This is a genomic window from Cupriavidus sp. SS-3 (assembly GCF_035818815.1).
Classification (GTDB): Bacteria; Pseudomonadota; Gammaproteobacteria; order Burkholderiales; family Burkholderiaceae; genus Cupriavidus; species Cupriavidus taiwanensis_C.
The window spans coordinates 56,322-111,697 of the sequence record NZ_JAYLVT010000018.1; the positions used below are offsets into that span (position 1 = coordinate 56,322).

Below are 55,376 nucleotides of genomic sequence, written 5' to 3' on the forward strand. Positions count from 1 at the left end.
GCCTGCGCCAGGCAGTGCAGGTTCCAGAACGCCACCTGCGGCTGCTGGCTGTAGGCGTAGCGGCCCTGCGTGTCGGAGTGGTTGCAGATATGGTTGGCGTCGAACGCATCGAGGAAGCCGAACGGGCCGTAATCGATGGTCAGGCCCAGGATCGACATATTGTCGGTGTTCATCACGCCGTGGCAGAAACCCACCGCCTGCCAGTGCGCGATCAGGTCGGCGGTGCGCAGCGAGACCTCGCGCAGCAGCGCCTGGTAGGGCTGGCCCTCGTCGCGGCAGGCGGGCATGAAGTTGTCGATGACGAAATCCGCCAGCTTGCGCAGCGCGGCCACGTCGTCGTGCGCGGCGAAATGCTCGAAGTGCGCGAAGCGTATGAAGGTGGGCGACAGCCGGGTCACGACCGCGGCGGTCTCGATGGTCTCGCGCCGCACCGGCGCGTCGGAGCCCATGATCGAGAGCGCGCGCGTGGTCGGCACGCCCAGCGCGGCCATTGCCTCCGAGCACAGGTACTCGCGGATCGACGAGCGCAGCACCGCGCGTCCGTCGGCCATGCGCGAATAGGGCGTCAGGCCAGCGCCCTTGAGCTGGATTTCCCACGGGCCGGTGTCGGTCTGCGCCTGCGCCAGGCGGATCGCGCGGCCATCGCCGAGCTGGCCGGCCCAGACCCCGAACTGGTGTCCGGAATAGACCGTCGCCAGCGGATCGGCCCAGTCAGGCACCTGGTTGCCGATGAAGGTGTCGATGAAGTCTTGCCGGGCACCGACGCTCGCGTCCCAGCCGAGCAGCGCCGCGGCGGCCGGCGCCACGCTCACCAGGTACGGCGACGGCAGCGGGGTGGGGCGCAGGCGCGTGAAGAAATGCGGGCCCAGGTCGGCAAAGCCGGGCGCGGCAGGGAATGGCAGCGGCAGGGTCGCCGGCGGGGCGGTATCGGCAATGGATGGTGCAGCGTGCGGCTGGGGCGTATCTGGCATCGCGTAGGGCGCTCGGGCGCCAGGTGGCAGTGCGCTTTCCATGCACTTCGGCAGGGTGCCGCGGCACGCGTGTCAGGCGGTGCGGCGCGGCATGCGGAAGGCACGAAAATGCGATGGTGGCTAGGGAAAACGACATGTTGAGGTGCAACATGCCACGCAGTATTGTACGTCCTCAACGGCACGAGACCGCGCCCCGCCGGGACATGCCGCCATGCACCGCAAGGTTATTTCCTGCCTTCACTGAGCCCATGAATCCGGTGCATGGATTTCCGCAGAATTGCGGCCCCGACCACAGCAACGCGACGAGAGTACGGCAGTGCACGATCGGATCGGCTCCTTGCCGATGCCAAACATGCGAACGACCGTCCAAAAATAGTACGGTTGTTCGTTTTTCGGTGGGACAGAACAGCATTCAGGAGACAGGTTCATGGCATTGATGGGTCAAATGATGAGCGCACCGCTGCTCATTTCCTCCATCATCAAACACGCCGCGCGTTATTACGGCAGCACCGAGATCGTTTCGCGGCGCACGGAGGGCGACCTGCATCGCTATACGTACCGCGATTGCGAGCTGCGTGCCCGCAAGCTGGCGCAGGCGCTCGGCGCGCTGGGCGTGAAGCAGGGCGAGCGTGTCGGCACGCTGGCCTGGAACGGCTACCGCCACCTGGAGATCTACTACGGCGTGTCGGGCATGGGCGCCGTCTGCCATACCGTCAACCCGCGCCTGTTCCCCGAGCAGATTGCCTATATCGTCAACCACGCGGAAGACGGCTATGTCTTCTTCGACCTGACCTTCCTGCCGCTGGTCGAGGGCGTGGCGCCGCATTGCCCCAACGTGCGCGGCTGGGTGGCGATGACCGACCGGGCGCACATGCCGGCCGAGTCCAAGGTGCCGCTGCTGTGCTACGAAGAACTGCTCGACGCGCAGGACGGCAACTACGAATGGCCACAGTTCGACGAGAACCTCGCGTCGAGCCTGTGCTACACCTCGGGCACCACCGGCAATCCCAAGGGCGCGCTGTATTCGCACCGCTCCACGGTGCTGCACTCCTACGCCTCGGCCATGCCGGATGCGCTGGGCTGCTCGGCCAGCGACGTGATCCTGCCGGTGGTGCCGATGTTCCACGTCAATGCCTGGGGCCTGCCGTACTCGGTGCCGCTGGTCGGCGCGAAGCTGGTGCTGCCGGGGCCCAAGCTGGACGGCGCCTCGCTCTATGAACTGTTCGAGCAGGAAAAGGTAACGTTCTCCGCCGGCGTGCCGACGGTGTGGCTTGGCCTGCTGCAGCACATGCAGGCGAACCAGCTGAAGTTCTTCACCTTCCGCCGCACCGTGATCGGCGGTTCGGCCGCGCCGCCGGCGATGATCCGCGCGCTCGAGGCGCTCGACGTTGAGGTGATCCACGCCTGGGGCATGACCGAGATGTCGCCGCTGGGCACCGCCAGCAAGCTGCTGGCCAAGCACCACGACCTGCCCGACGCCGAGCGCCACAAGATCCAGGAAAAGCAGGGCCGCGTGATCTACGGCGTCGACATGAAGATCGTCGACGGCGAGGGCAAGGAACTGCCCTGGGACGGCAAGGCTTTCGGCGACCTGCTGGTGCGCGGGCCGTGGATCATCGACCGATACTTCCGCAATGACGCCAGCCCGCTGGTCGACGGCTGGTTCCCGACCGGCGACGTCGCCACCATCGATGCCGACGGCTTCATGCAGATCACCGACCGCAGCAAGGACGTGATCAAGTCGGGCGGTGAATGGATTTCGTCGATTGATATCGAGAACGTCGCCGCCGCGCATCCCGCGGTGCATATGGCGGCCTGCATCTCCGCCTACCACCCCAAGTGGGACGAGCGCCCGCTGCTGGTGGTGGTGAAGAAGGCCGGCGCCGAGGTCAGTCGCGAGGAACTGCTGCGGTTCTTCGAAGGCAAGGTCGCCAAGTGGTGGATTCCGGACGACGTGGCCTTTGTCACCGAGATTCCGCTGACCGCCACCGGCAAGATGCAGAAGCTGCGGCTGCGCGAGCAGTTCAAGGACTACAAGCTGCCGACTGCCTGAGGCCGGCAGGCCAGCATCCGGTGCGCCGGGCCCGCTTGCGGCACGGCGCTGCCGGGGCCGGCCGTGGGGCGCGAACAGGAGGGCGCCACGCGGCCGGCCGCATCGACGACATCGAACCACAAGCCAACGACAAGAGTGAAGGAGACAGGTATGACGAAAATGCGTCCGCTGGTGGCCGGTGTGGCCACGTTTGCCGCACTGGGTTCTGCGCTGGTTTCGGGGGCCGCACTCGCGGATACGGTGAAGATCGCCTTTATCGATCCGCTCTCGGGACTGATGGCGCCGGTTGGCCAGAACCAGCTCAAGAGCTGGCAGTACGTGGCCGATGTCGCCAACCAGAAGGGCTGGGCCGGTCCGCACAAGTTCGAGGTGGTGGGCTTCGACAACAAGCTGTCGCCGCAGGAAAGCCTGACCATCCTCAAGCAGGCGGTCGACCAGGGCATTCGCTACATCGTGCAGGGCAACGGCTCGTCGGTCGGCCTGGCGCTGCAGGACGCGGTGGCCAAGCACAACGAGCGCAACCCCGGCAAGGAAATCGTCTACCTGAACTACGCCGCGGTGGATCCGGACATGACCAATGCCAAGTGCAACTACTGGCATTTCCGCCTGGACGCGAACTCGGACATGAAGATGGAGGCGCTGACCACCTTCCTGGCCAAGGACCCGAACGTCAAGAAGGTCTACCTGATCAACCAGAACTACTCGTTCGGCCACCAGGTGGCGCGCGCCGCCAAGGACTACCTGAAGCGCAAGCGCCCGGACATCCAGATCGTCGGCGAAGACCTGCATCCGCTGGCGCAGGTCAAGGACTTCGCGCCGTACGCCGCCAAGATCAAGGCCTCCGGCGCCGACACCGTGATCACCGGCAACTGGGGCAGCGACCTCGCGCTGCTGATCAAGGCGGGCAAGGACGCCGGGCTCACCACCAACTACTACACCTACTACGCCGGCACCACCGGCGTGCCGACCGCGATGGGCTCGGCCGGTGCCGAGCACGTCAAGTACGTGGGCTACTACAACCCCAACAACAAGGGCTTCCGCGGCGCCGACATCATCGAGGGCTACAAGAAGAAGTACAACGACGACTTCTACGTGATGGCCTCTTACACCGGCATTGCCATGCTCAGCAAGGCGATGAAGGACACCAACTCCACCGATCCGGTCAAGGTGGCCAAGGCGCTGGAAGGCATCAAGGTCGACAGCATGAACGGCACGGTCGAGATGCGCAACACCGACCACCAGGCGCAGCAGCCGCTGGTGGTCGCCACCTGGACCAAGGTCGACGGCAAGGAAGTCAAGTACGACCAGGAGAACACCGGCTACGGCTGGAAGACCAACGCGCTGATGGACCAGTACGTGTCGGCCCAGCCGACCTCCTGCCAGATGAAGCGGCCGGGCTGATCCCGACGGCGGGGCGCGGCCATCGCTGACAGAGTGGCCGCGCGGCCTGCATACTTCCGGTCTTTCCGGCCGACATTCCGGTCTTTTTCCAGACCATAACGGGGAGTGTCCGGGGGCGATGTGCGCCCCCGGCGGTGGCGCTCACCCTCGATCGACCCGGACGGTTGCCGGCATGCCCCCGCATGGCGGCACCAGCTTGAAGGACACGCTGTGGAATTCTTCGTCATCTCACTGCTGAACGGCATCAGCTACGGGCTGCTGCTGTTCATGCTGTCGTCGGGCCTCACGCTGATCTTCAGCATGATGGGCGTGCTCAACTTTGCCCATGCCAGCTTCTACATGCTGGGCGCCTACTTTGCCTACACCATCGCCAGCAAGATCGGCTTCTGGCCGGCGCTGATCTTCGCGCCGCTGCTGGTGGCGGGCGCGGGCGCGCTGGTGGAGCGCTTTGGTCTGCGCACGGTGCACAAGTACGGCCACGTGGCCGAGCTGCTGTTCACCTTCGGCCTGGCCTACCTGATCGAGGAGGGCGTCAAGCTGGTGTGGGGCCTGGCGGCGGTGCCGTACCGGATCCCGGCCGAACTCGACGGACCGCTGTTCACGGTGTTCACCTCGTCGTTCCCCAAGTACCGCGCCTTCATGATGCTGGTGTCGCTGGGCATGCTGGTGGCGATCTACCTGGTGCTGACGCGCACCCGCATCGGGCTGGTGATCCAGGCCGCGCTGACCCATCCGGAAATGGTCGAGGCGCTGGGGCACAACGTGCCGCGCGTGTTCATGATGGTATTCGGCGGCGGCGCCGCGCTGGCGGGGCTGGCGGGGGTGATCGGCGGCAATGCCTTCGTCACCGAGCCGTCGATGGCCGCCGCGGTGGGGTCGATCGTGTTCGTGGTGGCGGTGGTGGGCGGCATGGGCTCGCTGGTGGGCGCGTTCATCGCGTCGATCCTGATCGGCGTGCTGCAGACCTTCGCGGTCACCATCGATGCCTCGCTGGCGGGCCTGATGACCAGCCTCGGCCTGGCGGTCAGCGAGGCCACGCCGTTCTATTCGCTGTGGAAGCTGACGGTGGCCCAGGTGGCGCCGGTGCTGCCGTACCTGCTGCTGGTGGTGATGCTGATCTTCCGCCCGCGTGGACTGATGGGAACCCGGGAGAGCTGACGCCATGGAGCAAGCGATGCAACAACCCCGCGAGCCGGTGACAACCGGCCGCACCCTGCGCTACCGCCCGCTGAACCTGGCGCGCTGGATCATCTGGAGCCTGACCGTGCTGGTCATGCTGGTGCTGCCGCTGTTCTTCACCGGGGGCTTCGCCATCACGCTGATGTCGCAGATGGGCATCATGATCATCTTCGCGCTGTCGTACAACATGCTGCTGGGGCAGACCGGCATGCTGTCGTTCGGCCATGCGGTGTATTCCGGGCTGGGCGCCTTTATCGCCGTGCACGTGCTGAACATGGTCGGCGCCGGCAAGGTGTGGCTGCCGGTGTCGATGCTGCCGCTGGTGGGCGGGCTGGCCGGCGCGTTCTTCGGCGTCATCTTCGGCTACGTCACCACCAAGAAGGCCGGCACCACCTTCGCCATGATCACCATGGGCATCGGCGAGATGGTCTTTGCCAGCTCGCTGATGTTCCCGGAGTTCTTCGGCGGCGAGGGCGGCATCTCCACCAACCGCGTGGTCGGCGACCCGTTCCTGGGCATCAGCTTCGGGCCCGGGCGCCAGGTCTACTACCTGATCGCGGCATGGTGCCTGGTGTCGATGGTGGCGATGTACGCCTGGACCCAGACGCCGCTGGGCCGCATTGCCAACGCGGTGCGCGACAATCCCGAGCGGGTCGAGTTCATCGGCTACAACACCCAGCGCGTGCGCTACCTGGTGCTGATCCTGTCGGCATTCTTCGCCGGCATTTCCGGCGCGCTGGCGGCGATCAACTTCGAGATCGTCTCGGCCGAGAACGTCAGCGCGGTGCGTTCCGGCGGCGTGCTGCTGGCGGTGTTCATCGGCGGCGCCGGCGTGTTCTTCGGGCCGATCATCGGCGCGGTGGTGTTCGTGCTGTTCGCGGTGGCGCTGTCGGACCTGACCAAGGCCTGGCTGCTCTACCTGGGCCTGTTCTTCGTGCTGATGGTGATGTTCGTGCCGGGCGGCCTGGCCAGCCTGCTGCTGATGCAACTGCCGCTGGCGGCGAAGGGCAAGCTGCGCCGCATGCTGCCATCCTATGCCAAGGCCGGCGCGGCCGGCGTGGTGTTGCTGGTGGCCGTGATCGTGACCGTCGAGCTGGTCTACAAGGTCCAGGTCGACAGCGCCAATGGCACGGCCATGAAGCTGTTCGGCATCGGCTTCGATGCCGCGACCTGGGCGCCATGGCTGGCGGCGGCGGCGCTGTGGGCGGTGGGGCTGGCCGCGTGGCGGCTGGCGGTGCGCGCATCGCGCGCGCAATGGGACAAGGTGCAGGCAGAAATCGCAGGAGGCAGGGCATGAGCGCGGCGGCACTGGAACTGACCGATGTACGCAAGAAGTTCGGCCAGACGGAGATCATCCGCGGCGTGAACCTGAGCATCCCGAAGGGCGAGCGCCATGCGCTGATCGGCCCGAACGGGGCCGGCAAGTCGACCACCTTCAACCTGATCTCCGGCCGCTTCGCGCCGAGCAGCGGCACCGTGCGCCTGAACGGCGCCGAGATCGGCGGCCTGCAGCCCTTTGTCATCAACCGCATGGGGCTGTCGCGCAGCTTCCAGATCACCAACATCTTCCACCGGCTGTCGGTGTTCGAGAACCTGCGCTGCGCGGTGCTGTGGTCGCTCGGCTACAAGTATTCGTTCTGGCACCGGCTCACCGGCCTGCGCGACGCGCGCGAGCGCGCCGACGACGTGCTGGAGCTGATCGGCATGCAGCACCGCCGCGATACCCAGGCCGGCCTGCTGACCTATGCCGAGCAGCGCGCGCTGGAAATCGGCATCACCATCGCCGGCGGCGCCGAGGTGATCCTGCTGGACGAGCCCACCGCGGGCATGAGCCGCTCCGAATCGGACCACGCGGTCGAGCTGATCCGCAAGGTCACGGTGGGCAAGACGCTGGTGATGGTGGAGCACGACATGAGCGTGGTGTTCGGGCTGGCCGACCGCATCTCGGTGCTGGTCTACGGCGAGGTCATCGCCACCGATACCCCGCAGGCGATCCGCAACAACCGCAAGGTCAAGGAAGCCTACCTGGGCACCACGCTGGACGAAGCCACCACTGAAGGAGCGCATTGATGGGCAAGCGCATGCTGGAAGTCACGGGCCTGCACGCCTATTACGGCAAGAGCCACATCCTGCACGGCGTCGACGCGCATATCGGCGAGGGCGAGATCGTGGCGCTGCTGGGGCGCAACGGGGTGGGGCGCTCGACCATGGCCAAGGCCATCCTCGGCATGGTCAAGGCCGAAGGGTCGGTGAAGTTCCGGGGGGAAGAGATCCTCGGGCGACGGACCTTCGAGATTGCGCATCTCGGCATCGGCTACGTGCCGGAGAACCGGGATATTTTCCCTACGCTGACAGTGCGCCAGAACCTGCTGCTCGGGGAGAAGCGCAACCCGCGACAGGCCAAGCCGCGCTGGAGCGTCGAGGACATGTTCAACATGTTCCCGCGCCTGAAGGAGCGCGAGAACACCTCGGCCGGCGTGCTGTCCGGCGGCGAGCAGCAGATGCTGACGCTGTGCCGCACGCTGATGGGGGATCCCGACCTGATCCTGATCGATGAGCCTACCGAAGGGCTGGCGCCGATGATCGTGGCGCTGGTGGGGGATTACCTGAAGACCTTGAAGGAACGCGGCGTCTCGGTGCTGCTGATCGAGCAGAAGCTGGCGATTGCGCTCGATATCTCGCAGCGGGTCTATGTCATGGGCCACGGGCATATCGTGTTCGAAGGCACGCCGGGCGAACTGAAGGCCAATGGGCAGGTCCGGAAGGAGTGGCTGGAGGTGTAAGGCTGACCTGTGCGTCCCGCATGGTCTCGCCCTGCTCCCGCATGCGGGAGCGGGGCGGGGGAGTTCTTACGCAGCCTCTCGCTTGTCCCCGGCCTTCGGCTGCGGAAACGCAAACGGCATATCTTCATACGCAATCAGCCGCGACCCGGTGACCAGCCGATATCCCAGCCACAGCACCAGGAACACCGGCACGCCGATATAGGTAGCAACGATTTCCGGCCACCGGTTCGGGATGTCGGCGAAGGCCTGGTAATTCTGCCCGCCGATGATGACCAGACACAGCACAGCGGAAAAGACCGGCCCGAACGGATACAGCGGCGAGCGGTAAGCGAGCTTGCCGAGGTCATGCCCCTGGCGGGCCATGCCGCGGCGGAAGCGATAGTGGCTGACGGCGATGCCGAGCCAGGCGATGAAGCCGGTCATGGCCGAGGTGTTGAGCAGCCACAGGTAGGCGGTCTTGTTGCCGAGCAGCGAACTGAGGAAGCACAGCGCGCCGATGCCGGTGGTCGCCAGCAGCGCGAAAAACGGCACGCCGTTGCGCGTGAGCCGGCCGAACACGCGCGGCGCGCGGCGGCTGACGGCGAGGCCGTACAGGATCCGCGTCGACACGTACATGCTCGAGGTGCCGGCCGACAGCAGCGCGGTCAGCACCACCGCGTTCATCAGCCCGGCGGCGAAGGCCAGCCCGGCATGGCGGAACACCAGCGCGAACGGGCTCACGCCGACGTCGGTCACGTCGTTGCGCAGCAGGTTGGGGTCGGTATAGGGGATCAGCACGCCGATGACCAGGATGGCCAGCACGTAGAACAGCAGGATGCGCCAGAAGGTCTGCCGGATCGCGCGCGGAATGGTGATGGCGGGGCGTTCGGCCTCGCCGGCGGCGACGCCGACGGTTTCGGTGCCAAGGAAGGAGAAGCCGGCGATCATGGCCACGCCGAACATGGCCGGGATGCCGCCGACGAAAGGCGCATCGCCGCTGGTGAAGTTGTGCCAGCCCGACTGCGGGCCGCCCTGCAGGATGCCGAAGATCATCAGCAGGCCCACGCCCAGGAACACCACCACGGTCACCACCTTGACCAGCGCGAACCAGTATTCGGCCTCGCCGAAGCCGCGCACCGAGAAGGCGTTGAGCCCGAACATCAGCAGCAGGAAGCCGGCGCTCCAGACCAGCCCGGGCATGTCGGGGAACCAGTACTGCATCACCAGCTGCGCCGCGGTCAGCTCCACGGCGATGGTCACCGCCAGGCTGAACCAGTAATTCCAGCCCAGCGCGAAGCCGAAGCCTTCGTCGACATAGAGCGCGCTGTAGGTGACAAAGGAACCGGCCACCGGCATGTGCACCGCCAGCTCGCCCAGGCTGGTCATCAGGCAATAGACCATCAGGCCGATCAGCATATACATCAGCAGCGCTCCGCCGGGGCCGGCCTGCGCGATCGACGCGCCCGAGGCCACGAACAGGCCGGTGCCGACCGCGCCGCCGACGGCGATCATGGTCAGGTGGCGGGCCTTGAGCTTGCGCTGGAGGTCGTCGTGCTCGACGACCGGGTGCTGGTGTCCATGCGGCGCCAAAGCGGGCCGGGACGAGGAATCGGTGGGGGAAGACATCAGGGGCGCTGGACCTTCAGCCGCCCGGCGTCTCGTGAAGGCCGGGGGGGCAAAAAACGAAAAGCCGCGAGTCTACCGCGTCTGCCCCGGCGATTTTCCCGTATCGGTCAAATAAAGTCCGATACTGGTCTGGAGGCGGCGCGCGCGGATGGTGGCAAGTGTCTTAACCGGCATCGGGGGCACCGCCTCGCGGCGGTTAAGCGTTGGCTCCATGCAGGCGGATAAGGTGCGGCATTCGCATTGCGCATGGCCCCGAAAATGTTCGGAAATTAAAATTGAACGACCGTGCTATTTTGTGTATGCTTGTTTCGCCCAAGCGCCGGAAGGCGTTGTGGGGCGCGGGAAAGCGGCGGATCGGGTCAAGGGTTAACCCGCCCGTGACGGCCGCGGCCCGGGGGCAGGCGCGGCGTCAGCCGGCATGCCTCGCGCTGCAGAGAACATTCATTCGAGAATTCGAATCCCGAGACAACTTCTGACACCAAAGGAACCAGCATGACAGCGCAGTATCAGGTTCAGGACGGCGTAGCCGTCATCACGCTCGACAATCCCCCTGTCAACGGCCTGGGTCACAGCACCCGGCTTGGCATCGTCGAAGGCATGACCCGTGCGCTGGACGATGCCGCCGTCAAGGCGATCGTCATCACCGGCGCTGGCAAGGCTTTCTCGGGCGGCGCCGACATCCGCGAATTCAATACGCCCAAGGCGATGCAGGAGCCGACGCTGCACTCGGTGATCCGCGTGCTGGAAGCCTCGTCCAAGCCGGTGGTCGCCGCCGTGCACTCGGTTGCCATGGGTGGCGGCCTGGAACTGGCGCTGGGCTGCAATTACCGCGTGGCGTCCAAGGGCGCGCAGATCGCGCTGCCGGAAGTCAAGCTGGGCCTGCTGCCCGGCGCCGGCGGCACGCAGCGCCTGCCGCGCGTGATCGGCCTGGAGGCCGCCGCCAACATGATCGTGTCGGGCACCGCGGTGCCGTCCGAGAAGTTCGCCGGCACCAAGCTGTTCGACGAGATCGTCGACGGTGACGTGCTGCCCGCGGCGGTCAAGTTCGCGCAGAACGTCGGCGCGGCCAGCGGCCCGCATCCCAAGGTGCGCGACCTGAAGGTGCGCCACGAGAATGCCGAGGGCTACCTCGGCTTTGCCCGCAACACCGTGGCCGCGATGGCCAAGAACTTCCCGGCGCCGCTGAAGTGCCTGGAAGCCGTGGCGGGCTCGCTCAAGCCGTTCGAGCAGGGCCTGAAGCAGGAGCGCGAGGGCTTCCTGTTCCTGGTGACCACGCCGGAATCGCGCGCGCTGCGCCATGCCTTCTTCGGCGAGCGCGCCGCCAGCAAGATCCCCGACGTGCCCGAAGGCACGCCGGTGCGCAAGATCGAGAAGGTCGCCGTGATCGGCGCCGGCACCATGGGCGGCGGCATCAGCATGAACTTCCTCAACGCGGGCATCCCGGTCACCATCCTGGAAACCAAGCAGGAAGCGCTCGACCGCGGCGTCGGCATCATCCGCAAGAACTACGAGAACAGCGCCAAGAAGGGCAAGCTGACGCAGGAGAAGGTCGAGCAGCGCATGGGGCTGCTGAGCACGACGCTGTCCTATGACGACATCAAGGACGCCGACATGGTGATCGAGGCCGTGTTCGAAGAGATGGGCGTCAAGGAAATCGTCTTCAAGAAGCTGGACGAAGTGATGAAGCCCGGCGCGATCCTGGCATCCAACACTTCCACGCTGGACGTCAACAAGATCGCCTCGTTCACCAAGCGTCCGCAGGACGTGGTCGGCATGCACTTCTTCAGCCCGGCCAACGTGATGAAGCTGCTCGAAGTGGTGCGCGGCGACCAGACCGGCAAGGACGTGCTGGCCACGGTGATGCAGGTGGCCAAGAAGATCAAGAAGACCGCGGTGGTGTCGGGCGTGTGCGACGGCTTCATCGGCAACCGCATGATCGAGCAGTACAGCCGCCAGGCCGGCTACCTGCTGGACGAAGGCGCGCTGCCCGAACAGGTCGACAAGGCCATCGAGAAGTTCGGCTTCGCCATGGGCCCGTTCCGCATGGGCGACCTGGCCGGCAACGACATCGGCTGGGCCATCCGCAAGCGCCGCGCCGTGGACAAGCCGGACATCCAGTACTCCAAGACCGCGGACCTGCTGTGCGAAATGGGCCGCTTCGGCCAGAAGACCGGCGCGGGCTGGTACGACTACAAGGCGGGCGACCGCAAGCCGTACCCGAACCAGCAGGTCAACGACATGATCGTGCAGCATTCGAAGGACCTGGGCATCACGCGCCGCAAGATCTCTGACGAGGAGATCGTCGAGCGCCTGGTGTTCGCGCTGGTCAACGAAGGCGCCAAGATCCTGGAAGAAGGCATTGCTTCCAAGGCCTCGGATATCGACATGGTGTACCTGACCGGCTACGGCTTCCCGCTGTTCCGCGGCGGCCCGATGCTGTACGCGGACCAGGTCGGCCTGTACAACGTGGCGCTGGCCATGAAGCGCTACGCCAAGGGCTACCACGGCGAAGCCTGGCAAGTGGCGCCGCTGCTGCAGAAGCTGGCGGACGAAGGCAAGGGCTTTAACGGGTAAGACGCGGCTAAGACGCCATCACGGTTCTCCCTGGCACTGATATGGACACCACCCTCCGACCTGGCGATTGCCTGCTGGTGATCGACGTGCAGAACGACTTCATGCCGGGCGGCGCGCTTGCCGTGCCCAACGGCGATGAGGTCGTGCCCGTCATCAACCGGCTGGCGCGCGCGTTCGGGCACGTGGTGCTGACGCAGGACTGGCATCCGGCCGCGCACGTCTCGTTCGCGGCCAGCCATGCCGGTACGCAGCCATTCCAGATGCTCACGCTGCCGTATGGCGAGCAGGTGCTGTGGCCGGTGCACTGCGTGCAGGACACGCCCGGCGCCGCGCTGCATGCGGGGCTGCACGTGCCGCACGCGCGGCTGGTGATCCGCAAGGGCCATCATGCCGGCGTGGACAGCTACTCCGCCTTTATGGAAGCGGACCGCACCACGCGCACCGGGCTGGCCGGCTACCTGCGCGAGCATGGCGTCAGGCGCGTGTTCTGCGCCGGGCTGGCGACGGACTACTGCGTGGCCTGGAGCGCGCTCGATGCGCGCGCCGCCGGCTTCGAGGCCGCGGTGATCGAGGATGCATGCCGGGCCATCGACCTGGACGGGTCGCTGGCCAAGGCATGGCAGGACCTCGGCGCCGCCGGCGTCGCGCGCGTGATGTCCGTTGACCTGCTCCGTGGCCAGGGCTGAACCGAAACACCGAACTGAACGACACAAGAGATTCCGAGGAGCATCACATGAACGAAGCAGTCATCGTATCCACCGCACGGACCGGCCTGGCCAAGAGCTGGAAGGGCGCCTTCAACATGACCCACGGCGCCACGCTGGGCGGCCATGCGGTCCAGCACGCCATCGCGCGCGCCAGGATCGAAGCCGCCGAGGTCGAAGACGTGCTGATGGGCTGCGCCAACCCGGAAGGCGCCACCGGCGCCAACATCGCGCGCCAGATCGCGCTGCGCGCCGGCTGCCCGGTCACCGTGCCCGGCGCCACCGTCAACCGCTTCTGCTCGTCGGGCCTGCAGACCATTGCCATGGCCGCGCAGCGCGTGATCGCCGACGAGGGCGACATCTTCGTGGCCGGCGGCGTGGAGAGCATCTCGTGCGTGCAGCAGGAGATGAACCGCCATATGGTCCAGGAAAGCTGGCTGACCAAGAACAAGCCGGAAATCTACTGGAACATGCTGCAGACCGCCGAGAACGTGGCCAAGCGCTACAACATCTCGAAGGAGCGCCAGGACGAATACGGCGTGCGCAGCCAGCAGCGCGCCGCGGCCGCGCAGGAAGCCGGCAAGTTCAAGGACGAGATCGTGCCGATGACGGTGCTTGCCGGCGTTGCCGACAAGTCCACCGGCCAGCTGGTGACGAAGGAAGTCACCATCGACCGCGACGAAGGCATTCGCGCCGACACTACGCTCGAAGGTGTTTCCAAGATCCGCAGCGCCGTGCCGGGTGGTGTGATCACCGCCGGCAATGCCTCGCAGTTCTCGGACGGCGCCTCGGCGGCGGTGGTGATGAACGCGCGCGTGGCGGCGGCCAAGGGCCTGCAGCCGCTGGGCGTGTTCCGCGGCTTTGCCGTGGCGGGTTGCGAGCCGGACGAGATGGGCATCGGCCCTGTCTTTGCGGTGCCCAAGCTGTTGAAGAAGGCTGGCCTGAAGGTCGACGACATCGGCCTGTGGGAGCTGAACGAAGCCTTCGCGGTGCAGGTGCTGTACTGCGCCGACACGCTGGGCATCCCGATGGACCGCCTCAACGTCAACGGCGGCGCGATCGCGGTGGGGCATCCGTATGGCGTGTCGGGCGCGCGCCTGGTTGGTCATGCGCTGATCGAGGGCAAGCGCCGGGGCGTGAAGTATGTGGTGGTGACCATGTGCATCGGCGGCGGCCAGGGCGCTGCTGGTCTGTTCGAAGTTCTGTAACTGGCGACAAAACCGGCACGCTGCCGGTTTGCTCCCCTCTCCCGCTTGCGGGAGAGGGGCAGGGGGTGAGGGCAGGCGGTGGCATACCGCCGGCCTGTACTTCGTCGTACCGTCCGGCCCTCACCCCAACCCTCTCCCGCAAGCGGGAGAGGGGGCACCCATGCGGTGCGATTCAATGCGGGGCGGTTCGTACAAGAAGGCAGTCAAGAATTCACGGCGCCCCACGCAGTGCGCCGCCTGGAGACACCATGTCGATGATCCTTTCCCGCCGCGACCTGAACTTCATCCTGTATGAATGGCTCAAGGTCGATGAGCTGACCCGCATCCCGCGCTACGCCGACCACTCGCGCGAGACCTTCGATGCCGCGCTGGACACCTGCGAGAAGATCGCCACCGACCTGTTCGCGCCGCACAACAAGAAGAACGACCAGCACGAACCCGAATTCGACGGCGAGACCGTCAGCATCATCCCCGAGGTCAGCACCGCGCTGAAGGCCTTCTGCGACGCCGGCCTGATGGCCGCCGGGCAGGATTACGAGCTGGGCGGCATGCAGCTGCCGGTGGTGGTGGAAAAGGCCGGCTTCGCGTACTTCAAGGGTGCCAACGTCGGCACCAGCTCCTACCCCTTCCTGACCATCGGCAACGCCAACCTGCTGCTCACGCACGGCACGCCGGCGCAGGTCGAGACCTTCGTCAAGCCGGAAATGGAAGGGCGCTTCTTCGGCACCATGTGCCTGTCGGAGCCGCAGGCCGGCTCGTCGCTGTCGGATATCACGACGCGCGCCGAGTACGAGGGCGAATCGCCGCTGGGCGCGCAATACCGCCTGCGCGGCAACAAGATGTGGATTTCCGCCGGCGAGCACGAGTTGTCGGAGAACATCGTCCACCTGGTGCTGGCCAAGATTCCCGGCCCGGACGGCAAGCTGATCCCCGGCGTGAAGGGCATCTCGCTGTTCATCGTGCCCAAGTACCTGGTGAACGAGGACGGCTCGCTGGGCGAGCACAACGACGTGGTGCTGGCCGGCCTGAACCACAAGATGGGCTACCGCGGCACCACCAACTGCCTGCTGAATTTCGGCGAGGGCATGAAGTACCAGCCGGGCGGCAAGGCGGGCGCGATCGGCTACCTGGTTGGGGAGCCGCACAAGGGCCTGGCCTGCATGTTCCACATGATGAACGAGGCGCGCATCGGCGTGGGCCTGGGCGCGGTGATGCTGGGCTATACCGGCTACCTGCATGCACTGGACTATGCGCGCAACCGCCCCCAAGGCCGCCCGGTCGGCCCCGGCGGCAAGGATGCCGCCAGCCCGCAGGTGAAGCTGGTCGAGCACGCCGATATCCGCCGCATGCTGCTGGCGCAGAAGAGCTATGTCGAGGGCGGCCTGGCGCTGAACCTGTACTGCGCGCGGCTGGTGGACGAGGAAGAAGCCGCTGCCGCCGCCGGCGACCAGGAAGCGCATGCGCGCCTGGCGCTGCTGCTCGACATCCTGACCCCGATCGCCAAGAGCTGGCCGTCGCAGTGGTGCCTGGAGGCCAACAACCTGGCGATCCAGGTGCATGGCGGCTATGGCTATACCCGCGAATACAACGTCGAGCAGTTCTACCGCGACAACCGCCTGAACCCGATTCACGAAGGCACGCACGGCATCCAGGGGCTGGACCTGCTGGGCCGCAAGGTGGTGATGAAGGATGGCGCCGCGTTCAGGCTGCTGGGCGAGCGCGTGCAGGCCACCATCGGCCGCGCGCTGGCCGCGGACGATGCCGGACTGGCGCAGCAGGCGCGCGCGCTCGGCTCCTCAACCAAGCGCCTGGCCGAGGTGACCCAGACGCTGTGGAGCGCCGGCGATGTCAACGTGACGCTGGCCAACGCATCGGTCTATCTCGAAGCCTTCGGGCACGTCGTGGTCGCCTGGATCTGGCTGGAGCAGGCATTGCTGGCGCGGGCCGCGCTGGCGCAGGCAAGCGGCCAGGAAGACCAGGACTTCTATCGCGGCAAGCTGGCCGCGGCGGCGTACTTCTTCCACTTCGAGCTGCCCAGGGTCGGCCCCCAGCTCGACCTGCTGGCATCCCTCGACCGCACCACGCTGGACATGCAGGACGCCTGGTTCTGAGCGCCGGTTCTGACGGCTTACTGCCCCATTCAAAGACAACCAAGGAAGAGACAACATGCGCACCATCCAGCAACTGTTTGACCTGAAGGGCAAGACCGCGCTGATCACCGGCGGCTCACGCGGGCTTGGCCTGCAGATTGCCGAGGCGCTGGGCGAGCAGGGCGCGCGCATCGTGCTGTCGGCGCGCAAGGCCGACGAGCTGCGCGCGGCGCAGGAACACCTGAAGGGCCTCGGCATCGAGGCCGACTGGATCGCCGCCGACGGCTCGCAGGAAGCCGAGATCGCCCGGCTGGCCGACGAGGCCATCGCCAGGCTTGGCCACGTCGATATCCTGGTCAACAACGCCGGCGCCACCTGGGGCGCACCGGCGGAAGACCATCCGCTGGAAGCGTGGGACAAGGTGATGAACCTGAATATCCGCGGCCTGTTCCTGCTGAGCCAGCGCATCGGCAAGCTGTCGATGATCCCGCGCCGCTACGGCCGCATCATCAACGTGGCGTCGATCGCGGGCCTGGCCGGCAATCCGCCGGGGTCGATGGAGACCATTGCCTACAACACCTCGAAGGGCGCGGTGGTCAATTTCACGCGCACGCTGGCGGCGGAGTGGGGCGAGCACAACATCACCGTCAACGCGCTGGCGCCGGGCTTCTTCCCGTCCAAGATGACCAAGGGCTCGCTCGAGCGCATGGGCGTCGAGGCCATGTGCGCGGGCGTGCCGCTGCATCGGCTGGGCGACGACGAAGACCTGAAGGGCGCCGCGCTGCTGTTCGCCAGCGATGCCGGCAAGCACATCACCGGGCAGATCCTGGCGGTCGACGGCGGCGTCAGCGCGGTCTGAGCGAACGGCCCTCGTTTGCGGCAATAATGCGGGGTCGGCGCCGGCGGCCAGACCGCCGGCGCCTCTCCAATCCCCCACTTCCACTCGCGTTGCCATGAACCAGTACACCGGCTCCCTGAGCCATATCCCCTTCCTTGCCGAGCTTGGCGTGACCTGCAGCCTGGCCGAGGGCGGGCGCAGCGAGATCTCGCTGCCGACCGAAAAGCGCCACCAGAACAGCTGGGACATGGCCCACGGCGGCGTCATCATGACGCTGCTCGACGTGGCCATGGCGGTGGCCGGCCGCAGCAGCGATGCCGATGGCCGCGGCGTGGTTACCATCGAGATGAAGAGCAGCTTCATGGCGCCGGGCCGCGGCCACCTGACCGCGCGCGGCACCACCGTGCACCGCACCACCACCATGGTGTTCTGCGAGGCCGAGATCGTCGATGCCGACGGCAAGACCGTGGCGCGCGGCTCGGGCACGTTCAAGTACATCCGGCGCATGCCGCCGCAGCGCCCGGGCGAAACCGATACCGGCGCCGACGGCTGAGCGCCGGCGCCAGGGCAGGCCGGGCGCTTCATGTCCGGCATCGCCCGCTTTAGCAGTTTCCATGCAGTTTCCATCTCCCATTGGAAGGAACCCGACCATGTCCAACACGTTCAAGCGCATCGTCCTGGCCTCGCGTCCCGAAGGCGCGGTGACGCCGGCCAATTTCCGGCTGGAAGAAGTGCCCGTGCCGCAGATCGCCGACGGCCAGGTGCTGGTGCGCAATCATTACCTGTCGCTCGACCCGTACATGCGCGGACGCATGAACGACAGCAAGTCCTACGCCGCGCCGCAACCGCTCAACGAGGTGATGATCGGCGGCACCGTCGGCGAAGTGGTGGAAAGCAAGAACAGCAAGTTCAAGCCGGGCGACAAGGTGGTCGGCATGTTCGGCTGGCAGGAAATGGGCGTCAGCGACGGCACCGGCCTGCAGCCGGTCGATACCACGCATATCCCGCTGTCGGCCTACCTCGGCTCGGTCGGCATGCCGGGCGTGACCGCGTGGTATGGCCTGAACAAGATCATCCAGCCCAAGGCGGGCAAGACCATCGCGGTCAGCGCCGCGTCGGGCGCGGTCGGCAGCGTGGTGGGCCAGCTGGCCAAGCTGGCGGGCTGCCGCGCGGTGGGCTTTGCCGGCGGCAAGGACAAGTGCGACTACGTGGTCAACGAGCTGGGCTTCGACGCCTGTATCGACTACAAGGCGGCGAAGGACCCGAAAGAGCTCTACACCATGCTCAAGGAAGCCACGCCCGACGGCATCGACGGCTATTTCGAGAACGTCGGCGGCGAGATCTTCGACGCGGTGCTGTCGCGCATGAACGCCTTCGGCCGCATCGCCATGTGCGGCATGATCGCCGGCTATGACGGCCAGCCGCTGCCGCTGAAGAACCCGCAGCTGATCCTGGTCTCGCGCCTGACCATCGAGGGCTTTATCGTCTCCGAGCATATGGAGGTGTGGCCGCAGGCGCTGAAGGAACTGGGCACTGCGGTCGCGCAGGGCAAGCTCAAGTTCCGCGAAAGCATCGCCGAAGGCCTGGCCAGCGCGCCGGAAGCCTTCATGGGCCTGCTCAAGGGCAAGAACTTCGGCAAGCAGCTGGTCAAGCTGGTCTGACCGGCGCATGCAGGGCCGCGGCGCGTCGGCACGGCGCGCCGCGGGCAACGGATATCACCAGCAACGGAGACACCGATGAATGCCCCGCAAGCCCCGCAAATCCAGAGCGCCGACGAGATCGGCGCCGGCCTGCCCGAAGAGGTCAAGGCCCGCTACCGCAACCTGCCACGGCCGCCGCAGTTCGCCACCGTAAGCGAAGAGCGCCTGCATCGCAAGCAGCGCCTGGCCGCCGCCTTCCGGCTGTTCTCGAAATTCGGCTTCGACGAAGGCGTGGCCGGCCATATCACCGCGCGCGACCCCGAGTTTCCCGACACCTTCTGGGTCAATCCGTTCGGCGTGCATTTCAGCCAGGTCAGGGTCTCCAACCTGATCCGCTGCGACCACCACGGCGATGTGGTCGAGGGCGACTATCCGGTCAATGCCGCGGCCTTCGCCATCCATTCGCGCGTGCACCAGACCCGCCCCGACGCGGTTGCCGCCGCGCATTCGCACAGCACCTATGGCCGCGCCTGGTCGACGCTGGGGCGCCCGCTCGATGCGCTGACGCAGGACGTGTGCGCGTTCTACAACGACCATGCGGTCTATGACGACTTTGGCGGCGTGGTGGTGGAGCTGGACGAGGGCCAGCGCATCGCCAACGCGCTCGGGCAGAACAAGGCTGCGATCCTGCAGAACCACGGCCTGCTGACGGTCGGAAAGACCGTCGACGAAGCGGCGTGGTGGTTCATCACCATGGAGCGCTCCTGCCAGGTGCAGCTGCTGGCCGAAGCCGCCGCCGCGCGCACGCAGGCGCCGCTGAAGGTGATTGCCGACGCCGCCGCGCGCCAGGCCTATTCCATCGTCGGCACGGCGCAGGCGGGCTGGTTCCAGTTCCAGCCGCTCTATGCCCGCATCGTCAAGGAACAGCCCGACCTGCTGGACTGACACTGCCGCGCCGCGCCGCGGCCGGCATTTTCCATTCGACTCACGCGACAGGACACACGACATGAAGGATTTCTCCAACAGGGTGGCCGTCATTACCGGCGGCGCCTCGGGCTTCGGCAAGGAATTTGCCCGCATTGCCGCCGACCTCGGCATGAAGCTGGTGCTGGCCGACGTGCAGGAAGACGCGCTGGACGCAACCGTCGCCGAGTTCCAGGCGCGCAACGTGCCGGTGATCGGCCTGCGTACCGACGTCTCGCGCGCCGAGCAGGTCCAGGCACTGGCCGATGCCGCGATCGAAGCCTTCGGCCAGGTCAACCTGCTGTTCAACAATGCCGGCGTGGGCGCGGGCGGTCTGATCTGGGAAAACTCGGAGCGGGACTGGGAATGGGTGATGGGCGTCAACCTGTACGGCGTGGTGCACGGCGTGCGCATCTTTACGCCGCTGATGCTGGCGGCCGCGGAGAAGGACCCGGCGTTCGAGGGGCATATCGTCAACACCGCGTCGATGGCGGGCTTGCTGAATCCGCCCGCGATGGGCGTCTACAACGTGTCCAAGCACGCGGTGGTGGCGCTGACGGAAACCCTTTACCAGGACCTGGGGCTGGTGACGGAGCAGGTGCGCTGCTCGGTGCTGTGCCCATACTTCGTGCCGACCGGCATCAGCCAGTCGCAGCGCAACCGGCCCGCCGACCTGGCCAACCAGGCGCCGCCGACGCGTTCGCAGCTGGTGTCGCAGGCCTTGTCGGACAAGGCCGTCGGCTCGGGCAAGGTGACCGCGGCGGAGGTGGCGCGGATCACCTTCGATGCCATCCGCGACGAAAGCTTCTATATTTATTCCCACCCCCAGGCGCTCGCCCCCGTGCGCCAGCGCTTCGAGGATATCGTCGGGCAGCGCAACCCCGGCGATCCGTTTGCCGACAAGCCCGAGGTCCGCGCGGGCCTGGTTGCCGCGTTGCGCGGCTGAGCTGAGGTTCGTTAGCCACGTTCGCCAACCCCGGCCCGCACAACGCCACAACGAGGAGGACCGCATATGGAGAACAACATGGCAGCCCCCGCCGCCGTGATCCGCCACCTGCAGTACGCCACGCTGCCCAATGGCACCCGGCTGCACTACGCCAGCGCGGGCGAGCGCGGCAAGCCGCTGATGCTGTTCGTGCACGGCTTTCCGGAATTCTGGTTCGAATGGGAGGCGCAGCTGGCCGAGTTCGGCCGCACGCATTTCGCCGTCGCGCCCGACCTGCGCGGCTTCAACCTGTCGAGCAAGCCGGCCGACGTCAGCGCCTACCGGCCGCGCCATATCGTCGAAGACCTGGTGCAGCTGGTTGGCGCGCTGGGTTATGACCAGGCCGTGGTGGTCGCGCACGACTGGGGCGGCGCGATCTGCTGGAACCTGGCGATCCAGTTTCCGCAGCTGGTGCGCCAGCTGGTCATCGTCAATTCGCCGCACCCTTACCTGTTCGCGCGCGCGCTGGCTACCGATCCGGCGCAGCAGGCGGCCTCCGCCTACATGAACTGGCTGCGCAAGCCGGGCTCGGAACAGGCGCTGGCGGCCAACGACTTTGCACTGCTGGACCGGATGCTGTCCGACGACGACGGCAAGCCGGCGGCCTGGTACACCGCCGAGACGCGCGCCAGGTACCACGCGGCGTGGTCGCAGCCGGGCGAAGGCAGCGACGCCGGCGTGCATCCGCTCACCGGCGGCGTCAATTTCTACCGGGCCTCGCCGATGCATCCGCCGGGCGAGGGCGAGCCGCCGCCCGATATTTCCCGGCTGGACCCTGCAGCGTTCGTGGTACGGGTGCCGACGCTGGTGGTGTGGGGCGAGCGCGACCGCGCGCTACCGAAGTCGCTGGTGGACGGCCTGGCCGATTTCGTGCCCGACCTGCGGCTGGAGCGCATCCCCGAAGGCACCCACTGGGTGATCCACGAACAGCCCGAACGGATCAACCAGCTGATCCGCAGCGCGCTGCCGGCCTGACCGCTGGCAACGCAAGACCCCGCATGCGGCGGCGCAGGCCGCCGCATGCGGGCTTCAACTCAGCCGCTCGCGGTAAAGCCGGTAGTTCTCGTCGTCGAAGCAGACGAAGGTGACCTGCTCGAGCTCCGGCGCCGCGGCCAGCGCCTCGCGCACCGCGGCGATGGCGATATCCGCCGCGCGCTCGCGCGGGAAGCCATAGATGCCGGTGCTGATATTGGGGAAGGCCACCGTGCGCAGGTGATGCTGCGCCGCCAGCCGGATGCTGTTGCGGTAGGCATTGGCGAGCTGCTCTTCCTCGCCCTGGCCCCCGCCTTGCCACACCGGACCGACCGCGTGGATCACGTACGGTGCCGGCAGGCGGCCGCCGGTGGTGAGCACCGCCTCGCCGGTGGGGCAGCCGCCCTGCGCGTCGCGGATCGCGCGGCAGGCTTCCATGATGGCGGGGCCGCCGGCCCCGTGGATGGCCCCGTCGACGCCGCCGCCGCCGAGCAGGCCGCTGTTGGCCGCATTGACGATGGCATCGACTTCCATCCGGGTGATGTCGCCATGGACTACCTGCAAGTGCTCGCCGCTCATGTTGTCTCCTGCGCTGTGGAGGGAGGGCCGCCGGACAGCCGCTTGGTCGGTCCGACCGGCGGGAAGCCGCTGGGTGCTACGCGGTGTGCTACATGGACTGCTCAAGCATACGCCGATAATCCGCGGCGCTGGCTTCTTTCGGGTTGGTCTTGTGGCAGTGGTCGCGCAGCGCGCCGGCGATCACCTTGTCGAACATGTCCTCGGTGACGCCCATCTGGCGCAGCCCGGTGGGCAGGCCCAGGCGCGCGGTCATGTCGTGCACCGCCTGCGCCAGGTCGGCGCCGTCGGGCAGGTGCATGGCGCGGCGCAGGCGCGCGTAGCGGTGATCGCGTACCACGGTAGGGGCATCGGCATTGAAGCGCAGCACCGCCGGCATCACCACCGCGTTGAGCGTGCCGTGGTGCAGGCCGGTGCGGCCGTCGATCTTCAGCCCGCCGAGCGGATGCGACAGCGAATGCACGCAGCCCAGTCCCTTCTGGAACGCCATCGCGCCCTGCATCGACGCGCTCATCATGTTCAGGCGTGCCTCGCGGTCGGTGCCGTCGCGGGTGGCGCGCTCGATATGGGTCCAGCCGCGCTCCAGGCCGTCGAGCGCGATGCCGTCCGCGGGCGGGTTGAAGGCGGGCGCCAGGAAGGTCTCGACACAGTGGGCGATGGCGTCCATGCCGGTGGCGGCGGTCAGGCCGGCAGGCAGGCCCAGCGTCAGCTCGGGATCGCACACCGCCGATTTGGGCAGCAGGTGCCAGGAATGGAAGCCCAGCTTGCGGCCATCGTCCAGGATGATGATGGCGCCGCGCGCGACCTCGCTGCCGGTGCCCGACGTGGTGGGCACCGCGATCAGCGGCGCGGCCTGGTCGGTGATCTTGCCGCTGCCGCCTTCGATGGTGGCATAGGTGGTCAGCTCGCCCTCGTGCGTGGCCAGGATGGCGATGCCCTTGGCCAGGTCGATCGACGATCCGCCGCCCACCGCCACCAGCCCGTCGCAGCCTTGCTCGCGGTACTGTGCGGCGGCCTTGCGCACCATGGCCTCGGTCGGGTTCGACGGGGTCTCGTCGAACACCGCCACCGGCAGGCCCTGCATCGCATCGATGGCGCGCTGCGCCACGCCGGCCGCGACCACCCCCTGATCAGTCACCAGCAGCGGCCGGCGGATGCCGATGCGCTCGCATTCCGACTTCAGCACGCTGACCGCGCCGAAGTCCAGGTGAATGTGGGTCAGATAGTAGATGAACGCCATATTTGCTTGTCTCCTGCTGGGATCTGCCACGAAATAGTGGAATTCGCGCTGGAATTCCTCGTTGTCACGGGCCTGGCCTGTGGCTGGCGCCGTGCGCTGTCCTGGGGTTCAATGGACCTGCCGCAATCGTTTCCGCTCGCCCTCGGCGTGCTGCCAGCCGATCATCGCGCAAAAACTTGCCGCGTGGCACGATGGGTAGGACTTTTCGGGGTTATCTCGGACTGCCGGGGGTCGGAAACATCTGGCATCATACTAAAATCGAACGATCGTTCACTATTCGAACTTGTCCCGATGCCGACGCCGCGCCAGCGCTGCTGCGCGAGGCCGGCGCCGGGTTTGCGCCGCATCACGCCCTATGTCTGTCGTACCGTCTTCCCCATCCGCCACGCCGGGCCTGCCGGCCAGTCCGCTGGACCCGCAGATGGCCGCGTTGCTGGCCTTGATCGCCCGCGCCAAGCGGCCGCCGATCCACGCCATGGCGCCGGAAGACGCCAAGATCGCCTACGAGAAAAGCGCGCCGATCCTCGACATCAACCCGCCGCCGGTGCATACCGCGGAAGACCTGCTGGTGCCGGCCCGCGACGGCCACGCCATCCCGGTCCGGCTGTACACGCCACGCGAGGCCAGCTGGATCGAGCCGCTGCCGCTGCTGGTGTACTTCCATGGCGGCGGCTTCACGGTCGGCAGCGTCGATTCGCACGATCCGCTGTGCCGCCTGCTGTGCGGCCAGGCCGATTGCATGGTGCTGTCGGTGGACTACCGGCTCGGGCCCGCGTGGCGCTTTCCGACCGCGGTCAACGACGCCTTCGATGTGCTGCACTGGGTCTTCGCCGAAGCCGACAAGCTCGGCGCCGACCTGGCCCGCATCGGCCTGGGCGGCGACAGCGCCGGCGGCACGCTGGCCGCCGCCTGCGCGGTCGAGGCCCGCGATGCCGGGCTGGCACCGGTGCTGCAATTGCTGGTCTATCCCGGCACCTGCGCGCGCCAGGATACGCCGTCGCACCGCGCGCTGGCCGACGGCTACCTGCTGACGGCCGACATGATCCGCTGGTTCTTCGCGCAGTACCTGGACCAGGATGCCAGCCGCGACGACTGGCGCTTTGCGCCGCTGGACGGCGGCGGCACCGGCGCCGAGGTGGGCGGGGTCTGCCCGGCCTGGATCGCAGTGGCGGGCTACGACCCGCTGCATGACGAGGGCGTGGCCTACGCCGAAAAGCTGCGCGCCGCCGGCGTCGACGCCACGCTGGCCGACTACCCCGGCATGATCCATGATTTCTTCAAGCTGGGCCGGTTCGTGCCCGCGGTGGCGCAGGCGCATGCCGATGCCGTCGCCGCGCTGCGCACCGCGTTCGGCACCTCGCAGGACTAGGCCACGCCTTGCGGTCGCGCCGGTCCACGCATTTTTCAAGCAGTGATTTGCAGCACTAGGAGACACTTTCAAATGCAACGCCGCCACTTCCTCGCCCGCGCCGGCATCGCCGCCGCCACCGCGGCCCTCGGTCTTGCCGCCATGCCCGCCCAGGCCCAGGCCGACAAGTTCCCGCAGCGCCCGATCCGGCTGGTGATCGGCTACACCGCCGGCGGCTCCACGGATATCCCGTTCCGCGTGCTGGCCGACAACGCCTCCAAGATCCTCGGCCAGCCGGTGATCGTCGAGAACAAGCCCGGTGCCGGCGGCGTGCTGCCCGCGCAACTGATGCAGACCACCGCGCCCGACGGCTACACGCTGGCGCAGGTCGCCATGCCGGTCTACCGCCTGCCGTACACCACCAAGATCAACTGGGACCCGGTCAAGGACCTGAGCTACATCATCAACCTGGCCGGCTATTCGTTCGGCCTGGTGGTGCCGGCCGATTCGCCGATCAAGACCATGCAGGATTACGTCGCCTACGCCAAGGCCAATCCGGGCAAGCTCACCTATGGCTCGCCGGGCAGCATGACCACGCTGCACCTGACCATGGAAGAACTGGCGCTGAAGCAGGGCGTGCAGTTCTCGCATATCCCATACAAGGGCAATGCGGAATCGATGCAGGCGCTGCTGGGCGGCCACGTGATGTCGGTGGCCGACACGCCGGCCTGGGCGCCGTACGTGGAGCAGGGCAAGCTGCGCCTGCTGTCGACCTGGGGCGAGAAGCGCTCGGCGCGCTTCCCCAACGTGCCGACGCTGAAGGAACTTGGCATGGGCATCGTGCAGACCTCGCCGTTTGGCCTGGTCGCGCCCAAGGGCACCGACCCGAAGATCGTGCAGAAGCTGCATGACGCCTTCAAGAAGGCCATGGAAATGCCCAACTACCGCGAATCGCTGGCCAAGTTCGACATGGAGCCGTTCTATATGAACAGCCAGCAGTACGCGCAGTTCGCGGGAGAAACCGTCAAGAAGGAAAAGGCGATCATCGAGAAGCTGGGACTGGCCAAGCCGCAGTAAGCCTGCCGAATGCGTTCAACCAGGCCGCCGCGCCTGCCGGCCCTGTGCCGGCGGGGCGGCGGCCTGATGCTTTGCATTGCTCCGACAAACAACCAGGGAGACCACGTCAATGGCCAAAGAGGAGTTCCGCCACACCATCCCGCTGCGCGTGCGCTGGTCCGAAGTCGATCCGCAATCGATCGTCTTCAATGCGCACTACCTGACGTATTGCGATATCTGCGTGACCGAGTACTGGCGTGCGCTGGGGATCCGCTATCCGGAGGACGTATTGCACGCGCACGGCGTCGATATCTTCGTGGTCAAGTCGACGCTGGAGTACCACGCGTCGGCGCGCTTCGACGATGAGCTGGAACTGCGCGGGCGCATGGCGCGGCTGGGGCGGTCCAGCATGCTGTTCCGGGTGGAGATGTATCGGGGCGACGAGCACCTGATCACCGGTGAAATCGTCTATGTGTGCGCGGACCCGGCGACGCAGAAGTCGGCGCCGATCCCGGGGGTAGTGCGGGAGATTATCGAGGGGTATGAGGTGGTGAAGCCGGCGGGGTAAGGGTTCGCAAGAATCCTCCAAATCCCGCTTGTTTTCTCCCCTCTCCCGCAAGCAAGCGGGAGAGGGGACCGGCGCTCAGCAACTGAATAGGCAGTCGCCATGGCGGAGCGGCGAAGCTTACTTGCCCACTCCCGCATCTTCCACATAAGCCCGGATCACCGCATCAAAGCTGGCATCGTTCTCGAACCCCAGCGACAAGGCCCGTTCGGCATTCCATGCCGCCGGCCACGTGCCGACGATCTTCTCGATGCGCTCCTCGCGTTCCCACGTCACGAGGTCCGCCACCGCATCGCCGGCCACGCGGCGCAGCGCATCGACCATGCCCGCCGCCGTCACCGACAGCCCCGGCAGATTGATCACGCGGCGGTTGCCCAGCCGGTCGCCGGCCAGTTCGATGCCATTGACCAGCGCGGCCACCGCCGCGCGCGGCGACAGCAGCCATAGTTTGGTCTCCGGCGCCACCGGGCAGTTCGCTGCCACGCCAGCCAGCGGCTCGCGGATGATGCCGCTGGCGAACGAAGACGCCGCCGCATTGGGCTTGCCCGGGCGCACGCTGATGGTCGGCAGGCGCAGCACGCGGCCGTCGACGAAGCCGCGGCGGCTGTAGTCAGACAGCAGCAGTTCGCCGATGGCCTTCTGCACGCCGTACGAAGATTGCGGGTTCAATGCGGTGTCGTCCTGCACCACCGGGGGCAGTTCGCCGCCATAGACGGCGACGGAGCTGGTGAACAGCACGCGCGGCTTGTGGCCCAGTTCGCGGCAGGTTTCGAGCAGCGCGCGCGAGGCGTCGAGGTTGACGCGCATGCCCAGCTCGAAATCGGCCTCGGCCTGGCCGCTGACCACGGCGGCGAGGTGGAACACCGCACCGGTGTCCTGGTCGATGGCCTGGCGCAGCACCGCCGGGTCGGACAGGTCGCCGGTGACCACGCGCACGCGCGCATCGTCGAGGCCTTGCGGCGCGACCACGTCGAGCAGCGTCAGGCGCTCGAAGGCAACGGCCTTGCCGTCCAGGTTCAGGCTGCCGCGTTGCAGCAGCAGGCGGGCGAGTTGCAGGCCGAGGAAGCCGGCGCCGCCGGTAATCAGTACGTTCATGGCAAGAGATCTGTGGTGGTTCTGCAATCAGCGGCCGAGGTAGGGCTTGAGCCAGCCCAGTCCTTCGGACGTGCCGGCGCGCGGACGGTACTCGCAACCGATCCAGCCCGTGTAGCCGAGCGAGTCGATCAGGTCGAACAGGTACGGGTAGTTCAGCTCGCCCAGGTCCGGCTCATGGCGCTCGGGCACGCCGGCGATCTGGATATGGCCGATGCCGGCGATGTCGCGCCTGAGCTTCATCGCGATATCGCCCTCGACGATCTGGCAGTGGTAGCAGTCGAACTGCACCTTCAGGTTGGCCGCGCCGACTTCCTTGCAGATCGCCTGCGCGTCGTCCTGGCGGTTCAGGAAATAGCCCGGCATGTCGCGCGTGTTGATCGGCTCCAGCACGATGGTCACGCCCTGCGCGGCGGCCGCCTGCGCGGCGAAAGCGACGTTTTCCAGGTAGGTGGCACGGTAGCGTGCGCGCTCGGCATCGGCCGGTACCAGCCCTGCCATCACGTGCACGCGGTCATTGCCGATCACGCCGGCGTATTCCAGCGCGCGGCCGACGGCATCGCGGAATTCGGCCTCGCGCCCCGGCAGCGATGCCAGCCCGCGCTCGCCCGCTGCCCAGTCACCCGGCGGGGCATTGAACAGCGCCTGGGCGAGACCGTTCGCGTCGAGGCGCGCGCGCAGCTCGGCGGCGGGGTGCTCGTACGGGAACAGGTACTCCACCGCCTGGAAGCCGTCCGCCGCGGCAGCGGCGAAGCGATCCAGGAACGCGTGCTCGTGGTACATCATCGAGAGATTTGCGGCGAAGCGCGGCATGGGAACTCCAGAGCGTAGGACGAAGCCGGCCCGGTCGCGATCAGCGCGACCGGACCGGCCGGATATCAGCGATTGACCAGTTTAGCCGGCGTCAGCCACACCAGCACGGCGCCGACCACCAGGATCGCGGACAGCACGTACATCGGCAGCTGCGTGCTGTGCGTCAGGTCCTTGAGCGCGCCAACCATGTACGGCGACACGAAACCGGCCAGGTTGCCGACCGAGTTCACCACGGCAATGCCGGAAGCGGCGGCAATGCCGGACAGGAACGCCGTGGGCAGCGACCAGAACAGCGGCGCGCAGGTCAGCACCCCGGCGGCGGCCAGCGACAGCGCGGCGATCGACACGGTCGTATTGTTGGTGAACGAGGCGGCGATGGCAAAGCCCACCGCACCCATCAGCGCCGGCACGATCAGGTGCCAGCGGCGTTCCTGGCGTGCGTCGGCGCTGTGGCCGAGGATGTTCATGACGATGATGGCGCAGATGAACGGGATCGCCGACAGCAGGCCGATCTTCAGGTTGCCGGTGACGCCGCTGGCCTTGACCAGCGTCGGCATCCAGAACGTCAGCGCGTACTGGCCGGTGACGAAGCAGAAGTAGATCAGGCACATCCACCACACGCGGCGGTCGCTGAACACGGCGCCCAGCGAATGCCCGTGCGCCTGGCCGGCGGCGGCGCCGGCCTTGTGCTGGTCTTCCTCGACATTGCGCTTGAGCACGCGCTTTTCATCGGCGCTGAGCCACGGCGCCTTGTCGATGCCATCGCGCAGCACGAAGATCGTCACCACGCCGATCACCAGCGCGGGCAGGGCTTCGAGCAGGAACATCCATTGCCAGCCGCTCATGCCATGGGTGCCGTTGAAGGCGTCCATGATCCAGCCCGACAGCGGGTTGCCGAACATGCCGGCGACCGGGATGCCCGACATGAACAGCGCGATCATCTTGGCGCGTCGGTTGGCGGGGTACCAGTAGGTCAGGTACAGGATCACGCCGGGGTAGAAGCCTGCCTCGGCCAGGCCGAGCAGGAAGCGCATCACGTAGAACTGCGTCGGCGTCTTCACGAACAGGAACAGCGCCGAGATGATGCCCCACGTGATCATGATGCGCGCGATCCAGATGCGCGCGCCGATCTTGTGCATCAGCAGGTTGCTGGGCACCTCGAACAGGAAGTAGCCGATGAAGAACAGGCCGGCGCCCAGGCCGAACACGGTCTCGGAGAAGGCCAGGTCCTGGCCCATCTGCAGCTTGGCGAAGCCGACGTTGACGCGGTCGAGGTAGGCGACCACGTAGCACAGCATCAGGAACGGCATGATGCGCCAGAACACCTTGCTGTAGGCGCGTTTCTCGATCTGGGTGTCGGTGTCGAGCCGGGCGTTGCCGCCCAGGCTGTCGAAGGCGGGTACGCTGGCCGCCGGTTGGTTGGAAGGCATCGGTGGTCTCCGGGTAGAGTCAGTCTGGTCTAGTAATGTGTGCCGGCTACGCGAATCGCAGGCATGCGCGTGCCCCGCACGGTGGCCGCAAGGCAACCGCGCCGGTCAGATCCGTATGGCCGTGTCAGTCGGAAAAAAGAGGGCTGTGCTACCAGCGCGCCTGGAAGGCGTCGCGCAACTCAGCCAGTGCGCCGTCGGGCAGCGCCGCGCGGGCGGCGAAGCCCGGCGTGTCCTTCATCATCATCCATAGCTTTGCGGTCTCCTCCAGTTCTTCCAGCGCGAACGCGGCGCGCGAGACGCTGGACTCCCACACCACCGGCCCCAGGCGCTCCAGCAGCACGCCGCGCACCTGCGCGGCCAGCGTGGCCACGCGCGCGGCGACCGCGGGATCGCCGGGCCGGTGATAGGGAATCAGCGGGATATGGCCGACCTTCATCACGTAGTACGGCGTGAGCGGCGGCAGTACGTCGTCCGGTTGCCAGGCACCGGCCAGCGTCAGGGCCACGAGGTGCGTCGAGTGCGTGTGCACCACGGCGTGCGCCCCGGGGTTGTTGTCATAGATCGCGCGATGCAGCGTCAGCGTCTTGGACGGCTTGTCGCCCGAGACCCAGGTGCCGTCGGCGGCGACCTTGGCGACCGCGGCCGGATCCATCATGCCCAGGCAGGCATCGGTCGGCGTGATCAGCCAGCCATCGTCCAGCCGCGCGCTGATGTTGCCGGCCGAGCCGACGGTATAGCCGCGCTGGTAGAGGCTGGCACCGATGCGGCAGATCTCTTCGCGCAGCTTGCTTTCGGTGCTCATCACTCGGCTCCCAGCTGGCGCAGCGCTTGGTCGAAGAAGTCCGGGCCGCCGAAATTGCCCGACTTGAGCGCCAGCGCCAGCGGCGTGGCGCCGAGCGTGACCGTGGCCGGCACGCCGGGGGCGATCTGCGCGCCAATGCGCAGCGCGCGTACGTTCAGCGCCTGTACCACGGCGCCCGAGGTCTCTCCGCCGGCGACGACAAAGCGGCGCGTGCCACGTGCGAGCAGGCCGGCGGCGACGGTGGCCAGGCATTGCTCGACCAGGTGGCCGGCACGCTCGACGCCCAGTTCGGCCTGCACGGCCTTGACCTCGTCGGGGCCGGAAGTGGCGTAGACCAGCACCGGCTCGTCGTGGGCGGCGGCGAAGTCCAGCGCGGCGTCGGCCACGGCTTCGCCGCGCGCCAGCGCGAGCGGGTCGATGCGCAGCGCCGGGCGGCCTTGCTCCAGCCAGCGCGCCACTTGCCCGTTGGTCGCGCGCGAGGCGCTGCCGGCCAGCACCACGCCGGGGCCGTCGATGGCCGGCACCGCGTCGGCGTCGGCGCGCTGCGGAAGCAGGCCGGCGCGGCGGAAGTTCTCGGGCAGGCCCAGCGCGATGCCGGAGCCGCCGGTGATCAGCGGCAGGCCGGCGCACGCCTCGCCCAGCGTAAGCAGGTCGGCGTCGGAGACGGCATCGGCAATTGCCATGCGTACACCCTCGCCGCGCAGCGCGGCGATGCGCCCGGCCGTGGCCTGCGCCCCGCGCGCGACCGCGTCATGGCGCAGCAGCCCAACCTTGTGCTTGCTCTGGCGCTGCAGCACGCGCACCAGGTTGGCATCGGTCATCGGCGTCAGCGGATGGTGCTCCATGCCGGATTCGTTCAGCAGCGCATCGCCGACGAACAGGTGACCGCGGAAAATGGTGCGGCCGTTCTCGGGGAAGGCCGGGCAGGCGATGGTGAAGTCGCTGTCCAGCGCCGCCAGCAGGGCCTCGGCCACCGGGCCGATATTGCCGGCGTCGGTCGAATCGAAGGTGGAGCAGTACTTGAAGACGAACTGGCGGCAGCCCTGCGCGCGCAGCCATTGCAGCGCGGCCAGAGACTCGGCCACGGCCTGGGCCGCGGGCACGGTGCGCGACTTGAGCGCGACCACCAAGGCGTCGGCACTGCCGATATCGGCCATGGATGCGGGCACGCCGATGGTCTGCACGGTGCGCATGCCATTGCGCACCAGCGTGTTGGCGAGGTCGGTGGCGCCGGTAAAGTCGTCGGCGATACAGCCCAGGAGCGCGGTCATCGTCGGTGCTCCTTATTCGGCCTTGCCCGGCAGCTCGATGCCCGGGAAGATCTTGATCACGGCCGAATCGTCTTCGCCGCCGTGCCCGGCGGTGGAGGCCATCATGAACATCTGGTGCGCCGCGGCCGACAGCGGCAGCGGGAATTTGCTGGTGCGCGCGGTATCGAGCACCATGCCCAGGTCCTTGACGAAGATGTCGACCGCCGACAGCGGGGTGTAGTCGCCCTTCAGGATATGCGGCACGCGGTTCTCGAACATCCACGAGTTGCCGGCGCTGTGCGTGATCACGTCATAGAGCGCGTCCGGGTCCACGCCTTCGCGCAGGCCCAGCGCCATCGCCTCGGCCGCCGCGGCGATATGCACGCCGGCCAGCAGCTGGTTGATGATCTTGACCTTGGAGCCGGCGCCGTGCGCGGCGCCCAGGCGGTAGACCTTGCCGGCGATGGCGGCCAGCACGTCCTCGGCCAGCGCGTAGGCTTCGGCGGGGCCCGAGGTCATCATGGTCATTTCGCCGCTGGCGGCGCGCGCGGCACCGCCGGAGACCGGCGCGTCCAGCATCAGCAGGCCTTTTTCGGCGAGGCGCTGTCCCAGCGTCCCGGCAAAGCCCGGCGGCACCGTGGCGCTGGCGATCACCAGCTTGCCTGGCTGCATCCCGGCCACGGCGCCGTCGGCGCCGAACAGCACGGCCTCGGTCTGCTGCGCGTTGACGACCAGCGTCAGCACCACGTCGCAGCGGCTGCCCAGCTCGGCGGGCGAGGCGCACGGCACGCCGCCGGCGTCGGCAAAGCGCTGCAGCACTTCGGCGCGCAGGTCGCAGGCATGCACGTTGAAACCGGCCCGCAGCAGCGACTGCGCGACACCAAAGCCCATGGCACCAAGGCCGATGACGCCGATATTCCTCGACATAGGGACTCCCTGAAACAGATACGGATGATTCGATGCTTGCGACGGCGCGTCAGTTGGTGGCGCCGTGCGTCGCGCCGCTCTCGTCGGCGCCCAGTTGCGCCAGCCGGTGCGCGGCGTTGTACATGTGGTTCTGCGCGGCATTGCGCGCGGCCAGCGGGTCGCCGGCGCGGATCGCGGCGACGATGGCCTGGTGTTCCTCGCGCACCTGGCGCGAAAAGTCCGCGCGGCGCGCTTCGTTGGTGCGGGTCACGCGCGTGGCGGCTTCCAGGTACTGGCTCAGGAATTCCAGCGTCTTGAGGAAATAAGGATTGCCGGTCGCTTCGGCGATGGCGCGGTGAAAGCCCACGTCCTCGGCGACGCCGTCGCCGCCTTGCGCCACCACTTCGTCGAGGCGGGCCAGCGCGGCGTCGATCGCCGCCATCGAGGCATCGGTGCGGCGCCGTGCCGCCTGCGCGGCCACCTCGGCCTCGATCGCACGGCGCAGCTCGACGATCTGCAGCACCGCTTCGAGCGTGCCGGTGTCGGTGTAGTCGATACGCAGCGGCCGGATGCCGGCCTGCAGCGTCACGAACACGCCGCTGCCCTGGCGCGACTCGACTACGCCTTCGTACTTGAGCCGGGAGATGGCCTCGCGCACCACGGTGCGGCTGACCCCGAATTCTTCGGACAGCACCGCCTCGGTCGGCAGCTTGTCGCCGCGGGCAAAGGCGCCGCTCTGGATCTTGTCCAGCAGCTGTTCGGCGACGTTGTCAGTCAGGGCACGGGCAGGGACTTTCTGGAACACGGCAGCTTTTCCGGTCATTCGGTAATCAGGTCATCATACAAATTTGCTATGCGGCTGCCGACCCCAGGTAAACCCTGGTATGGTGCATTTCATCCGGTGCCGTGCGCCCACTGCTCCATATTGGGGCGGCTGCGGTGGGCGCGGGGCTGGCGTATCATTGGCGCCCGCATTGCCACTTGCCCGTTTTTACGCCATGCCCACCACCGTCCTGATCTGCCCCTGGTCCGAAGCTCGCGAGCGCGCGCGCGCCATCCGCTACACCGTCTTTGTCGAAGAGCAGGGCGTGCCGGTGGAACTGGAATGGGACGAATGGGACGAGCCCAGCTGGCATGCGCTGGCGCTGGACGAGGATGGCACGCCGCTGGCCACCGGCCGGCTGCTGCCCGACGGCCATATCGGCCGCATGGCCGTGCTGAAGCCGGCGCGCGGCAGCGGCGTCGGCGCCCTGGTGCTGGAGGCGCTGATGCGCAAGGCGGAACAGCTGGGTTATCCGGAACTGGTGCTCAACGCGCAGACCCACGCGGCGCCGTTCTATGCGCGCGTGGGCTTTGCGCAGGTGGGGCCGGAATTCGAAGAGGCGGGCATCCCGCACGTGGAGATGCGCAAGCGCCTGCGGCGATAAAGCGGCGGCGCGGCGCTCAGCGCGGCGCCTGCACGATGCCGGTGTCGCGCGACAGGTTCAACGTGCCGTGGTAGGCCACCTCGCCGATGCGGCCATCGGCGTCAAAGCTGCGCTCGTTCAGGTCGAAGCGCCCGTCGTGGCGGATGCGCAGCACGGTGCTGGCGCGCGTGCCGTACATCGGCGAACGGATAAAGGCCGACGACAGCAGCTTTTCCCACTCCGGCGCCACGCCGGTGGCGGGCAGCTCGAAATCCGCGGCCTGGCGTTGGTCGGCCAGCATCTGCAGGTAGGGTTCAGCGCTGGCGGTGGGCTGGCCGCTGTCCGCGGCCAGCACTTCGGCCAGCGCGCCGACGCGGCTGCGTACCTTGGGCCAGGGCGTGTCGAGCAGCGCGTTGGACAGCCCGTACAGGCCCGGGCGCAGCCGTTGCGGCTGGCGCGACGCCGAGCGGTTGCTGTACCACCACAATTCGCGCAGGTCGCTCGCCAGCAGGTTGAAGCCGTTGTAGGCGCCGTCTTCGCCGGCGAGGCGGTCGAGGTAGTCGAACGGCGCCGCGTGGCCGCGCAGGAAGCCTGCCACCAGCTCGCCGCGCGAACGGGCGTCGGTGCGTTTTTCGGACGGGGCGCGATAGTTGGTCAGCGCGGCGAAGCGGCCCTCGGCGTTGACGCCCATCCAGGTGCCGGGTTCGCCGATGACCTCGGCGAGGTCGCGGCCGGCCAGCACCTGGGGCGCATCCTGCCACCAGTGCGCGGCCGCCGCGGGGCGTGCATAGAATTCATCGCGGTTGCCGGCCACGACCAGGGCATAGTCCGGGTGCGATTGCCAGGCAACCAGGATCAGACACATCGTTTCGCTTCCTTTGCCGCAGGGGTGCCGCCTCAGCGGCTCCCGCGTACTTCAGTCCGACGGCGCCGACACGTCATCCAAGGGCGCCTACAGCACGTCAAGGTCGATAAAGTGTTCGGCGCGCCGCTCGCCTTCCACCCACTGGTCCAGCCCGCTCTGCCGCCACAGCCCTTCCAGCGTGGCATCGAACGCGGGCGGCACGTCGGCGTAGCACTCCATCCAGGTCTGCACGCCGGCGCGGGTTTCCGGCCTGCGCATCAGCGTACCACCAATTCCGGTGGCTTCGGCGACCGTTTCCATCCAGCGGTGCCAGTGCGGCAGCGCCTCGGCGGCGACGGCCTCCGGCACGCGGAAATAGACGTAGAGGTGATCGCTCATGGCGGGTCCCGTGCAATCAGCCGGCGGCCTGCGCGGCTTCGCCAAGCGGCACCGCATAGGGCAGGCTGGCGGTGACCAGTGCCGCGCCCTCGGCGCTGCCCAGGCGCAGCGCGCTGCCGGCGGCATCGATCTTCAGCTCGGCCAGCCCGGCCCAGCCGCCATCGGGCGCGGGCGCGGCGTTGACGATCATGCCGCAGGGCTGGCCCGGGTCTTCCGGACGATAGATTTCGGCCGCGGGCGCCGGCACCTCGCCTGCGCCCTGCACCAGCCACATGCGGCGCTTGAGGGTGCCGCGGTACTGGCTGCGCGCCACCACTTCCTGGCCGGGATAGCAGCCCTTGCGGAAATTGACGCCGCCGACCAGCTCGAAATTGATCATCTGCGGCACGAACTGCTCCTGCGTGGCGGCGACGATGCGGGGCAGGCCGGATTGCACCTCGAGCCAGTCCCACAACGCCGGCGTGGCAGCCGTCAGCGCGGCGGACAGCGCCGCCTGCACCGCCGCGGCGCGCTCGGCCGGCAGCACCAGCTGCCAGCGCGGCTGGCCGGCGCTGTCGGGCAGGCGGATCACGGTGGCGCCTTCGGCGGCGACCACGGCAAACGCGGTCTCCGGCGCGGGCAGCCCGGCGGCGGCCAGCGCTGCGGCGGCGCCGGCGCCGGCCACGCCGAGGATGGCATGGCCCGGGGTGATATCGGACAGCCTGGCCTTGGCGCGCAGCACGAACATCGACAGCCGCTTCTGTACCGCAGGCTGGATCTCGGCCGACAGCTGCAGCACGATGCCGTCGGCGTCGCGCCACATCAGGAAGGTGGCCAGCAGCCGGCCCTTGGGGGAGCAGTAGCCGGCCAGGCGCGCCGTGCCCGGCGCCAGGTCGTCGACCGCGTTGGTCAGCTGGGTGTGCAGGAAGCTGGCGGCATCGTCGCCCGCCACGCGGACGAGGCCGAGCCCGGCCGGTGTGCAAACCACGCCGCCGGCAGTCAGCGCGTCAAGGTTTGCGGCGAGTTCCTGGGCTTGGGGATTCAATGCTGGCATTGCGAGGCAATCGTCGAGGCAAATCGGGGGAAGAGTTCAGGCCACCGAAGGGGCGCGGTGCCGGGCCTGCGGAGGCGCCGGCGCCACGGCTCACGGTCGGTGCCAGGCTGCCGGTTATTATATGGGGCTACGAGATTTTCGGCCGGCGCCGTTGGTCTGCCGCGGCGCGTGCTTGCGCCGCGGTGCCCGGGGCTGGTCGCTACAACGGATACATGAAACGTTTATTCCTAAGTCTTGGGCTGGCCGTGCTGGTATTTGCGCTGGCGGCCGCGGGCGGCTTCGCGTGGTGGGCCAATCACCCGGTGGCGCTCGCCCGGTCGCCGGTGGAAGTGGTGATCAAGCCCAATTCAGGCGTGGCCAGCGTCGGCCGGCAGATCCAGCGTGGCGGCGTGGGCATGGACCCGCGGCTGTTCGTGCTGCTGGCGCGGCTGACCGGCCACGGCGCGGACCTCAAGGCCGGCGGCTATGAATTCGAAACCGGCGCCACGCCGTTGTCGATCGTCGCCAAAGTGGCCCGCGGCGAAGTCACGCACTACGTGGTCACGGTGATCGAGGGCTGGGAATTCCGCAAGATGCGCGCCGCGGTCGACGCCAGCCCGGCGCTGCGACACGACACCCGCGGCATGTCCGACGCGGAACTGATGAAAGCCATCGGCGCGCCCGAGGCTTCGCCCGAAGGGCTGTTCTTTCCCGACACCTACCTGTTCGCGCGCGGCAGCAGCGACCTCGAGCTGTACAAGCACGCCTACCGCGCCATGCAGCGCCGGCTGAACGAGGCCTGGAACGCGCGCTCGCCCGACCTGCCGTACAAGACCCCGTACGAGGCGCTGGTGATGGCGTCGATCGTCGAGAAGGAAACCGGCCAGGCCGCCGAGCGCCCGATGATCGCCGCGGTGTTCATCAACCGGCTGCGCAAGAACATGCTGCTGCAGACCGACCCGACCGTGATCTACGGACTGGGCGAGGCCTTCGACGGCGACCTGCGCAAGCGCGACCTGCAGGCCGACACCCCGTACAATACCTACACCCGCACCGGCCTGCCGCCCACGCCGATCGCGCTGCCGGGGCTGGCCTCTCTGGCCGCGGCAACCACGCCGGCGCCGTCCGACGCGCTGTACTTCGTTGCCCGCGGCGACGGCAGCAGCCATTTCTCCAACTCGCTACCCGAACACAACCGCGCGGTCGACAAGTACCAGCGCGGCAAATAGGCATTCCATGCGCGGAAAATTCATTACCTTCGAGGGCATCGACGGCGCCGGCAAGAGCACCCATATCGACTGGGTTGCCGACCGCCTGCGCGCGCGCGCCGACATCGCCGGTGTCGTGACCACGCGCGAGCCCGGCGGCACGTCGCTGGGCGAAGACCTGCGCCAGATCCTGCTGCACCGCAAGATGCACCTGGAAACCGAAGCGCTGCTGATGTTCGCGGCGCGGCGCGAGCATATCGCCGAAGTCATCGCCCCGGCGCTGGAGCGCGGCAAGTGGGTCATTTCCGACCGCTTCACCGACGCTACCTTTGCCTACCAGGGCGGCGGCAGGGGCCTGGCCACCGGACGGCTCGAAGTGCTGGAAGGCTGGGTCCAGGGCGACCTGCAGCCGGACCTGACGCTGCTGTTCGACGTGCCGCTGGAGACCGCCAGCGCCCGCCTGGCCGCCGCGCGCACCCCGGACAAGTTCGAGGCGGAATCGCGCGCCTTCTTCCAGCGCACCCGCGACGAGTATCTGCGCCGCGCGGCCCAGTCGCCGCAGCGCTTCCGCGTTATCGACGCTACCCGCAGCATTGCCGATATTCGCGACGAACTTGAAAAGATCCTCGCAACTATCTGATTAGCCGGCATTTTTACCCGGCCTCACGGCAATATTCAGCCGGCACTCGAAGTTGGACCGCTAACTTACTGATTTACATGCTATATCCCTGGCAGAAAGAAGACTGGCAACGGCTGGGCGCGCTGCGCGAGCGGCTGCCGCATGCCTTGCTGATCCACGGCCAGCAAGGCATCGGCAAGCGCGACCTGGCGCTGCATTTCGCTCAGGGGCTGCTGTGCGAGGCGCCGCTGGCGGACGGGCAGCCGTGCGGGCAATGCGCCGCCTGCCACTGGTTCAGCCAGGGCAACCATCCGGATTTCACGGTGGTGCGGCCCGAGGCCCTCGACGCCTCGGCCGAGGCGGAAACCGACGAGGGCGGCAAGAAAAAGGCGCCCAGCAAGATCATCCGCATGGAGCAGGTGCGTGCGCTGATCGAGGCCGTGGCGGTAGGCACGCACCGCGCCGGGTTGCGCGTGGTGGTGGTCTATCCGCTCGACGCGCTGCAGACCGAGGGCGCCAACGCCTTGCTCAAGACGCTGGAGGAACCGCCGCCGTCGACGGTGTTCCTGCTGGTGACCGACCGGCTTGACCGCATCCTGCCGACCATCCTGTCGCGCTGCCGCCAGTTCTCGGCCCAGCGCCCGACCCCCGAGGCCGCGCTGGCGTGGCTGCGCGGGCAGGGCGTGGCGGATGCCGAGGCCCAGCTGGCGCTGGCCGGCGGCGCGCCGCTGACCGCGCTGCACGCGGCCGAGGCCGAGGAGCAGCCGCTGCAGCGCTGGCTGGTGGGCCAGCTCGGCGCCGCGGCGGCCATCGACGCCGCCGCGGCGGCCGAGCAACTGCAGAAGCTGCCGGTGCCCGCCGTGCTTGGCATCCTGCAGCGCTGGACGTACGATCTGCTGGCACTGCGGCTGGATGGCGGTGCCACGCCGCGGTACTTCCCCAGGGAGCGCGCCGTGCTGGCGCGCTGCGCCGGTGCCACCGATGCGCGCGGCCTGCAGGCGTTTGCCGCGCGCCTGAACGCACACCGCCGCAGCGAGAACCATCCGCTGGCGGCACGGCTGGTGATGGAAGCGGTATTCCTGGAGTACCGGCAGCTGTTCCGCTAGCGCGGCCGCGGCCGGACCCGAACCATAACAACAAGCAGCATCGTCATTGTCAGGGGGTCATCCATGAACACGGCAGTCGCCGGCACTGCGCCGGGCGAGGTGGGGTTTGGCAACACGGCGGGCGGCGCAGCGGGCAGCGGGGCGGCGTCGCGCCCCAATGTGCTGTCGCTGTCGATCAAGGACCAGGCCGGGCTGTACGCGGCCTATATGCCGTTCCTGGCGCGCGGCGGCATCTTCGTGCCGTCGAACCGGCCGTTCCGGCTGGGCGAACAGGTGTTCCTGGTATTGTCGCTGCTGGACCGGCCGCAGAAATACCAGATCGCTGGCCACGTGGCGTGGATTACGCCCGCGGGCACGCCGATGAAGACACCCGGCGTCGGCGTGCACCTGCCCGACGACGACAGCGGGCGCAACCTGCGCCGCGCGGTGGAGGAAATCCTGGGCAAGATGCTGGAGTCCGGGCGCCCCACCCAAACTTTATGAAGGTTGCGAGATATCTCTCGCAATATATTGATTTTAATGAACTTCTCGCTACGCATTGCCGAGCCCGGCGACCTGCCGGGCATCGTCGCCATCTACAACAGCACCGTGGCTTCGCGCATGGTCACCGCCGATACCGAGCCGGTCTCCGTGGCCTCGCGCCAGGCCTGGTTCGACGCCCACCAGCCCGCGCGCCGTCCGCTCTGGGTGTGCGAGGATGCCGATGGCAGCATGGCCGGCTGGATGAGCTTTTCCGATTTCTACGGGCGCCCGGCCTATGGCGCCACCGCCGAGGTGTCGATCTACCTGGACGCACAGCGCCGCGGCCAGGGGCTGGGGCGCTACCTGCTGCAGCAGGCCATCGACCACGCGCCCACGGTCGGCGTGAACACGCTGCTGGGCTTTATCTTCGGCCACAACGCGCCCAGCCTGAGCCTGTTCGCGGCGCTGGGCTTCACGCGCTGGGGTGACCTGCCGCGCGTGGCCGTGCTCGACGGCGTCGAGCGCGACCTGATCATCGTCGGCCGCCGCGTGGATGCTGCCTGAGCGCCGCCTGAACGCCGTACCTGAGATTTCCCATGTTTGTCGATTCCCACTGCCATATCGATTTCCCCGAACTGGCCGCGCGCCTGCCGGAACTGCTGGACAATATGCGCGCCAACCAGGTCACGCATGCGCTGTGCATCTCGGTCACGCTGGAAGACTTCCCGCGCGTGCTGGCGTTGGCCGAGCAGCATCCCAACCTGTATGCGTCGGTCGGCGTGCATCCTGACTACGAAGAAGGCGAGGACCCGACGCTGGAGCGGCTGGTGGCGCTGTCCGCCCACCCGCGCGTGGTCGGCACCGGCGAGACCGGGCTGGACTACTACCGGCTCAACGGCCGCAGCATCGCCGAGATGGAATGGCAGCGCGAACGCTTCCGCACCCATATCCGCGCCGCGCGCCAGACCGGCAAGCCGCTGATCATCCATACCCGATCGTCCGCCGAGGACACGCTGCGCCTGATGCGCGAGGAAAACGCGGGTGAAGCCGGCGGCGTGATGCACTGCTTCACCGAGACCTGGGACGTCGCCCGCCAGGCGCTGGACCAGGGCTTCCATATCTCGTTTTCCGGCATCGTCACCTTCAAGAGCGCGGCGGACCTGCAGGAAACCGCGCGCAAGGTGCCGCTGGACCGGATGCTGATCGAGACCGATTCCCCCTACCTGGCCCCCGTGCCGTACCGCGGCAAGACCAACGAGCCGGCCTGGGTGCGCCATGTGGGCGAGTTCATCGCGCAACTGCGCGGGGTTCCTGTGGAGCAGGTCGCGGAACAGACCACGGAAAATTTCTTCAATTTATTCAAGCATATCGATAGGAAATCTCATGTTTGACATGAAGTTCGTCCGCCGTGCCGCCGGCGCTGTCGCGCTGGCCGCCGCCACGATCGTTCAGGCCGCGCCGGCCGACGACATGCGCAAGGCGGTGGAATTCGACGACGCCAACACCGTCAAGAAGCTGCTGGCCAAGGGCGTCGACCCCAACGTGGTCGACAGCCGCGGCAACCCGGCCCTGGTGCTGGCGCTGCGCGAGAAGTCGCTGAAGGCGGCCACGGTGCTGATCCGCGCCAAGGATATCGATTTCGACAAGGCCAACCCGGCCGGCGAAACCCCGCTGATGATGGCCGCGCTGCAGGGCCAGCTCGACATGGTCAAGCTGATGGTCGACGACATGGAGGCCGAGATCAACAAGACCGGCTGGGCTCCGCTGCACTACGCCGCCACCAACGGCCACAACGACGTGGTCAAGTACCTGGTCGACCATGCCGCGTATATCGATGCCGAAAGCCCCAACGGCACCACGCCGCTGATGATGGCCGCGCGCGGCGGCCATATCGAGACCGTCAAGCTGTTGCTGGACGAAGGCGCCGACATGCGCCTGAAGAACCAGCAGGGCATGACCGTGATCGACTTTGCCGAGCGCTACAACCAGGCCGAGATCGCCAGCGGGCTGAAGGCGCGCTGGCAGAAGCTGTATCCGCAGACGCCGATCGTGGCGGCGCCGCCGCTGAAGCCGCCCGTCGCCGAGCCCGGCGGCCAGCGCCCCGCGGCGCCGCAGAGCAAGGGCTGGTAAGCCGGCGCGGCGGCGATGGCCAGCGGTTCGCGCCTGCGCCAGTGGGCGCGCGGGCTCAAGGGCAGCCTGCTGACGCTGTGGTTCTGCAGCCGCCATCCCGGCACCCCGTGGGCGGCGCGGCTGCTCGGCGCGCTGGTGGTGGCCTACGCCTTCAGCCCGATCGACCTGATCCCGGATTTCATCCCGGTGCTGGGTTATCTGGATGACGTGCTGCTGGTGCCGCTGGGCATCTGGCTCACGCTGCGGATGATTCCGGCCACGGTCAAGGACGAATGCCGCGGCCGTGCCGAAGCGTGGCAGGCCACCCATGCGCAACGGCCGCGCAATCGCGCGGCCGCCGTGGTCATAGTGCTGGTGTGGGTTGCGCTGGCGTGGCTGACGTGGCGCTGGCTGGCGCCATACCGGGCCCCGGCCTAGGCGTCGTCGGCCAGCCGCACGCCGGTGAACTGCCAGCGCTGGTGCGGATAGAAGAAGTTGCGGTAGGTCGCGCGGATATGCGATTCGGGGGTGACGCACGACCCGCCGCGCAGCACCATCTGGCCGCTCATGAACTTGCCGTTGTACTCGCCCACCGCGCCCGGGTTGGGGCGGAAGCCCGGATAGGGCAGGAAGGCGCTGGCGGTCCATTCCCAGACGTCGCCGAACATCTGGCGCAGCACGCCGGCGGTGTTCTGCCGGTCCGGCAGCGGCCGCAGCGCGCGCCCCTCGACAAAATTCCCGGTGGCCGGCAGGCGGCTGGCCGCGTGCTCCCATTCCGCCTCGGTTGGCAGCCGGCGCTCGGCCCAGCGTGCGAACGCATCGGCCTCGTAGAAGCTGACGTGGGTCACCGGGCTGTCCGGATCGACCGGATGCATGCCACGCAGCGTCATCTGCCACCAGGTGCCGTCGCGTTCTTCCCAGTAGAGCGGCGCCTGGATGCCTTGCTCTGCCACCCAGCGCCAGCCGTCGGACAGCCACAGCCCGGCGCTCTGGTAGCCGCCATCCTCGATGAACTCGAACCACTGCCGGTTGCTGACCGGGTGCGAGCACAGCGTGAAGGGGGCCAGGTAGGTCTTGTGGCGCGGGGTTTCGCAATCGAAGGCGAAGGTCTCGCCGCGGTGGCCGATCTCGACCAGGCCGCCGTCGAAGCCGATCCAGTCCGGCGCGGGACGCGGGTCGGCAATGACGGGCGCGGGCAGTTCCGGGGCAAAGGCGGGGCGCAGCGGGTTCTGCGCGAACAGGTGCAGCACGTCGGTCAGCAGCAGTTCCTGGTGCTGCTGTTCATGCTGCAGGCCAAGCGTGATCAGCGCCGCCTCGTCGTCGGTCTGGGCTGTGCCCAGCAGCGACAGCATCGCTTCGTCGACCGCCTCGCGGTACGCCAGCACTTCGTCCAGCGACGGGCGCGTCAGCAGCCCGCGCTGCGGTCGCGGGTGCCGCGCCCCGACCGCTTCATAGTAAGAGTTGAAGAGATAGCGGTAGGACGGGTCCACCGGCTCGTAGTCCGGCACGCGCGCGGCCAGCACGAACTCCTCGAAGAACCACGTGGTGTGCGCCAGGTGCCATTTCGCCGGGCTGGCGTCGTCCATGGACTGCACGGTGGCATCGGCATCGGACAGGTCGGCCACCAGGGTCTCGGTGGCGGCGCGTACATGCCGGTACTGCGAAAGCAGGGCGGGTTCGTGCGGCGGATGGAGGGCGGCTCCTGGCAACAGGGCTGAAGTCATGCGGGCTCCCGGGTTGGATCGGTCGATGACTGCAGGCGGTGCGCCGCCGGCGCCCACGGGCCGCGGCTGCGCGCCGCCCATGGCACGCGGGGCGCCGTAGCGCCCCGAACCATCATAGACCCGATCCGGTCCCGGGGCGAGCCGGCGCCGTCCTACAGCGACGGCGCCGCGGCCACGGCCGGCTTCAGGCAGCCAGCTCAGGCAGCCAGCCGGCTGGCGTCGTTCAGCGCCGCGATCTCGGTGCGGGCGCTGGCCAGCCCGGCTTCGCGGAACTGCGGCCCCATGGCCAGGCCGTGGGCGCGCACGTAGGTGATGTCGGTGATGCCCAGGAAGCGCAACACCACGTCGACGGTCTGCTCGTGCAGGTCCAGCGCGTTGGCATCCTGGCGCACGCCGCCGCGCGACGACACCACGATCACGCGCTTGCCGCCAGCCAGGCCCACCGGGCCGCTCTCGGTGTACTTGAAGGTGCGGCCAGCCTGCGCGATGCGGTCGATCCAGGCCTTGAGCTGGCTCGGGATGCTGAAGTTGTACTGCGGCACGCCCAGCACCAGCACGTCGGCGGCGAGGAACTCGGCCAGCCACTGCTCGGTGCGCTGCAGCTCGGCCTGCTGCACGGCGTTCAGGCCGTCCTTGGGACCACCCAGCACGGGCAGCAGGTTGCCGGACAAGTGCGCCGGGGCATCCTGGTCCAGGTCGCGCACGGTTACGGTGGCACCGGGGTTGGCGGCAACCAGGTCGGCCACCACTCTGGCGGTCAGGCTGCGCGAAACGGAGTTGTCGCCGAGGACGCTGGTATCGATCTGCAGGATGTTCATGTCTTTCTCCACAAGGATGCGGTTGCGATGGAGGAAAGATAGCGGCTGGCCATTGGTATCGGTAGTGAGGCAAAATGCAAATGATTGTTCTACCGATGCAACGCCCCCCGGGCGCCGTCCGGAGCGGGTTGTGGAGCCATCGGGGTGACCCCGGAGCCATCCATGCAAGACCTCAACGACCTGTCGCTGTTCGCCCAAGTGGTCGAGCACGGCAGTTTTTCCGCGGCCAGCCGTGCCACCGGCGTGCCCAAGTCGCGGCTGAGCCGGCGCATCGCCCAGCTCGAGCGCGACCTGGGCGTGCAGCTGCTGCGCCGGACCACGCGCCAGGTACGCGTGACCCCGCTGGGGGAATCCTTTTACGAACGCTGCCGCGCCATGCTCAACGAGGCCGAGGCGGCGCGCGAGGTCATCGAGCAGGCGCGCGAGCAGCCCGGCGGCACGCTGCGGGTGAGCTGCCCGATCGCCATCGCCCAGATCCTGCTGGCGCCGGCGATCGGCCACTTCATGCGCGCCAACCCGGCCGTGCGCATCGAACTGGAAACCACCAACCGGCGCGTCGACGTGATCGCCGAGGGCTTCGACCTGGCGCTGCGCGTGCGCGAGGTGATGGAAGATTCCAGCCTGGCGGTGCGCACCTTTGGCGAAAGCGAACTGATGCTGGTGGCCAGTCCGTCGCTGCTGGACAGCATCGGCCGGCCGCGCACGCCGCAGGCGCTCGACGGCATGCCGGGCGTGGGCCAGCAGCCGCACGACGGCAAGCATGTCTGGACCCTGCGCTGCAAGACCGGCGATTCGATCCAGATCGCCTACGATCCGCGCCTGGTCACCGACGAGTTCGCATTGCTGCGCGAGGCCGCCATCGCCGGGGTCGGCGTGGCCATGCTGCCGCGCATGTTCTGCCGCGAGGCGCTGGAGAGCGGCGAGCTGGAACTGGTGCTGCCGCAGTACGACATGCCGGTCGGCACGCTGCACGCGGTGTTCCCGTCGCGCAAGGGCGTGACGCCGGCCACGCGGCGTTTCCTGGACTTCCTGGGCGAGGTGTTGCCGGAATGCGCGCACAAGGTCGGCATGCAGCAGCCGCGCACGCCGTCGATGCACCGCGTGGTGTAGCGCCGCATGCGGCATGTGCCGAGCCGTGTGCAAGGGGTGGTGCCGGCCGCGCCGGTGCTGGCCAATGTCGCGCATTTGCGGCTTTACGTTCACGCCGCCTCGCACTAAGGTACAGGGGCGAACCGTGCGCGTGAGGGCTAAGGCGCATGGATCGATAACCTCTCACAGACAACGGCAAGGAGAATGGCCATGGGTGGCTCTCAGGGTTCCCAGGACTTGGGCAAGGCGCTGCTGCGCATCGTGCTTGGCGTGTTGATCCTGATGCATGGCATCGCCAAGGTCACGGGCGCGTCCGGCATCGGTTTCGTGTCGAAGGTGGTCGCCGACGCCGGCTTGCCGGCCTGGGTCGCCTACGGCGTCTACCTGGGCGAGATCGTCGCGCCGATCCTGCTGATCATCGGGTTGTGGAGCCGGCTGGCGGCGCTGGTGGTTGCCCTCAACATGCTGTTCGCCATCGGGCTGGTGCATACCAAGGAGCTTGGCATGCTGTCCAATACCGGCGGCTGGGCCCTGGAGCTGCAGGGCATGTACCTGGGGGCGGCGCTGGCGGTGGTGCTGCTGGGGGCGGGCCGGCTCAGCGTGGGCGGCATCAACGGCAAGCTCAACTAGCGCGACCCGCAATCCCGCGCCTTGCCGCCAATTCCTGGAGATGTAACGTGAATGCGTTCCGGCAACTCTTCCCCGCCGCTGTCGCGGCGCTGCTGCTGTCGGGCTGCGCCAGCGTGCCCGACATCAAGACCGACTACAACCCCGCGACGGACTTCAGCGCCTACCGCACCTTCGGCTTTGTCGAGCGTCCCGGCACCGACCGCGCCGGCTATGAAAGCCTGACCACCCAGTACTTCAAGACCGCGGTCCAGCGCGAACTGGGCGCGCGCGGCTACCGCTACGTGGCGCAGTCGCCGGACCTGCTGGTCAACTTCAATGCCAGGCTGCAGGAAAAGGTGGAGGTCAGCCCGGCACCCGCGCCGATGATGGGCTACTACGGCTATCGCGGCGGGCTGTATGCGCCGTGGCCGGGCTATGGCTTCTATAACGACGTGTACCGCTACACCGAGGGCACCGTCAACATCGACCTGGTCGACCGGCGCCAGATGAAGCTGGTGTGGGAAGGCGTGGCGGTCGGCAGCGTCGACACCAGCGACAAGGCCAGTGCCCAGCAGCGCATCGACAGGACCGTGGCGCAGATCTTCGCCAAGTACCCGTTCCGGGTCGGGCAGTAAGGCTGGCGGCGCCGCGGCTCAGGCCGGCGGCGTTGCCATCGCGCGCTCGATGGCGTCCGCGACGAAGGCCTCGGCCGGCCTGGGCGCCGACCACAGATAGCCCTGGCCCAGCGGACAGCCCAGGGCCCCCAGCGCGGCGCGCTGGGCCTCGGTCTCGACGCCCTCGGCCACGCACTCCAGCCCGAGCTCCCGCGCAAGGCCGATCATGCTGCGGCAGATCGTGGCGCGCTGGCCGTGCCCGTCGACCGCGGCGACGAACGAGCGGTCCACTTTAAGCTGGCTGAACGGCAGGTCCGCCAGCAGCTTGAGCGTGGCGATGCCCACGCCGAAATCGTCGATCGCCACGCCATAGCCAAGCAGCCGCAGCCGGTTCAGCGCGACCGACAGCGCCAGCGTGTCGCGCACCGGGTAGCCCTCGGTCAGCTCCACCGTCAGCGCCTGCCGCGGCACGCCGCTGGCGGCCACCAGCGCGTCGAGCGATTCCAGCAGGCCCGGCCGGCACAGCGTCTGCGCCGACGCGTTCAGGCCCATCGCAACCTCGACCCCGGCGGCGCGCAGGCGCTGCTGCGCCGCCAGGCACTGGCGCGCGACCAAAAAGAACACCGGATCGGCCGCGTCCAGCGCCTCGAGCTGCGGGATGAACTGGTCGGGCGGCACCAGGCCATGCTCGGGATGGCGCCAGCGCACCAGTGCTTCGGCCCCGGCCAGGCGGCCGCTGCCAATGTCGTGCTGGGGCTGCAGCATGACCAGCAGGTCCGTGCCGGCGCGGGTCGCGGCGAGCAGTTCCTCGGCGTCGGGGGTCCAGGCGGGCACGCCGGCTTCGGCATCCTGGCGCACCAGCGCATCGGCCAGGATCACTTCGAGCGCATCGGGCGCCAGCGGCTTGCGCAGCGCGTGCACGCGCGGGATGCCGGCGGCATGCGCCAGGCCGCGGTTGGAATCGAGGATGTCTTCGGCCAGCGCCGTGACCCACACCCACACCGGCGGCGCGCCGGCGAAGGCGCGCGGGCCGCGCCGGTGCAGTTCGGCGATCAGCTCGGGGCCATTGCAGCCCGGCATCTCGATATCGCACAGCACCACGTCGAACGGCTCGCGCGCCAGCAGCTCGGCCGCCTGCGTGCCGTTGTGCGCGCTGGTCAGGGCCTGCACGCCGACATGGCGCAGCAGGCCCTCGGCGGCGGCGCGCTGGAACGGATGGTCTTCAACGACGAGGATGCGCAGCCTGGCGTAACGGATTGGCATGGAGCGTGAGCAGCAGGGGAGGGCGGCGCGCCGCGATGCGATGCACCCGGGTTGCCCAATGGTAGCGCGGCGCGGCTACGCCAATTGCCGGCGAGACCATGGCGCGGTCGTGAATGGGCCGGCGATCGTCCTGGCATCGTTGCGCAATGGCGTTCAAAAAGCGCCGCGTTACGAATATTTGCGCTTTCCGATTCAATCGCCCACTGACATAACCGCTACAATCGCTGCCCGGTGTTTTGAAGATGGCATGTCGATAATGGGTTTGGGCTGGTTCGGGTTTTCGACTTTCTGGATAGTACCGCTGCTGTGGCGGCTGGTGTCGCGCTGGCTGGCGGGCGAGCGGCGCCTGGCCGGGCCCGGCTCGCTGCGTGTGTGGCTGGGCACGCTGGCGGTGCTGTGCGCGAGCGCCAGCCTGGAGGCACTGACCAGCGGCGCGGATCCGGAATCGACCGCCGGCGGCGGCGTCGGCCGTGCGCTGGCCGGCGGCTTCGGCAGCCTGTTCGGCTGGACCGGTGCCTTGCTGCTGATGCTGGCCGTGCTGGCGCTGGCCGCGCCGATGGTGTTCGGCGAGACCTGGCGCAGCCTGTTCGCGCGCAAGCCGCGCCGCGCCGCCGCGCCCGCCACGGCGCCCGACGATGCGCCGGTGACCTTCGCCGCCACCCAGCCGCTGCGCGAGGCCGAGCGCCGCGATGCACCGGCAGCGGGCAACGCCGGCTGGACCGCGCCCGCGCCGCGCCATCGCAGTTTCGAGGCCGTCTCCGCGCGCCGCCAGCCCGCCTGGCAGCCGCCGCGCCGCACCCGTGAATCGCCGCCGCAGCCGGGCGAGCTCTGGCTGCATCATGCCGACGCGCCTGGCGCGCCCAGGCCTGAGCGTGCCCCGCAGCCGGCGCCGGCTGCCGCCGCACCGGCAATGCGTGTCGCCCAGCCGGCGGCACGCAAGCCGGTCGCCGCTGCCGCGCCCGCACCGGCCCCCGCGCCGCGGCCGGCACAGCCGTTGCGCGCCACCGTGGTCAGCAGCCCGTTCCGTCAGCCGCAGCCGCTGGTCCGTTCGGCGATCACGACGCTGCCGGAAGCGTCCGCGAAGGCCGCCGCCGCTGTGGCCGTGCCGGCCGCCGCCGCCGCCGAGATCGCTGTCGCCACGCAGGCGGCCGCCAGTGTCGAAGCGGAGGCCGTCGTCCCAGCGCAGGCAATCGCCGCACCCGAGACCGAGCCCACACCAGAGCCGGAAATCGTGCTGGCGGCGCCGGCCATTGCTTCCGTTCCGGTCGACGACGCTGTTACCGCGGTCCCGGCCGAACCCCTTGCGCTGGATGGCGATGCCCCATCGCTGGCCGCGCTCCGGCAGCAAGCGCTCGACCTGCTCGCCGAGTTGCAGGCCCTGATGGGCAAGCCCGCGACAGTGCAGTCGGCCGCCCCGGGCTCGGACGCCTTGCCGGTGGCCATGCCCGAAGCGGCAGCGGATCCTGCCATCGACGTGAACGCTGCCGAGCCCGACCCGGTCGCGACACAGCCGCTGGCTGACGCCGCGCCGCAAGCCCCTGTCGAAGCGGAAGTCGAAGCTCTGTTGGCAGACGTGCCGGAAAGCACGGGCGAGACCGCTCAGGAACGCGAAGCAAGCGCACCTGATCACGACGCCGGTGCTGACGCCGTAGCCCACGCCGTCGCAAGTTCCGCGATGGAGGAGGGCGGCGCGCCCGAGCCCGAGGCCGTGGCACTGGTCCCGGCCGAAGACGCCGGCACGGAAAGCGCCGTGATGGACGGCAACGGCCTGGTCGGCGAAGCCGACGAGCCGGAGCAGTTGCCGGCCATCGACGCAGCCGATGTAGCCGATGTAGCCGATGTAGCCAACGCAAGCGAGGCAGTGGAAGCCGCCGAGCCCGTCGAATCTGCCACCTCCGCTGAAGCTCGGGCACCCGTCGAAGTCGCGCCAGCCGGCCCGACCCCCGCCAAGCCCCGCATCGTGCTACCCGCCGTGGTCGGGCGCACCGTGCCGCTGGCAGCCACGACGCCGCCCGCGCCCGCACCGATGCCCGCACCGGTGGCGCCACCGTCGCCGCGACCCGTGGTCGACTACCGCCTGCCGCCGGCTGACTTGCTGGAATGCGAGGTCGACAGCGCCGAGCAGGTCTCGGAAGAGCGCCTGCGCGAAACCGGCGAACTGATCGAACTGCGGCTGGCCGAGTTCAAGGTGCCGGTCGCCGTGGTCGGCGCCGGCGCCGGCCCGGTGATCACCCGCTTCGAGGTCGAGCCCGCCATGGGCGTGCGCGGCGCGCAGGTGGTCGGGCTGATGAAGGACCTGGCGCGCGCGCTGGGCGTGACCTCGATCCGCGTGGTCGAGACCATCCCTGGCAAGACCTGCATGGGGCTGGAGCTGCCCAATGCGCGCCGGCAGATGATCCGGCTGTCCGAGATCGTCAAGGCGGCCTCGTTCCAGGCGCATCATTCGCGGCTGGTGCTGGCGATGGGCAAGGACATCACCGGCAACCCGGTGGTGACCGACCTGGCGCGCGCGCCGCACCTGCTGGTGGCTGGCACCACCGGCTCGGGCAAGTCGGTGGCGGTCAACGCGATGATCCTGTCGATGCTGTACAAGGCCACGCCGGAAGACGTGCGCCTGATCATGATCGACCCCAAGATGCTGGAGCTGTCGGTCTACGAGGGCATTCCGCACCTGCTGGCGCCGGTGGTCACCGACATGAAGCAGGCCGCCCACGCGCTCAACTGGTGCGTTGGCGAAATGGAAAAGCGCTACAAGCTGATGTCGGCGCTGGGCGTGCGCAACCTGGCCGGCTACAACCAGAAGATCCGCGCCGCCGAGGCCGCGGGGCAGAAGGTGCCCAACCCGTTCTCGCTGACGCCGGATGCACCCGAGCCGCTGTCGCGCCTGCCGATGATCGTGGTGGTGATCGACGAACTGGCCGACCTGATGATGGTCGCCGGAAAGAAGATCGAGGAACTGATCGCGCGCCTGGCGCAGAAGGCGCGTGCCGCCGGGATCCACCTGATCCTGGCCACGCAGCGCCCGTCGGTGGACGTGATCACGGGCCTGATCAAGGCCAATATCCCCACGCGCGTGGCGTTCCAGGTCTCGTCCAAGATCGATTCGCGCACCATCCTCGACCAGATGGGCGCCGAGAGCCTGCTCGGGCAGGGCGACATGCTGTTCCTGCCGCCGGGCACCGGCTATCCGCAGCGCGTGCATGGCGCCTTTGTTGCCGACGACGAAGTGCATCGCGTGGTCGAGCACTGGAAGCAGTTCGGCGAGCCCGACTACGATGAGGCCATTCTCGCCGGCGACCCGGCCGAGGCCGGCGGCGCCGACCTGTTCGGCGACGGCGGCGGCGACGGCGAGGCCGACCCGCTTTACGACGAGGCCGCCAGCTTCGTGCTGACCAGCCGCCGCGCCTCGATCTCGGCGGTGCAGCGGCAGCTGCGCATCGGTTACAACCGCGCGGCGCGGCTGATCGAGCAGATGGAAGTCGCCGGACTGGTCTCGCCGATGGGCCGCAACGGCGCGCGCGACGTGCTCGCGCCCGGGCCGGGCGACTGAGCGAGGCGCAAGCAGCGCCGGAAGGGGGCACCATGCAGACGGAACACGGAAACCTTTTTGCCGGCGTCCCGGCCGGCGCGGCGCAGGAAATCTTCGAGCCGCTGCTGCAATGCCCGGGCCTGCGCATCGAGCGCATCGTCTCCAACGGCCAGGCCAGCCCCGCGGGCTTCTGGTACGACAGCGCGGAGGCGGAATGGGTGCTGTTGCTGAGCGGCAGTGCCGCGCTCGAGATCGAGGGGCAGCCCGGCGAGCATCGCATGGCGCCGGGCGACTGGCTGCATCTGCCGGCCCACTGCCGGCACCGCGTCGCGTGGACCGATGCCGACCAGCCTACGGTCTGGCTGGCCGTGCATCACGCCGCGACGGGCGCCTGACGCCAGCTGAAGCTATGCGCCGGTTTGCTCGGGAAACACCGGTTCCCCAAGATTCAGCATCAGCCGGTTCGCCCACGCAAAGATCGCGATCGAGTGGATCAGGTCCAGGATCTCGGCATCGGTCACGCCGGCCTCGCGGAGCGGCCTGAGCTGCTCGGCGGAAACTTCGGCCGGACGCTCGGTCAGTTCCGCCGAGAACTTCGCGATGGCGCGTTCGCGCGCGGTGGTGCCGGCGCTGAAGGGGTCGTCGAACACCTGGCGGATCACATCGTTGCGCTTGGCCAGCTGCTCGAAGCGCTGGGCGTGCACCGAAGCGCAGTAGACGCAGCCGTTGATGCGCGACACCACCGTGGTCGACAGCTCGCGCTCGGCGCGCGGCATGCCGCCGGGCGCGTACATGATGGCGTTGAAGGCGGTCGAGCGCTGGCGCAGGATCTCGGGCTGGTGGACCAGGAAGCGGTAGTAGTCCTGCACCTTGGCCTTGGGGTGGCTCTCTTCGAGCACGGCGATCTGCTCGGGCGTGGCCTGGTCGAGGTCGACCACGTCGAGCCATGCCTTCCAGTCGAGGACTTCGTTGGTGAAGCCGTGGGATTTGATGATTTCGCTCATGCCTGGGCTCCGGCGGGGTTGTCATTCAGGGCTTGCAGGGCTTTCAGCGCGTCCAGTCCGGCCACCAGCCGCACCTGGTACGACAGGAACGCGACCAGCTGCGCCAGCGTGACCACCGCCGGGGTGCTCAGGCCGGCGGCGGGCAGTGCCAGCAGCGCGGCCTGGTCGCCCTCGACCGGTTTTTCGATCAGCTTGCGGGTGAATTCGAGCATGGCGCGCAGGCGCGGCTCGGCGATGTCCGCAGGCGTGCCCTCGGCCGCGGCGCGCACCTGGCTGGCATCGGCGCCAAGCTGCCCGAGCCGGCCCCGGTAGTGCGCGGCCAGCGCCGGCGACGGCGTCAGGCGGGCGGCGTACAGCGCCACCAGCAGCCGTTCCGCCAGCGACAGGCCCGGCAGTTCGGGGTCGAACAGGGCATCGTAGCTGCCCTGGGTGGCGGCCACGACCTTGTCGCGCTGGTGCCGCAGGGCGTGGGTGGCGCTGCCCGGCGCGAGGCCGGTGAGCTGGTCGATCAGGTCGACCGGGGAAGTCGGGGGCTGGGTCATCGGACGCTCTTGTCTGGGTTGGGTCGGGAGTGGGATCAGGGATTCAGGCCTTGGCGGTGCGCAGCGCCGGCGGCGGCGCCGGCACCCATTCGTCGCCGAAGACCTCGGGTTCGGCATAGGCTTGCAGCGCGGCGTAGTGCAGCTCGATGTCTTCCTGGTACAGCCGCGCGGCAATGCCCTGGCCAAGCCGGCGCGCGCCGTCGCTGATCGCCGGGATATCGCCGGAGACAGTGCCATGCGACAGCGCCGCCGGATAGCAGAAGCAGTGGATGCGCGTCAGGCCCGGGCAGGCGCCGGGAGTCTTTTCCTGGAATTCGAAGGCTTCGCCGAGATCGGGCGAATCGGACAGCTCGCGGTCTTCCTGGCCCGCGGGCGGCGCATGGCGGTCGCGCCAGAAGCGGACATGCGGGGCGAAGGCGGCAAATTCCGGGCGCGTTTCCAGCGCGATGCGGAAGCCCGTGGAGAAGATCAGGAAGTCCAGTTCGAACTCGCCCCGCGGGGTCCGCACCCGCAGCACATCGCCCTGCGCTTCGATCGCTTCCAGCGCGGCGCCCAGGTTGAAGTACGCGTTGGCATGCCGCGACACGCGCAGCGTGCTGCCGCGCGGCGGCGGCACCTGCTGGCTGTTGATGTAATGGCGCAGGCGCCATTTCCACGCGTCGGGCAGGCCATAGTGGCCGAAGGTCAGGCCGGGGTTGCCGGCGCCCTTGCTCTTGTTGACGCGCGGAATGTCGGCGCGGCGGATCAGCATCTCGACGCTGGCGGCGCCGGCCTCCAGCGCGGTCGCGGCGCTGTCCATGGCCGAGGCGCCGGCCCCGACCACGCCCACGCGCTTGCCGCGCAGCGCGGCGTAGTCCATCTCGTCCGACGAATGCGCCCACAGGTGGCGCGGCAGCGCGGCCGCCAGCGGCGGCACATAGGCGCCGCCGAGGCCGTCGCGGCCGGTGGCCAGCACCACGCGGCGCGCCAGGACCGTGTGCGGGCCGGCCGGGGTCTGCATCGACAGCGCCACCACCCCGTCGGGGCGCGGCACGATCCGCTCGACCTGGTGTTCGTTGCGGATATCCAGTGCCAGCACCTCGCGGTACCAGCGCAGGTAGTCCATCCATTGCAGCCGCGGGATCTTGTCCAGCGCCTGCCAGGCAGCCGCGCCGAACTGCGCCTCGAACCAGGCCCGGAAGGTCAGTGCCGGCAGGCCCAGCGCGGGGCCGGTGAGCTGCTTGGGCGAGCGCAGCGTTTCCATGCGCGCGGTGGTCGCCCACGGGCCCTCATAGCCCGCCGGGGCGCGGTCGAAGGCGCGCACGCGCACGCCCAGGTGCGTCAGCGTGGCATTCGCCGCCAGGCCGGCCATGCCGCCGCCGATCACGGCGACGTCCAGCACCTCCTGCCCGTCGACGCTGCGCGGCATGGTCCAGGCCTTGGCGGGCAGCTCCAGCCAGGCCAGGTCCTGGCGCAGCCGGGCTTCGAGGGCGGCCAGGCCCGCGGGCGGGGGAGCGGTCGCAACGTTGGGGTCAGTCATGGCTAGTCAGTTCGGAATCGTGGGTGGGGTGGTGCACGGCATCGCCGGGGTCAGCCGCATAGCCTGCGTCGCCATAGAGCGATTGCAGCAGCGCGCCGTGCTCCGCCGGCTCGCGCCGCACCAGGTCGGGCAGCAGCGCGGCAGCGGCGTCGGCCACCGCCTGCACCAGCCCTTGCACGGCGGTGCTGGCCGGGCGCGCCTGCGGCGTGATCACGCCGAAAAAGAACGGAATATCGGCATCGATGGGCCGCACCGCGATATCGGTCAGCGGCAGCCCGCGCGCGGTCACCGGCTCCAGCAGGGCAATGCCCAGCCCAGCGCGCACCAGGGTCAGGGCGCTGATCGAGGTGTTGGTGTCGATCACGCCCGCCGCCGGCACGCCGGCTGCGGCGAGCGCGCGGTCGACGCGGCGGCGCAGCCGGTAAGGGTTGTGCATGGTGATCAGGCGGCGGCCGC

The 55,376-nt window shown here is 68.4% G+C and carries 54 protein-coding genes (2 of these 54 cut by a window edge); 33 read left to right on the top strand and 21 right to left on the bottom strand.

All coding sequences use genetic code 11. The annotated features are described in order from the left end of the window. Window positions 1-971, bottom strand: partial view of a protein adenylyltransferase SelO gene (locus tag U9J39_RS23125; protein ID WP_326348186.1) — the 5' portion only. 616 nt of this gene lie to the left of the window's left edge; 971 of the gene's 1,587 nt are visible here — the first part of the coding sequence; the start codon lies at window positions 969-971; the stop codon falls past the left edge of the window. A gap of 427 nt (window positions 972-1,398) precedes the next feature. On the opposite strand from U9J39_RS23125, the gene U9J39_RS23130 reads away from it, so the two are divergent. The 6 genes from U9J39_RS23130 to U9J39_RS23155 all read left to right on the top strand — a co-directional run bounded on the left by U9J39_RS23130 (window position 1,399) and on the right by U9J39_RS23155 (window position 8,387). Further along, the gene (locus U9J39_RS23130; protein ID WP_326348187.1) at window positions 1,399-3,024 is read left to right on the top strand and encodes a 3-(methylthio)propionyl-CoA ligase; all 1,626 of its coding nucleotides are present in this window, start codon (window positions 1,399-1,401) and stop codon (window positions 3,022-3,024) included. 150 nt (window positions 3,025-3,174) lie between these two features. Then, window positions 3,175-4,425: a branched-chain amino acid ABC transporter substrate-binding protein gene (locus U9J39_RS23135; protein ID WP_116312526.1), complete on the top strand. Its 1,251-nt coding sequence runs from the start codon at window positions 3,175-3,177 to the stop codon at window positions 4,423-4,425. Between the two features lie 210 nt (window positions 4,426-4,635). After that, window positions 4,636-5,583, top strand: a complete 948-nt coding sequence (locus U9J39_RS23140; protein ID WP_062799143.1) for a branched-chain amino acid ABC transporter permease — start codon at window positions 4,636-4,638, stop codon at window positions 5,581-5,583. Between the two features lie 4 nt (window positions 5,584-5,587). Then, entirely contained in the window at window positions 5,588-6,901 is a 1,314-nt protein-coding gene (locus U9J39_RS23145; protein ID WP_115709367.1) for a branched-chain amino acid ABC transporter permease, read from the top strand. After that, window positions 6,898-7,674, top strand: coding sequence for an ABC transporter ATP-binding protein (locus U9J39_RS23150; protein ID WP_025585937.1), 777 nt, complete (start codon window positions 6,898-6,900; stop codon window positions 7,672-7,674). The genes U9J39_RS23145 and U9J39_RS23150 overlap by 4 nt, the downstream gene beginning before the upstream one ends. Beyond that, complete coding sequence (locus U9J39_RS23155; RefSeq protein ID WP_115709370.1) at window positions 7,674-8,387, top strand: ABC transporter ATP-binding protein; 714 nt, start codon at window positions 7,674-7,676, stop codon at window positions 8,385-8,387. The genes U9J39_RS23150 and U9J39_RS23155 overlap by 1 nt, the downstream gene beginning before the upstream one ends. 66 nt (window positions 8,388-8,453) lie before the next feature. Here the strand turns inward: U9J39_RS23155 and U9J39_RS23160 are convergent, their stop codons facing one another. Next, window positions 8,454-9,992: an amino acid permease gene (locus U9J39_RS23160; protein ID WP_116312528.1), complete on the bottom strand. Its 1,539-nt coding sequence runs from the start codon at window positions 9,990-9,992 to the stop codon at window positions 8,454-8,456. Window positions 9,993-10,484: 492 nt separating this feature from the next. On the opposite strand from U9J39_RS23160, the gene U9J39_RS23165 reads away from it, so the two are divergent. From U9J39_RS23165 to U9J39_RS23210, 10 genes are all read left to right on the top strand, one after another. Next, entirely contained in the window at window positions 10,485-12,566 is a 2,082-nt protein-coding gene (locus U9J39_RS23165) for a 3-hydroxyacyl-CoA dehydrogenase NAD-binding domain-containing protein (RefSeq protein WP_115680170.1), read from the top strand. A 41-nt stretch (window positions 12,567-12,607) separates the two neighbouring features. Beyond that, the gene (gene pncA / locus U9J39_RS23170; protein WP_326348188.1) at window positions 12,608-13,252 is read left to right on the top strand and encodes a bifunctional nicotinamidase/pyrazinamidase; all 645 of its coding nucleotides are present in this window, start codon (window positions 12,608-12,610) and stop codon (window positions 13,250-13,252) included. A gap of 47 nt (window positions 13,253-13,299) precedes the next feature. Beyond that, the gene (locus U9J39_RS23175) at window positions 13,300-14,478 is read left to right on the top strand and encodes an acetyl-CoA C-acyltransferase (RefSeq protein ID WP_115680172.1); all 1,179 of its coding nucleotides are present in this window, start codon (window positions 13,300-13,302) and stop codon (window positions 14,476-14,478) included. Window positions 14,479-14,726: 248 nt separating this feature from the next. Next, complete coding sequence (locus U9J39_RS23180) at window positions 14,727-16,589, top strand: acyl-CoA dehydrogenase (RefSeq protein WP_115709376.1); 1,863 nt, start codon at window positions 14,727-14,729, stop codon at window positions 16,587-16,589. A 55-nt stretch (window positions 16,590-16,644) separates the two neighbouring features. Then, on the top strand, window positions 16,645-17,427 hold the full coding sequence (locus U9J39_RS23185) for an SDR family oxidoreductase (protein WP_018005924.1): 783 nt from the start codon (window positions 16,645-16,647) through the stop codon (window positions 17,425-17,427). Window positions 17,428-17,521: 94 nt separating this feature from the next. Continuing rightward, the gene (locus tag U9J39_RS23190; protein ID WP_111521010.1) at window positions 17,522-17,959 is read left to right on the top strand and encodes a PaaI family thioesterase; all 438 of its coding nucleotides are present in this window, start codon (window positions 17,522-17,524) and stop codon (window positions 17,957-17,959) included. 97 nt (window positions 17,960-18,056) lie between these two features. After that, entirely contained in the window at window positions 18,057-19,067 is a 1,011-nt protein-coding gene (locus U9J39_RS23195; RefSeq protein WP_116378597.1) for an NADP-dependent oxidoreductase, read from the top strand. A gap of 75 nt (window positions 19,068-19,142) precedes the next feature. After that, window positions 19,143-19,991: a class II aldolase/adducin family protein gene (locus tag U9J39_RS23200; RefSeq protein WP_326348189.1), complete on the top strand. Its 849-nt coding sequence runs from the start codon at window positions 19,143-19,145 to the stop codon at window positions 19,989-19,991. Window positions 19,992-20,052: 61 nt separating this feature from the next. After that, window positions 20,053-20,955 (top strand): SDR family oxidoreductase, encoded by a 903-nt coding sequence (locus U9J39_RS23205; protein WP_115709380.1) that lies wholly within the window; start codon window positions 20,053-20,055, stop codon window positions 20,953-20,955. Window positions 20,956-21,021: 66 nt separating this feature from the next. Continuing rightward, window positions 21,022-21,969 (top strand): alpha/beta fold hydrolase, encoded by a 948-nt coding sequence (locus U9J39_RS23210; protein ID WP_115709382.1) that lies wholly within the window; start codon window positions 21,022-21,024, stop codon window positions 21,967-21,969. Window positions 21,970-22,023: 54 nt separating this feature from the next. Here the strand turns inward: U9J39_RS23210 and U9J39_RS23215 are convergent, their stop codons facing one another. After that, window positions 22,024-22,545, bottom strand: a complete 522-nt coding sequence (locus U9J39_RS23215; RefSeq protein WP_115709384.1) for an O-acetyl-ADP-ribose deacetylase — start codon at window positions 22,543-22,545, stop codon at window positions 22,024-22,026. An 88-nt stretch (window positions 22,546-22,633) separates the two neighbouring features. Further along, a complete protein-coding gene (locus U9J39_RS23220) occupies window positions 22,634-23,782 on the bottom strand; it encodes an iron-containing alcohol dehydrogenase (RefSeq protein WP_116312532.1) in 1,149 nt (382 codons plus the stop codon). 355 nt (window positions 23,783-24,137) lie between these two features. Between U9J39_RS23220 and U9J39_RS23225 the strand changes: the two genes are divergently transcribed. From U9J39_RS23225 to U9J39_RS23235, 3 genes are all read left to right on the top strand, one after another. Next, window positions 24,138-25,151: an alpha/beta hydrolase gene (locus U9J39_RS23225; protein ID WP_115709388.1), complete on the top strand. Its 1,014-nt coding sequence runs from the start codon at window positions 24,138-24,140 to the stop codon at window positions 25,149-25,151. Between the two features lie 72 nt (window positions 25,152-25,223). Continuing rightward, window positions 25,224-26,207 (top strand): tripartite tricarboxylate transporter substrate binding protein, encoded by a 984-nt coding sequence (locus tag U9J39_RS23230; RefSeq protein ID WP_115709390.1) that lies wholly within the window; start codon window positions 25,224-25,226, stop codon window positions 26,205-26,207. Window positions 26,208-26,316: 109 nt separating this feature from the next. Then, window positions 26,317-26,754: a YbgC/FadM family acyl-CoA thioesterase gene (locus U9J39_RS23235; protein ID WP_115709391.1), complete on the top strand. Its 438-nt coding sequence runs from the start codon at window positions 26,317-26,319 to the stop codon at window positions 26,752-26,754. A gap of 117 nt (window positions 26,755-26,871) precedes the next feature. On the opposite strand, the gene denD is transcribed toward U9J39_RS23235, so the two are convergent. The 7 genes from denD to U9J39_RS23270 all read right to left on the bottom strand — a co-directional run bounded on the left by denD (window position 26,872) and on the right by U9J39_RS23270 (window position 33,849). Next, a complete protein-coding gene (gene denD, locus U9J39_RS23240; protein WP_326348190.1) occupies window positions 26,872-27,846 on the bottom strand; it encodes a D-erythronate dehydrogenase in 975 nt (324 codons plus the stop codon). Window positions 27,847-27,873: 27 nt separating this feature from the next. Further along, on the bottom strand, window positions 27,874-28,656 hold the full coding sequence (gene otnI / locus U9J39_RS23245; RefSeq protein WP_115709395.1) for a 2-oxo-tetronate isomerase: 783 nt from the start codon (window positions 28,654-28,656) through the stop codon (window positions 27,874-27,876). 65 nt (window positions 28,657-28,721) lie between these two features. Then, entirely contained in the window at window positions 28,722-30,086 is a 1,365-nt protein-coding gene (locus U9J39_RS23250) for an MFS transporter (protein ID WP_116312534.1), read from the bottom strand. Between the two features lie 148 nt (window positions 30,087-30,234). Continuing rightward, entirely contained in the window at window positions 30,235-30,888 is a 654-nt protein-coding gene (gene otnC / locus U9J39_RS23255; protein WP_115709399.1) for a 3-oxo-tetronate 4-phosphate decarboxylase, read from the bottom strand. Further along, the gene (otnK, locus tag U9J39_RS23260; protein WP_326348191.1) at window positions 30,888-32,159 is read right to left on the bottom strand and encodes a 3-oxo-tetronate kinase; all 1,272 of its coding nucleotides are present in this window, start codon (window positions 32,157-32,159) and stop codon (window positions 30,888-30,890) included. Before otnK ends, otnC begins: the two co-directional genes overlap by 1 nt. Before the next feature lie 12 nt (window positions 32,160-32,171). Then, window positions 32,172-33,065, bottom strand: a complete 894-nt coding sequence (ltnD, locus tag U9J39_RS23265) for an L-threonate dehydrogenase (RefSeq protein WP_115709403.1) — start codon at window positions 33,063-33,065, stop codon at window positions 32,172-32,174. Window positions 33,066-33,114: 49 nt separating this feature from the next. Beyond that, window positions 33,115-33,849, bottom strand: a complete 735-nt coding sequence (locus U9J39_RS23270; protein ID WP_115681441.1) for a FadR/GntR family transcriptional regulator — start codon at window positions 33,847-33,849, stop codon at window positions 33,115-33,117. Between the two features lie 193 nt (window positions 33,850-34,042). Between U9J39_RS23270 and U9J39_RS23275 the strand changes: the two genes are divergently transcribed. Further along, window positions 34,043-34,471, top strand: a complete 429-nt coding sequence (locus tag U9J39_RS23275; protein WP_326348192.1) for a GNAT family N-acetyltransferase — start codon at window positions 34,043-34,045, stop codon at window positions 34,469-34,471. A gap of 16 nt (window positions 34,472-34,487) precedes the next feature. On the opposite strand, the gene U9J39_RS23280 is transcribed toward U9J39_RS23275, so the two are convergent. The 3 genes from U9J39_RS23280 to ygfZ all read right to left on the bottom strand — a co-directional run bounded on the left by U9J39_RS23280 (window position 34,488) and on the right by ygfZ (window position 36,726). Continuing rightward, window positions 34,488-35,315: an NRDE family protein gene (locus U9J39_RS23280; RefSeq protein WP_115709406.1), complete on the bottom strand. Its 828-nt coding sequence runs from the start codon at window positions 35,313-35,315 to the stop codon at window positions 34,488-34,490. A gap of 87 nt (window positions 35,316-35,402) precedes the next feature. Continuing rightward, a complete protein-coding gene (locus U9J39_RS23285; protein WP_012352764.1) occupies window positions 35,403-35,693 on the bottom strand; it encodes a DUF4936 family protein in 291 nt (96 codons plus the stop codon). Window positions 35,694-35,709: 16 nt separating this feature from the next. Next, window positions 35,710-36,726: a CAF17-like 4Fe-4S cluster assembly/insertion protein YgfZ gene (ygfZ, locus tag U9J39_RS23290; RefSeq protein ID WP_326348193.1), complete on the bottom strand. Its 1,017-nt coding sequence runs from the start codon at window positions 36,724-36,726 to the stop codon at window positions 35,710-35,712. A 212-nt stretch (window positions 36,727-36,938) separates the two neighbouring features. Between ygfZ and mltG the strand changes: the two genes are divergently transcribed. The 8 genes from mltG (at window position 36,939) to U9J39_RS23330 (ending at window position 42,647) form a co-directional block, all read left to right on the top strand. Continuing rightward, a complete protein-coding gene (gene mltG / locus U9J39_RS23295; RefSeq protein WP_116312539.1) occupies window positions 36,939-37,934 on the top strand; it encodes an endolytic transglycosylase MltG in 996 nt (331 codons plus the stop codon). Between the two features lie 7 nt (window positions 37,935-37,941). Beyond that, window positions 37,942-38,553: a dTMP kinase gene (gene tmk / locus U9J39_RS23300; RefSeq protein WP_116312540.1), complete on the top strand. Its 612-nt coding sequence runs from the start codon at window positions 37,942-37,944 to the stop codon at window positions 38,551-38,553. A gap of 77 nt (window positions 38,554-38,630) precedes the next feature. Next, window positions 38,631-39,638 carry a DNA polymerase III subunit delta' gene (locus U9J39_RS23305; protein WP_116312541.1) on the top strand — a complete coding sequence of 336 codons (1,008 nt, stop codon included), beginning with the start codon at window positions 38,631-38,633 and terminating at the stop codon, window positions 39,636-39,638. A gap of 63 nt (window positions 39,639-39,701) precedes the next feature. Continuing rightward, complete coding sequence (locus tag U9J39_RS23310; protein WP_326348194.1) at window positions 39,702-40,121, top strand: PilZ domain-containing protein; 420 nt, start codon at window positions 39,702-39,704, stop codon at window positions 40,119-40,121. 36 nt (window positions 40,122-40,157) lie between these two features. Next, window positions 40,158-40,664 carry a GNAT family N-acetyltransferase gene (locus U9J39_RS23315; RefSeq protein ID WP_116312542.1) on the top strand — a complete coding sequence of 169 codons (507 nt, stop codon included), beginning with the start codon at window positions 40,158-40,160 and terminating at the stop codon, window positions 40,662-40,664. Window positions 40,665-40,696: 32 nt separating this feature from the next. Continuing rightward, a complete protein-coding gene (locus U9J39_RS23320; protein ID WP_116312543.1) occupies window positions 40,697-41,491 on the top strand; it encodes a TatD family hydrolase in 795 nt (264 codons plus the stop codon). Next, the gene (locus tag U9J39_RS23325; protein WP_442784920.1) at window positions 41,484-42,230 is read left to right on the top strand and encodes an ankyrin repeat domain-containing protein; all 747 of its coding nucleotides are present in this window, start codon (window positions 41,484-41,486) and stop codon (window positions 42,228-42,230) included. The genes U9J39_RS23320 and U9J39_RS23325 overlap by 8 nt, the downstream gene beginning before the upstream one ends. A 15-nt stretch (window positions 42,231-42,245) precedes the next feature. Further along, window positions 42,246-42,647: a YkvA family protein gene (locus tag U9J39_RS23330; protein WP_326348195.1), complete on the top strand. Its 402-nt coding sequence runs from the start codon at window positions 42,246-42,248 to the stop codon at window positions 42,645-42,647. Here U9J39_RS23330 and egtB read toward each other — a convergent pair. Together egtB and U9J39_RS23340 are read right to left on the bottom strand one after the other, a co-directional pair. Beyond that, window positions 42,644-43,933, bottom strand: a complete 1,290-nt coding sequence (egtB, locus tag U9J39_RS23335) for an ergothioneine biosynthesis protein EgtB (RefSeq protein WP_326348196.1) — start codon at window positions 43,931-43,933, stop codon at window positions 42,644-42,646. The two genes, U9J39_RS23330 and egtB, sit on opposite strands and share 4 nt — an antisense overlap. Before the next feature lie 197 nt (window positions 43,934-44,130). Beyond that, a complete protein-coding gene (locus U9J39_RS23340; protein ID WP_326348197.1) occupies window positions 44,131-44,751 on the bottom strand; it encodes an FMN-dependent NADH-azoreductase in 621 nt (206 codons plus the stop codon). A gap of 162 nt (window positions 44,752-44,913) precedes the next feature. On the opposite strand from U9J39_RS23340, the gene U9J39_RS23345 reads away from it, so the two are divergent. From U9J39_RS23345 to U9J39_RS23355, 3 genes are all read left to right on the top strand, one after another. After that, on the top strand, window positions 44,914-45,861 hold the full coding sequence (locus U9J39_RS23345) for a LysR family transcriptional regulator (RefSeq protein ID WP_115709424.1): 948 nt from the start codon (window positions 44,914-44,916) through the stop codon (window positions 45,859-45,861). A gap of 189 nt (window positions 45,862-46,050) precedes the next feature. After that, complete coding sequence (locus tag U9J39_RS23350; protein ID WP_115680206.1) at window positions 46,051-46,470, top strand: DoxX family protein; 420 nt, start codon at window positions 46,051-46,053, stop codon at window positions 46,468-46,470. A 47-nt stretch (window positions 46,471-46,517) separates the two neighbouring features. Next, window positions 46,518-47,084, top strand: a complete 567-nt coding sequence (locus U9J39_RS23355; RefSeq protein ID WP_115709426.1) for a DUF4136 domain-containing protein — start codon at window positions 46,518-46,520, stop codon at window positions 47,082-47,084. 18 nt (window positions 47,085-47,102) lie between these two features. Here the strand turns inward: U9J39_RS23355 and U9J39_RS23360 are convergent, their stop codons facing one another. Beyond that, window positions 47,103-48,326 (bottom strand): EAL domain-containing response regulator, encoded by a 1,224-nt coding sequence (locus tag U9J39_RS23360; protein ID WP_326348198.1) that lies wholly within the window; start codon window positions 48,324-48,326, stop codon window positions 47,103-47,105. Window positions 48,327-48,582: 256 nt separating this feature from the next. Between U9J39_RS23360 and U9J39_RS23365 the strand changes: the two genes are divergently transcribed. Further along, window positions 48,583-51,876, top strand: coding sequence for a DNA translocase FtsK 4TM domain-containing protein (locus tag U9J39_RS23365; protein WP_326348217.1), 3,294 nt, complete (start codon window positions 48,583-48,585; stop codon window positions 51,874-51,876). A gap of 32 nt (window positions 51,877-51,908) precedes the next feature. Further along, window positions 51,909-52,250 carry a cupin domain-containing protein gene (locus U9J39_RS23370; RefSeq protein WP_326348199.1) on the top strand — a complete coding sequence of 114 codons (342 nt, stop codon included), beginning with the start codon at window positions 51,909-51,911 and terminating at the stop codon, window positions 52,248-52,250. A gap of 12 nt (window positions 52,251-52,262) precedes the next feature. Here U9J39_RS23370 and U9J39_RS23375 read toward each other — a convergent pair whose 3' ends face one another. The 4 genes in view from U9J39_RS23375 to U9J39_RS23390 are tightly spaced (at most 43 nt apart) and all read right to left on the bottom strand, a layout consistent with a single transcriptional unit that may run on beyond the window. Next, entirely contained in the window at window positions 52,263-52,859 is a 597-nt protein-coding gene (locus U9J39_RS23375; protein WP_116312549.1) for a peroxidase-related enzyme, read from the bottom strand. Then, complete coding sequence (locus U9J39_RS23380; protein WP_115709436.1) at window positions 52,856-53,401, bottom strand: CMD domain protein; 546 nt, start codon at window positions 53,399-53,401, stop codon at window positions 52,856-52,858. The genes U9J39_RS23375 and U9J39_RS23380 overlap by 4 nt, the downstream gene beginning before the upstream one ends. A gap of 43 nt (window positions 53,402-53,444) precedes the next feature. Then, window positions 53,445-54,920 (bottom strand): NAD(P)/FAD-dependent oxidoreductase, encoded by a 1,476-nt coding sequence (locus tag U9J39_RS23385; RefSeq protein ID WP_326348200.1) that lies wholly within the window; start codon window positions 54,918-54,920, stop codon window positions 53,445-53,447. Continuing rightward, window positions 54,913-55,376: the final stretch of a LysR family transcriptional regulator gene (locus U9J39_RS23390; RefSeq protein WP_116312551.1), read on the bottom strand. Its footprint extends 565 nt past the window's final position; only the last 464 of its 1,029 coding nucleotides appear in the window; its start codon lies off the right edge, out of view; it ends in the stop codon at window positions 54,913-54,915. The genes U9J39_RS23385 and U9J39_RS23390 overlap by 8 nt, the downstream gene beginning before the upstream one ends.

Excerpts from the sequence above, each read along its gene's own strand:
- U9J39_RS23225 (WP_115709388.1), top strand. The coding sequence starts at position 24,138 with ATGTCTGTCGTACCGTCTTCCCCATCCGCCACGCCGGGCCTGCCGGCC.
- U9J39_RS23340 (WP_326348197.1), bottom strand. The coding sequence starts at position 44,751 with ATGAACATCCTGCAGATCGATACCAGCGTCCTCGGCGACAACTCCGTT.
- U9J39_RS23320 (WP_116312543.1), top strand. The coding sequence starts at position 40,697 with ATGTTTGTCGATTCCCACTGCCATATCGATTTCCCCGAACTGGCCGCG.
- U9J39_RS23190 (WP_111521010.1), top strand. The coding sequence starts at position 17,522 with ATGAACCAGTACACCGGCTCCCTGAGCCATATCCCCTTCCTTGCCGAG.
- U9J39_RS23175 (WP_115680172.1), top strand. The coding sequence starts at position 13,300 with ATGAACGAAGCAGTCATCGTATCCACCGCACGGACCGGCCTGGCCAAG.
- U9J39_RS23365 (WP_326348217.1), top strand. The coding sequence starts at position 48,583 with ATGGGTTTGGGCTGGTTCGGGTTTTCGACTTTCTGGATAGTACCGCTG.
- U9J39_RS23305 (WP_116312541.1), top strand. The coding sequence starts at position 38,631 with ATGCTATATCCCTGGCAGAAAGAAGACTGGCAACGGCTGGGCGCGCTG.
- pncA (WP_326348188.1), top strand. The coding sequence starts at position 12,608 with ATGGACACCACCCTCCGACCTGGCGATTGCCTGCTGGTGATCGACGTG.
- U9J39_RS23215 (WP_115709384.1), bottom strand. The coding sequence starts at position 22,545 with ATGAGCGGCGAGCACTTGCAGGTAGTCCATGGCGACATCACCCGGATG.
- U9J39_RS23385 (WP_326348200.1), bottom strand. The coding sequence starts at position 54,920 with ATGACTGACCCCAACGTTGCGACCGCTCCCCCGCCCGCGGGCCTGGCC.
- otnC (WP_115709399.1), bottom strand. The coding sequence starts at position 30,888 with ATGAGCACCGAAAGCAAGCTGCGCGAAGAGATCTGCCGCATCGGTGCC.
- denD (WP_326348190.1), bottom strand. The coding sequence starts at position 27,846 with ATGAACGTACTGATTACCGGCGGCGCCGGCTTCCTCGGCCTGCAACTC.
- U9J39_RS23250 (WP_116312534.1), bottom strand. The coding sequence starts at position 30,086 with ATGCCTTCCAACCAACCGGCGGCCAGCGTACCCGCCTTCGACAGCCTG.
- U9J39_RS23315 (WP_116312542.1), top strand. The coding sequence starts at position 40,158 with ATGAACTTCTCGCTACGCATTGCCGAGCCCGGCGACCTGCCGGGCATC.
- U9J39_RS23360 (WP_326348198.1), bottom strand. The coding sequence starts at position 48,326 with ATGCCAATCCGTTACGCCAGGCTGCGCATCCTCGTCGTTGAAGACCAT.
- U9J39_RS23230 (WP_115709390.1), top strand. The coding sequence starts at position 25,224 with ATGCAACGCCGCCACTTCCTCGCCCGCGCCGGCATCGCCGCCGCCACC.
- U9J39_RS23220 (WP_116312532.1), bottom strand. The coding sequence starts at position 23,782 with ATGGCGTTCATCTACTATCTGACCCACATTCACCTGGACTTCGGCGCG.
- U9J39_RS23345 (WP_115709424.1), top strand. The coding sequence starts at position 44,914 with ATGCAAGACCTCAACGACCTGTCGCTGTTCGCCCAAGTGGTCGAGCAC.
- U9J39_RS23195 (WP_116378597.1), top strand. The coding sequence starts at position 18,057 with ATGTCCAACACGTTCAAGCGCATCGTCCTGGCCTCGCGTCCCGAAGGC.
- U9J39_RS23155 (WP_115709370.1), top strand. The coding sequence starts at position 7,674 with ATGGGCAAGCGCATGCTGGAAGTCACGGGCCTGCACGCCTATTACGGC.
- tmk (WP_116312540.1), top strand. The coding sequence starts at position 37,942 with ATGCGCGGAAAATTCATTACCTTCGAGGGCATCGACGGCGCCGGCAAG.
- U9J39_RS23310 (WP_326348194.1), top strand. The coding sequence starts at position 39,702 with ATGAACACGGCAGTCGCCGGCACTGCGCCGGGCGAGGTGGGGTTTGGC.
- otnK (WP_326348191.1), bottom strand. The coding sequence starts at position 32,159 with ATGACCGCGCTCCTGGGCTGTATCGCCGACGACTTTACCGGCGCCACC.
- U9J39_RS23375 (WP_116312549.1), bottom strand. The coding sequence starts at position 52,859 with ATGAGCGAAATCATCAAATCCCACGGCTTCACCAACGAAGTCCTCGAC.
- U9J39_RS23135 (WP_116312526.1), top strand. The coding sequence starts at position 3,175 with ATGACGAAAATGCGTCCGCTGGTGGCCGGTGTGGCCACGTTTGCCGCA.
- U9J39_RS23180 (WP_115709376.1), top strand. The coding sequence starts at position 14,727 with ATGTCGATGATCCTTTCCCGCCGCGACCTGAACTTCATCCTGTATGAA.
- U9J39_RS23280 (WP_115709406.1), bottom strand. The coding sequence starts at position 35,315 with ATGTGTCTGATCCTGGTTGCCTGGCAATCGCACCCGGACTATGCCCTG.
- U9J39_RS23380 (WP_115709436.1), bottom strand. The coding sequence starts at position 53,401 with ATGACCCAGCCCCCGACTTCCCCGGTCGACCTGATCGACCAGCTCACC.
- U9J39_RS23330 (WP_326348195.1), top strand. The coding sequence starts at position 42,246 with ATGGCCAGCGGTTCGCGCCTGCGCCAGTGGGCGCGCGGGCTCAAGGGC.
- U9J39_RS23275 (WP_326348192.1), top strand. The coding sequence starts at position 34,043 with ATGCCCACCACCGTCCTGATCTGCCCCTGGTCCGAAGCTCGCGAGCGC.
- ltnD (WP_115709403.1), bottom strand. The coding sequence starts at position 33,065 with ATGTCGAGGAATATCGGCGTCATCGGCCTTGGTGCCATGGGCTTTGGT.
- U9J39_RS23160 (WP_116312528.1), bottom strand. The coding sequence starts at position 9,992 with ATGTCTTCCCCCACCGATTCCTCGTCCCGGCCCGCTTTGGCGCCGCAT.
- U9J39_RS23145 (WP_115709367.1), top strand. The coding sequence starts at position 5,588 with ATGGAGCAAGCGATGCAACAACCCCGCGAGCCGGTGACAACCGGCCGC.
- U9J39_RS23325 (WP_442784920.1), top strand. The coding sequence starts at position 41,484 with ATGTTTGACATGAAGTTCGTCCGCCGTGCCGCCGGCGCTGTCGCGCTG.
- U9J39_RS23200 (WP_326348189.1), top strand. The coding sequence starts at position 19,143 with ATGAATGCCCCGCAAGCCCCGCAAATCCAGAGCGCCGACGAGATCGGC.
- mltG (WP_116312539.1), top strand. The coding sequence starts at position 36,939 with ATGAAACGTTTATTCCTAAGTCTTGGGCTGGCCGTGCTGGTATTTGCG.
- U9J39_RS23185 (WP_018005924.1), top strand. The coding sequence starts at position 16,645 with ATGCGCACCATCCAGCAACTGTTTGACCTGAAGGGCAAGACCGCGCTG.
- U9J39_RS23210 (WP_115709382.1), top strand. The coding sequence starts at position 21,022 with ATGGAGAACAACATGGCAGCCCCCGCCGCCGTGATCCGCCACCTGCAG.
- U9J39_RS23285 (WP_012352764.1), bottom strand. The coding sequence starts at position 35,693 with ATGAGCGATCACCTCTACGTCTATTTCCGCGTGCCGGAGGCCGTCGCC.
- ygfZ (WP_326348193.1), bottom strand. The coding sequence starts at position 36,726 with ATGCCAGCATTGAATCCCCAAGCCCAGGAACTCGCCGCAAACCTTGAC.
- U9J39_RS23150 (WP_025585937.1), top strand. The coding sequence starts at position 6,898 with ATGAGCGCGGCGGCACTGGAACTGACCGATGTACGCAAGAAGTTCGGC.
- U9J39_RS23235 (WP_115709391.1), top strand. The coding sequence starts at position 26,317 with ATGGCCAAAGAGGAGTTCCGCCACACCATCCCGCTGCGCGTGCGCTGG.
- egtB (WP_326348196.1), bottom strand. The coding sequence starts at position 43,933 with ATGACTTCAGCCCTGTTGCCAGGAGCCGCCCTCCATCCGCCGCACGAA.
- U9J39_RS23205 (WP_115709380.1), top strand. The coding sequence starts at position 20,053 with ATGAAGGATTTCTCCAACAGGGTGGCCGTCATTACCGGCGGCGCCTCG.
- U9J39_RS23350 (WP_115680206.1), top strand. The coding sequence starts at position 46,051 with ATGGGTGGCTCTCAGGGTTCCCAGGACTTGGGCAAGGCGCTGCTGCGC.
- otnI (WP_115709395.1), bottom strand. The coding sequence starts at position 28,656 with ATGCCGCGCTTCGCCGCAAATCTCTCGATGATGTACCACGAGCACGCG.
- U9J39_RS23165 (WP_115680170.1), top strand. The coding sequence starts at position 10,485 with ATGACAGCGCAGTATCAGGTTCAGGACGGCGTAGCCGTCATCACGCTC.
- U9J39_RS23130 (WP_326348187.1), top strand. The coding sequence starts at position 1,399 with ATGGCATTGATGGGTCAAATGATGAGCGCACCGCTGCTCATTTCCTCC.
- U9J39_RS23370 (WP_326348199.1), top strand. The coding sequence starts at position 51,909 with ATGCAGACGGAACACGGAAACCTTTTTGCCGGCGTCCCGGCCGGCGCG.